The organism is Massilia sp. Dwa41.01b (assembly GCF_014171775.1).
Lineage (GTDB): Bacteria > Pseudomonadota > Gammaproteobacteria > Burkholderiales > Burkholderiaceae_D > Telluria.
Genome location: NZ_CP050454.1, coordinates 1423559 through 1481229 on the forward strand (window position 1 = coordinate 1423559; position 57671 = coordinate 1481229).

At 63.7% G+C, this 57671-nt stretch carries 44 protein-coding genes, 2 tRNA genes and 6 pseudogenes (1 of these 52 cut by a window edge); 24 read left to right on the forward strand and 28 right to left on the reverse strand.

Annotation, left to right across the window (positions count from 1 at the left end; all coding sequences use genetic code 11):
• Together G4G28_RS06480 and G4G28_RS06485 are read left to right on the forward strand one after the other, a co-directional pair.
• Positions 1 to 346 carry the end of an MFS transporter gene (locus G4G28_RS06480; protein ID WP_183108153.1) on the forward strand. Its footprint begins 887 nt before the window's first position, so 346 of the gene's 1233 nt are visible here — the last part of the coding sequence; the start codon falls outside the window, past its left edge; it ends in the stop codon at positions 344 to 346.
• Between the two features lie 105 nt (positions 347 to 451).
• Positions 452 to 895 carry a YXWGXW repeat-containing protein gene (locus G4G28_RS06485; protein ID WP_182991327.1) on the forward strand — a complete coding sequence of 148 codons (444 nt, stop codon included), beginning with the start codon at positions 452 to 454 and terminating at the stop codon, positions 893 to 895.
• A gap of 89 nt (positions 896 to 984) precedes the next feature.
• On the opposite strand, the gene G4G28_RS06490 is transcribed toward G4G28_RS06485, so the two are convergent.
• The 8 genes from G4G28_RS06490 to G4G28_RS06525 all read right to left on the reverse strand — a co-directional run bounded on the left by G4G28_RS06490 (position 985) and on the right by G4G28_RS06525 (position 6839).
• On the reverse strand, positions 985 to 1671 hold the full coding sequence (locus tag G4G28_RS06490; protein WP_183108154.1) for an RNA polymerase sigma factor: 687 nt from the start codon (positions 1669 to 1671) through the stop codon (positions 985 to 987).
• 10 nt (positions 1672 to 1681) lie between these two features.
• Positions 1682 to 2008, reverse strand: a complete 327-nt coding sequence (locus tag G4G28_RS06495; protein WP_182991328.1) for a cupredoxin family copper-binding protein — start codon at positions 2006 to 2008, stop codon at positions 1682 to 1684.
• Positions 2009 to 2014: 6 nt separating this feature from the next.
• Entirely contained in the window at positions 2015 to 2539 is a 525-nt protein-coding gene (locus tag G4G28_RS06500; RefSeq protein ID WP_182991329.1) for a DUF4142 domain-containing protein, read from the reverse strand.
• A 126-nt stretch (positions 2540 to 2665) separates the two neighbouring features.
• Positions 2666 to 3175 carry a hypothetical protein gene (locus tag G4G28_RS06505; RefSeq protein ID WP_182991330.1) on the reverse strand — a complete coding sequence of 170 codons (510 nt, stop codon included), beginning with the start codon at positions 3173 to 3175 and terminating at the stop codon, positions 2666 to 2668.
• A 416-nt stretch (positions 3176 to 3591) separates the two neighbouring features.
• Positions 3592 to 3667, reverse strand: a tRNA-His gene (locus G4G28_RS06510).
• A 75-nt stretch (positions 3668 to 3742) separates the two neighbouring features.
• On the reverse strand, positions 3743 to 4612 hold the full coding sequence (gene murI / locus G4G28_RS06515) for a glutamate racemase (RefSeq protein WP_182991331.1): 870 nt from the start codon (positions 4610 to 4612) through the stop codon (positions 3743 to 3745).
• 55 nt (positions 4613 to 4667) lie between these two features.
• The gene (locus G4G28_RS06520) at positions 4668 to 6200 is read right to left on the reverse strand and encodes a fumarate hydratase (RefSeq protein WP_182991332.1); all 1533 of its coding nucleotides are present in this window, start codon (positions 6198 to 6200) and stop codon (positions 4668 to 4670) included.
• 27 nt (positions 6201 to 6227) lie between these two features.
• Positions 6228 to 6839: a TIGR00645 family protein gene (locus G4G28_RS06525; protein ID WP_182991333.1), complete on the reverse strand. Its 612-nt coding sequence runs from the start codon at positions 6837 to 6839 to the stop codon at positions 6228 to 6230.
• Positions 6840 to 7048: 209 nt separating this feature from the next.
• On the opposite strand from G4G28_RS06525, the gene acs reads away from it, so the two are divergent.
• The gene (acs, locus tag G4G28_RS06530) at positions 7049 to 9046 is read left to right on the forward strand and encodes an acetate--CoA ligase (RefSeq protein WP_182991334.1); all 1998 of its coding nucleotides are present in this window, start codon (positions 7049 to 7051) and stop codon (positions 9044 to 9046) included.
• A 187-nt stretch (positions 9047 to 9233) separates the two neighbouring features.
• Here the strand turns inward: acs and G4G28_RS06535 are convergent, their stop codons facing one another.
• Positions 9234 to 9518, reverse strand: coding sequence for a hypothetical protein (locus tag G4G28_RS06535; RefSeq protein WP_182991335.1), 285 nt, complete (start codon positions 9516 to 9518; stop codon positions 9234 to 9236).
• Between the two features lie 374 nt (positions 9519 to 9892).
• Here G4G28_RS06535 and G4G28_RS06540 point away from each other — a divergent pair, with 374 nt between their 5' ends.
• From G4G28_RS06540 to G4G28_RS06555, 4 genes are all read left to right on the forward strand, one after another.
• A complete protein-coding gene (locus tag G4G28_RS06540) occupies positions 9893 to 10822 on the forward strand; it encodes a triacylglycerol lipase (protein WP_182991336.1) in 930 nt (309 codons plus the stop codon).
• Between the two features lie 2 nt (positions 10823 to 10824).
• Positions 10825 to 11751: a lipase secretion chaperone gene (locus tag G4G28_RS06545; RefSeq protein ID WP_182991337.1), complete on the forward strand. Its 927-nt coding sequence runs from the start codon at positions 10825 to 10827 to the stop codon at positions 11749 to 11751.
• 5 nt (positions 11752 to 11756) lie between these two features.
• Positions 11757 to 12323: a DUF2946 domain-containing protein gene (locus G4G28_RS06550; RefSeq protein ID WP_183108155.1), complete on the forward strand. Its 567-nt coding sequence runs from the start codon at positions 11757 to 11759 to the stop codon at positions 12321 to 12323.
• Between the two features lie 192 nt (positions 12324 to 12515).
• A complete protein-coding gene (locus tag G4G28_RS06555; protein WP_183108156.1) occupies positions 12516 to 14819 on the forward strand; it encodes a TonB-dependent receptor in 2304 nt (767 codons plus the stop codon).
• Between the two features lie 65 nt (positions 14820 to 14884).
• Here the strand turns inward: G4G28_RS06555 and G4G28_RS06560 are convergent, their stop codons facing one another.
• The 11 genes and pseudogenes from G4G28_RS06560 to G4G28_RS06605 form a co-directional block, all read right to left on the reverse strand.
• Entirely contained in the window at positions 14885 to 15775 is an 891-nt protein-coding gene (locus tag G4G28_RS06560; protein WP_183108157.1) for a hypothetical protein, read from the reverse strand.
• 250 nt (positions 15776 to 16025) lie between these two features.
• Positions 16026 to 16349, reverse strand: coding sequence for a hypothetical protein (locus G4G28_RS06565; protein WP_202033732.1), 324 nt, complete (start codon positions 16347 to 16349; stop codon positions 16026 to 16028).
• A 120-nt stretch (positions 16350 to 16469) separates the two neighbouring features.
• Positions 16470 to 17426 (reverse strand): DMT family transporter, encoded by a 957-nt coding sequence (locus G4G28_RS06570; protein ID WP_182991342.1) that lies wholly within the window; start codon positions 17424 to 17426, stop codon positions 16470 to 16472.
• Positions 17427 to 17485: 59 nt separating this feature from the next.
• Positions 17486 to 17782 (reverse strand): helix-turn-helix transcriptional regulator, encoded by a 297-nt coding sequence (locus tag G4G28_RS25335; protein WP_229507913.1) that lies wholly within the window; start codon positions 17780 to 17782, stop codon positions 17486 to 17488.
• On the reverse strand, positions 17716 to 18276 hold the full coding sequence (locus G4G28_RS06575) for an AraC family ligand binding domain-containing protein (RefSeq protein ID WP_229507914.1): 561 nt from the start codon (positions 18274 to 18276) through the stop codon (positions 17716 to 17718). The genes G4G28_RS25335 and G4G28_RS06575 overlap by 67 nt, the downstream gene beginning before the upstream one ends.
• A gap of 544 nt (positions 18277 to 18820) precedes the next feature.
• Positions 18821 to 19924, reverse strand: a complete 1104-nt coding sequence (locus G4G28_RS06580) for a hypothetical protein (protein ID WP_182991343.1) — start codon at positions 19922 to 19924, stop codon at positions 18821 to 18823.
• 778 nt (positions 19925 to 20702) lie between these two features.
• Entirely contained in the window at positions 20703 to 24647 is a 3945-nt protein-coding gene (locus G4G28_RS06585) for a triacylglycerol lipase (protein ID WP_182991344.1), read from the reverse strand.
• A 283-nt stretch (positions 24648 to 24930) separates the two neighbouring features.
• Positions 24931 to 26073, reverse strand: a pseudogene (locus tag G4G28_RS06590) (IS3 family transposase).
• Positions 26074 to 26510: 437 nt separating this feature from the next.
• Positions 26511 to 26957, reverse strand: a complete 447-nt coding sequence (locus G4G28_RS06595; protein WP_182991345.1) for a hypothetical protein — start codon at positions 26955 to 26957, stop codon at positions 26511 to 26513.
• A gap of 78 nt (positions 26958 to 27035) precedes the next feature.
• A complete protein-coding gene (locus G4G28_RS06600) occupies positions 27036 to 27878 on the reverse strand; it encodes a hypothetical protein (protein WP_182991346.1) in 843 nt (280 codons plus the stop codon).
• A gap of 331 nt (positions 27879 to 28209) precedes the next feature.
• Positions 28210 to 28300 (reverse strand) — tRNA-Ser (locus G4G28_RS06605).
• Positions 28301 to 28587: 287 nt separating this feature from the next.
• On the opposite strand from G4G28_RS06605, the gene G4G28_RS06610 reads away from it, so the two are divergent.
• The 3 genes and pseudogenes from G4G28_RS06610 to G4G28_RS28875 form a co-directional block, all read left to right on the forward strand.
• Entirely contained in the window at positions 28588 to 30090 is a 1503-nt protein-coding gene (locus tag G4G28_RS06610) for a PhoX family phosphatase (protein WP_182991347.1), read from the forward strand.
• A gap of 23 nt (positions 30091 to 30113) precedes the next feature.
• The gene (locus G4G28_RS06615) at positions 30114 to 30689 is read left to right on the forward strand and encodes a PEP-CTERM sorting domain-containing protein (RefSeq protein WP_182991348.1); all 576 of its coding nucleotides are present in this window, start codon (positions 30114 to 30116) and stop codon (positions 30687 to 30689) included.
• Between the two features lie 136 nt (positions 30690 to 30825).
• Positions 30826 to 31197: pseudogene (locus G4G28_RS28875) on the forward strand (PAS domain-containing protein); the annotation flags it as partial.
• On the opposite strand, the gene G4G28_RS06625 reads toward G4G28_RS28875, so the two are convergent.
• The gene (locus G4G28_RS06625; protein WP_183108158.1) at positions 31198 to 31746 is read right to left on the reverse strand and encodes a hypothetical protein; all 549 of its coding nucleotides are present in this window, start codon (positions 31744 to 31746) and stop codon (positions 31198 to 31200) included.
• On the opposite strand from G4G28_RS06625, the gene G4G28_RS06630 reads away from it, so the two are divergent.
• The 4 genes and pseudogenes from G4G28_RS06630 (at position 31745) to G4G28_RS27760 (ending at position 35311) form a co-directional block, all read left to right on the forward strand.
• Positions 31745 to 32848 carry an ATP-binding protein gene (locus G4G28_RS06630; protein WP_183108159.1) on the forward strand — a complete coding sequence of 368 codons (1104 nt, stop codon included), beginning with the start codon at positions 31745 to 31747 and terminating at the stop codon, positions 32846 to 32848. The two genes, G4G28_RS06625 and G4G28_RS06630, sit on opposite strands and share 2 nt — an antisense overlap.
• 228 nt (positions 32849 to 33076) lie before the next feature.
• Positions 33077 to 33439: a KGG domain-containing protein gene (locus tag G4G28_RS06635; protein WP_182991351.1), complete on the forward strand. Its 363-nt coding sequence runs from the start codon at positions 33077 to 33079 to the stop codon at positions 33437 to 33439.
• 839 nt (positions 33440 to 34278) lie between these two features.
• Positions 34279 to 34557: pseudogene (locus G4G28_RS28880) on the forward strand (HD domain-containing phosphohydrolase); the annotation flags it as partial.
• 337 nt (positions 34558 to 34894) lie between these two features.
• Positions 34895 to 35311, forward strand: coding sequence for an HD-GYP domain-containing protein (locus G4G28_RS27760; RefSeq protein WP_275944336.1), 417 nt, complete (start codon positions 34895 to 34897; stop codon positions 35309 to 35311).
• A gap of 6 nt (positions 35312 to 35317) precedes the next feature.
• On the opposite strand, the gene G4G28_RS06645 is transcribed toward G4G28_RS27760, so the two are convergent.
• The gene (locus G4G28_RS06645; RefSeq protein ID WP_182991353.1) at positions 35318 to 36529 is read right to left on the reverse strand and encodes a cation:proton antiporter; all 1212 of its coding nucleotides are present in this window, start codon (positions 36527 to 36529) and stop codon (positions 35318 to 35320) included.
• A 255-nt stretch (positions 36530 to 36784) separates the two neighbouring features.
• Here G4G28_RS06645 and G4G28_RS06650 point away from each other — a divergent pair.
• The 9 genes and pseudogenes from G4G28_RS06650 to G4G28_RS06690 all read left to right on the forward strand — a co-directional run bounded on the left by G4G28_RS06650 (position 36785) and on the right by G4G28_RS06690 (position 48445).
• Positions 36785 to 38045: pseudogene (locus tag G4G28_RS06650) on the forward strand (ABC transporter substrate-binding protein).
• A gap of 88 nt (positions 38046 to 38133) precedes the next feature.
• A complete protein-coding gene (locus G4G28_RS06655) occupies positions 38134 to 38958 on the forward strand; it encodes a carbohydrate ABC transporter permease (RefSeq protein ID WP_229425587.1) in 825 nt (274 codons plus the stop codon).
• Complete coding sequence (locus tag G4G28_RS06660; RefSeq protein ID WP_182991356.1) at positions 38955 to 39872, forward strand: carbohydrate ABC transporter permease; 918 nt, start codon at positions 38955 to 38957, stop codon at positions 39870 to 39872. The genes G4G28_RS06655 and G4G28_RS06660 overlap by 4 nt, the downstream gene beginning before the upstream one ends.
• A 3-nt stretch (positions 39873 to 39875) precedes the next feature.
• A complete protein-coding gene (locus G4G28_RS06665) occupies positions 39876 to 40952 on the forward strand; it encodes an ABC transporter ATP-binding protein (RefSeq protein WP_182991357.1) in 1077 nt (358 codons plus the stop codon).
• A 44-nt stretch (positions 40953 to 40996) separates the two neighbouring features.
• Positions 40997 to 42121 (forward strand): LacI family DNA-binding transcriptional regulator, encoded by a 1125-nt coding sequence (locus G4G28_RS06670; RefSeq protein ID WP_183108161.1) that lies wholly within the window; start codon positions 40997 to 40999, stop codon positions 42119 to 42121.
• Positions 42122 to 42233: 112 nt separating this feature from the next.
• Positions 42234 to 43598 carry a GH1 family beta-glucosidase gene (locus G4G28_RS06675; protein ID WP_183108162.1) on the forward strand — a complete coding sequence of 455 codons (1365 nt, stop codon included), beginning with the start codon at positions 42234 to 42236 and terminating at the stop codon, positions 43596 to 43598.
• A 40-nt stretch (positions 43599 to 43638) separates the two neighbouring features.
• Complete coding sequence (locus tag G4G28_RS06680; RefSeq protein ID WP_182991360.1) at positions 43639 to 46152, forward strand: exo 1,3/1,4-beta-D-glucan glucohydrolase; 2514 nt, start codon at positions 43639 to 43641, stop codon at positions 46150 to 46152.
• Positions 46149 to 47134: pseudogene (locus tag G4G28_RS06685) on the forward strand (glucokinase). The gene G4G28_RS06680 and the pseudogene G4G28_RS06685 overlap by 4 nt, the downstream one beginning before the upstream one ends.
• Before the next feature lie 10 nt (positions 47135 to 47144).
• A pseudogene (locus tag G4G28_RS06690) lies at positions 47145 to 48445 on the forward strand (sugar MFS transporter).
• A gap of 260 nt (positions 48446 to 48705) precedes the next feature.
• On the opposite strand, the gene G4G28_RS06695 reads toward G4G28_RS06690, so the two are convergent.
• Positions 48706 to 49794 carry an OmpA family protein gene (locus G4G28_RS06695; RefSeq protein ID WP_182991362.1) on the reverse strand — a complete coding sequence of 363 codons (1089 nt, stop codon included), beginning with the start codon at positions 49792 to 49794 and terminating at the stop codon, positions 48706 to 48708.
• A 100-nt stretch (positions 49795 to 49894) separates the two neighbouring features.
• On the reverse strand, positions 49895 to 51142 hold the full coding sequence (locus G4G28_RS06700) for a b-glycosidase (protein WP_182991363.1): 1248 nt from the start codon (positions 51140 to 51142) through the stop codon (positions 49895 to 49897).
• A gap of 303 nt (positions 51143 to 51445) precedes the next feature.
• Here G4G28_RS06700 and G4G28_RS06705 point away from each other — a divergent pair, with 303 nt between their 5' ends.
• Positions 51446 to 52702, forward strand: coding sequence for an HD-GYP domain-containing protein (locus G4G28_RS06705; protein WP_183108163.1), 1257 nt, complete (start codon positions 51446 to 51448; stop codon positions 52700 to 52702).
• A 15-nt stretch (positions 52703 to 52717) separates the two neighbouring features.
• On the opposite strand, the gene G4G28_RS06710 is transcribed toward G4G28_RS06705, so the two are convergent.
• From G4G28_RS06710 to G4G28_RS06725, 4 genes are read right to left on the reverse strand one after another with little or no spacing between them, the layout of a single operon-like run.
• Positions 52718 to 54223 (reverse strand): tryptophan halogenase family protein, encoded by a 1506-nt coding sequence (locus G4G28_RS06710; RefSeq protein ID WP_182991365.1) that lies wholly within the window; start codon positions 54221 to 54223, stop codon positions 52718 to 52720.
• 11 nt (positions 54224 to 54234) lie between these two features.
• Complete coding sequence (locus G4G28_RS06715; RefSeq protein ID WP_182991366.1) at positions 54235 to 55248, reverse strand: cupin-like domain-containing protein; 1014 nt, start codon at positions 55246 to 55248, stop codon at positions 54235 to 54237.
• Positions 55232 to 56002, reverse strand: a complete 771-nt coding sequence (locus tag G4G28_RS06720; protein ID WP_182991367.1) for a SapC family protein — start codon at positions 56000 to 56002, stop codon at positions 55232 to 55234. The genes G4G28_RS06715 and G4G28_RS06720 overlap by 17 nt, the downstream gene beginning before the upstream one ends.
• 27 nt (positions 56003 to 56029) lie before the next feature.
• Complete coding sequence (locus tag G4G28_RS06725) at positions 56030 to 57442, reverse strand: tryptophan halogenase family protein (RefSeq protein WP_229507915.1); 1413 nt, start codon at positions 57440 to 57442, stop codon at positions 56030 to 56032.
• Positions 57443 to 57671: the final 229 nt, after the last annotated feature.

The window sequence follows — 57671 nt, forward strand, 5'->3', positions numbered from 1 at the left end:
CGTCTTCATCGACCAGTTGGCGGCCGTCGCCGCCTTCTGCATCGTGTTTGGCCTGAGCAATGGCGTGCTGACCATCCTGCGTGGCACGCTGCCCCAAGAATTGTTCGGCCGTGCGCACTACGGCGCCATCGCCGGCGCCCTGGTCTCGCCCGCGCTGGTCGCGCGCGCCGCCGGGCCGCTGGCGGTGGCGGCATTGATGGCCGAGACCGGTTCGCCACGGGCCGTGCTGGCGCTGCTGGCGGCAGTCGCCGCGCTCTCCTTCGCCTGTTACCTGATGGCGATCTGGCGTGCCCGCGCGGGCGCGCCGGCCGCTGAAGGTACGGCCGATGTGTTACGGAAATCTTAACCCGCCATCGCAAAATGTATCGAATGTAAGAACTTGCATCAGTTCTACTGCACGTAGGAAGCGTTGGCTATAGTGATCTCACACCGAACCACAAGGAGCACTACCATGAAACGAATCCTACTCACTGTCGCCGCTGCCCTGATCAGCACCGCCGCCTTCACGCCGGCACAAGCGCAAACCAGGACGGAAGTCATTGTCGTGCACAAGGCGCCACCGGCGCTGCGCCACGAAGCGACCCCGGCAGCACGGCGCGGCTTCGAATGGGTGCCGGGTTACTGGGACTGGAACGGCCGCCGTTACACCTGGGTTGCCGGCCACTACGAAAAAGTCCGTCCAGGCTATGTGTACACCCGCCCGGAATGGCGCCGTGACCGCAACGGCTGGGTCCTGGCACGCGGCGGCTGGCAGCATGGCGACCGCACCGACCGCATGGCGCACGGCGGCGACCGTGACCGCGACGGCGTCCCGAACCGCTTCGACCGCGACCGCGACAACGACGGCGTGCCGAACCGGGCGGATAACCGTCCGAACAACCCGAATCGTTACTGATCGGGCGGGGCCGGTCTTGACCGGCGCATGAAGGAAAAGGGCCACCTGCGGGGGCCCTTGTTTTGGGCGCTGCGTTCGCGCGCGGGGTTTCAGAGCCGTGCCAGCACCCCGGTCACGATGCGGTCACAGCGCGCGCCGTCGAAGGAGAAGGCCGAGATGGTCGCCGTGTCGAGGTCGCGTGCCAGCGCTTCGCGCAGCAGGCCGCGGGCGCGGAAGAACTGGCTGCGCACCGTGGCTTCCGGAATGCCCAGGGCGTCCGCCGTTTCCTGGACCGACAGGTCCTCCACGGCGCGCAGCATGAACACGGTACGCAGCTTGTCGGGCAGGGCGTCGATGCGTGCCTCGATCAGCCTGCGCGCCTGCCCACGTAGCGCGGCTTCGTCGGGACCCTCGGATGGGGCGGGCAGGGCGTCGGCCGCAGCGTCATCGCCGACCACGTCGCTGTCCCCGTTCTGGACGAGTTCGACGATGCCGGCCCGGCGCCGCCCCTTGCGCAGCCTGGCACTCGCTTCATTGACGACGATGCGCGTCAGCCAGGTCGACAGGCTGGCCTCGCCGCGGAAACTGGCCGCCTTGCGATAGGCGAGCAGGTAGGCTTCCTGCACGATATCCTCGGCTTCCGCGTCATCCCTGACGATGCTGCGCGCGGTCCGGTACAGGGCCTGGTTGTGCTTGCGCATGATCACTTCGAATGCCGCCTGGTCGCCGTTCGCCACCAGGGCCATGAGCTCGGTGCCGCTCGCATCCGTCAGCGCGATCTTGCTGCGCAATCCCATCGCTTCCTCCTCATTTGACCACCAGCGTGCCCGTCATCGTACGATGCAGCGTGCACAGGTAAGGATAACGCCCCCGGGCCCTTGCCACGAACTTCCAGCTCGCGCCCGCGGCGATGGCAGGCGAAGCCGGGCCGCCGCCGGGCGCGGTGGCGGTATGCGGAAACGGATCCTTGTTGCGCCAGACCACCGTGTCGCCACGCTTCACTTCCAGTGTCTGCGGAATGAAGCGCATCCCATCGATGAGGACGGTATGGATGCCCGGCGCAGCCTGCGCTGCTCCGCCCAGCAGGAGCAGCGCGAGCGTGCCCGCGACACGGATGTTCGGCCACGAAAACATGATGGCTCACTTGAGGCTGGCATCGAGATGCCTGGCATGCTCGAGGTGGGCGACGAAGGCCGGACGCACCTTCACCAGCGTGTCCTTCAGCTCCGCATTCTTCGCGTTCGGAATCAGGGTCTTGTCGAGCGCATCGATCACGGCCTGGTGGTAGGCGACTTCATGGGCCACGTAGGCCTGGTCGAAGGCCTTGCCCTTGAGTCCTTTCAGTGTCGCGAGATTATCGCTCCCGCCCGCCTTCAGGCTCTTGCTCAGTTCGCTGTCGCGGGGCGTCACGTTCAACTTCGTCACGAGTGCCACGGCCTGCTTGTTCACGCCCGCGTGGTCTGTCACCATCTGCTGGGCAAAAGCCTTGACCTCGGCATTCTCCGTCATGCGTTCGGCCAGCTTGCCGGCATCGATGTCGACGCTGTTGGCCGCCACCACGATGCCGGCAATCTGGGCGTCGTCCGGGGCGGACTGGGCGAGGGCGGGGCCTGCCAGCGAGAGTGCGGCGGCGATAGCGGTCCATGTGTGCAGTTGGATCTTCACGAGTGCTCCTTGTTCTGGTTGGGGTGGGTTCCTACCGAGATTGGATGTCACGTCGTGCGCGGGCGTTGCAAAAATCTTGGCGATGGTCGTTGGACGGGCCTGGAGACGCAGGCGTGGCGCGGCAAGTTATCGACGTGCGCTGCACGGCTTTTCGATCACGGAATAGAAGTACTTCAACACCGCATCGCGCGTGGCGTCGTCGCTACGCTTGAACGCGCCGAGCGCGTCGTCCCAGCGGTGCACGGACTGGTACTGGTAGCAGTCATTGCCCGTGTTGCGTTTCCCTTCATCGCTCCTGCCTGCATACAGCCCCAGCACGAACGGCGGACCGGGCTGCTTCGGGAATACCAGCCGGATATCGGTCAGGTCGACGCGGAAGCTCGGCCAGGTTGCGTTGTCGTCGAGCTGTTCCCTGAGCTGGGACGGGTTCTTGCCGTTGAAAACAGGTTTCCAGCCGCCCGCGTGGCCCAGCACCATGAGCTGGTTCAGGTCGTACATGCCCATGTTCGAGTTCAGCGGATACGGCACACCCAGTGCGAAGTCGCACCAGCCGTCGCCGTTGAAATCGGCCTTGATCTCTGCTGGTGCATCGTTCGCAAAATCCACGTCGAGCTTGGGTAACTTTGCCTTTGGCATCTTGCATCGTGGCGCGTCGGGCCGCAGCTTGATAGCGGCGGGCACGGCGGATGCGTCGGCACGAGCCGATGACAACGGCGACATCACGAGCGAAACGGTAATAACCAGTGCTGGTATATGCTTCATTTGCTTACCTCAAGTCCAAGCAGACTCGACTTTCAGCGGCAGAAGCGCCTGGACTGAAGGCCGAGCTACTATAACCCAGAATATTTGCTTTTGAGCTACTCTTCCGTACGAAAAGTAGTGGTATTTATGCAAAAAAAGGTCGATCAAGAGGTGCGTATCCTGGCTCGGCGCGGCTGGCGGCAGAGCGCTGGACAAAGGCAAGGTCGTTCCTGTCCATCGTTTCATGGCAAGGGCAGTCGTGAACGAAAAAGGCCTCGATTCCATTCGAAATCGAGGCCTTTCGGTATTCTTGGGGTGGCTGATGGGACTCGAACCCACGACAACAGGAATCACAATCCTGGACTCTACCAACTGAGCTACAGCCACCATTGTCTTGCTTTTCTGTCTCAGCACTGCCGAGACAGAACGAGATTATACAAACTCCTAAGCAAACTGGCAAATCTAATTGTTCTGCCGGGTCAACATCCTGCCATCCGGTCCGGATTCGACCTCGTGGACCGGCGGATCGAGCCCCAGCAGGCTGGCAAACGCCGCTGACAGGGCAGTAGCGCTGGCGCTGGTGTAGCCGTCCAGGCGGGCGGGGAGGACGGCCTCAGGCCTGAGGCTGGCATTGGCCGCCAGCAGGCGCGTCAATTGGCGGGCGACGGCGTCGCCGGTATCGATCAGCGTGACGGGCCTGTCCGTCGCGGCGGCGATCACGCGCTCGATCGAGGCCTGTACCAGCGGATAGTGGGTGCAGCCCAGCACCAGGGTGTCGGCGCCCTCGGCCAGCAGCGGCTCGACGTACTTGCGCAACAGTAGCGTGGTCGCTTCCGATTCCAGTTCGCCCAGCTCGATCTGGTCAACCAGGCCGTGGCAGGGCTGCAGCAGGAAGCGCGCACCCGTCGCTTCGCTGATCTGGTCGCGCAGCAGCAGGAACTTCTTGCCGGACAGTGTCACCTCGGTGGCGAGTACGCCGACCGTGCGGCTGCGCGATGCGGCGGCCGCCGGCTTCAGGCCGGGCTCGACGCCGACGATGGGCATGTCGGGATAGCGCTCGCGCAGCAGGGCGATCGCGGCGATCGTGGCCGTATTGCAGGCGACGACGATGGCTTTGGCACCGCGCTCGACGAGGAAGCCGCCGATCGCGAGCACCCGCTCGGCCAGCACCGGTTCGGTCTTGGCGCCGTAGGGTGCGAAGGCCGAGTCGGCGAAATACATCAGGTGTTCGTGCGGCAGCTGCGCGCGGATGTGGCGCAGGACCGACAGGCCGCCGACGCCGGAATCGAAGATGCCGATGGGGGCGTCGGGGGAAGTAGTTGGCGTGGTCATGGTGAGCGCGGGGGCGTGCCGCGGATCGAGACCCGCAGCGCGCACCAATCGTGTCTTAGGCGACGTTGACCGGAATGCCCTTGAGCGATTCGATCCTGGCCGACCATTCCTTCGGACCGGTGTTGTGCACCGATGTACCGTTGGAATCGACCGCCACCGTCACCGGCATGTCGGCCACTTCGAACTCGTAGATCGCTTCCATGCCCAGGTCCTCGAAGCCGACCACTTTCGCCGACTTGATTGCCTTCGAGACCAGGTAGGCCGAGCCGCCGACCGCCATCAGGTAGGCCGACTTGTGCTTCTGGATCGCCTCGATCGCGGTCGGACCGCGCTCGGCCTTGCCGATCATCGAGATCAGGCCGGTCTTTTCCAGCATCATCTCGGTGAACTTGTCCATGCGGGTCGCGGTCGTCGGGCCGGCCGGGCCCACGACTTCATCGCCCACCGGGTCGACCGGGCCGACGTAATAGATCACGCGGTTGGTGAAGTCCACCGGCAGCGATTCGCCTTTGGCCAGCATGTCCTGGATGCGCTTGTGGGCGGCATCGCGGCCGGTCAGCATTTTGCCGTTCAGCAGCAAGGTCTGGCCCGGCGTCCAGGAAGCGACTTCTTCCTTGGTCAGCGTGTTCAGGTCGACGCGCTTCGATTTCTGGGTATCCGGGGTCCACTGCACGTCGGGCCAGGTCGACAGCGCCGGCGGTTCGATGTACGAGGGGCCCGAGCCGTCCAGCACGAAGTGGGCGTGGCGGGTCGCGGCGCAGTTCGGGATCATGGCGACCGGCTTCGACGCGGCGTGGGTCGGGTACATGTTGATCTTCACGTCCAGCACGGTGGTCAGGCCGCCCAGGCCCTGGGCGCCGATGCCGAGTGCATTGATCTTGTCGCACAGTTCGATACGCAGTTCTTCCAGCTTGTTCTGCGGGCCGCGCTGCTTGAGCTCGTACATGTCGATGTCTTCCATCAGCGACTCTTTGGCCATCAGCATCGCCTTTTCGGCCGAGCCGCCGATGCCGATGCCGAGCATGCCCGGCGGGCACCAGCCGGCGCCCATCAGGGGCACGGTCTTCATGACCCAGTCGACCAGGGAGTCGGACGGGTTGAGCATCACGAACTTGGTCTTGTTTTCCGAGCCGCCACCCTTGGCCGCGACTTTCACGTCGACGGTGTTGCCCTCAACCAGTTCCATGTGGACGACGGCCGGGGTGTTGTCTTTCGTATTCTTGCGCTCGAAGTGAGGGTCGGCCACGATCGAGGCGCGCAGCTTGTTGTCGGCGAAATTGTATGCACGGCGCACGCCTTCGTTGACGGCGTCGGTGACGGTGCCGGAAAAACCTTCGAAGCGCACGCCCATGCCGACCTTCAGGAATACGTTGACGATGCCGGTGTCCTGGCAGATCGGACGCTTGCCCTCGGCGCACATGCGCGAGTTGGTCAGGATCTGGGCGATGGCATCCTTGGCCGCCGGGCTTTGCTCGGCCTCGTAGGCACGCGCCAAGTGCTGGATGTAATCGGCCGGGTGGTAGTAGCTGATGTACTGGAGAGCGGCGGCGACCGATTCGATCAGGTCGTCCTGTTTGATGACAGTCATGAAAATTCTCGGAGTAGGTGAACGGTGTTAGTGAGGCTTGGTCTGATTGTGAGTGGAGGTCACGATGCGGTCGGTATAGGCAATGGCCAGGGCCGAGAGCAGGAACACGCTATGGATAACGGTCTGCGCGACCAAAACTTTTGTCTCGTAGGCGCCCGCGTTGATGAAGGTTTTCAGCAAGTGGATCGAGGAAATGCCGACAATCGCCATAGCCAGCTTGGTTTTCAGCACGGAAGCATTCACGTGCGACAGCCACTCGGGCTGGTCCGGATGGCCGTCCAGGTTCATGCGCGACACAAAGGTCTCGTAGCCGCCGACGATCACCATGATGAGCAGGTTGGAAATCATGACCACGTCGATCAGGCCCAGCACGACCAGCATGATGGTGGTTTCGGTCAGTTTCTTTGGACGCTCCGAGCCCGGAACGGTGACGACATCCAGGATGTGATTGAGCGAATCGACGTTGCCCATGGCGGCGCCGATCAAGTCCTTCAGTTCGACCCAGAAATGGAACACGTACACGCACTGCGCCAGGATCAGGCCCAGGTAGAGCGGCAGCTGCAGCCAGCGGCTGGCGAAAATGAAGCGGTTCAGGGGAGTAAGTTGCTGCGGGGTGCGGCCAGGGTGTTGTTGCGACATCGGATACGACTCCAGGATTTCGACAAAAGACAGCCCATCATTTTACACCTCTCGCGCCGCCTTGCAGACCACCTCGTTGGAGAGCCCCGCTCCCTGGCAAGCTTGGTAAAATCGCACGCATAGGGAAGCGCGTGCCACGATGTGCCGTAAGGGCTCAGTAAGGCTCCGCGCCTAAGGTGTCTGGCAAAACTACTACGATGGAGACTAGCATGGCCGAGCAAGAGACCAACCAGGAAAACCATGGCTTGCAGGAGAACCGCGTGTTCCCGCCGCCGGCCGCGTTCGCGGCGAGTGCCGCCATCTCCGGCATGGACGCTTACGACAAGCTGTGCCAGGAAGCGGCCAGCGACTACGAAGGTTTCTGGAGCCGCCTGGCGAAAGAACACCTCGACTGGCACAAGCCCTTCACCCAGACCCTCGACGAATCGAACGTGCCATTCTATAAATGGTTCGCCGACGGCCAGCTGAACGCGTCCTACAACTGCCTCGACCGCAATCTGCAGAACGGCAACGCGGACAAGACCGCGATCATCTTCGAGGCCGACGACGGCACCGTCACCCGCGCCAGCTACCGCGAACTGCACGAGCGTGTCTGCAAGTTCGCCAACGGCCTCAAATCGCGCGGCATCAAGAAGGGCGACCGCGTCATCATCTACATGTCGATGTCGATCGAAGGCGTCGCCGCGATGCAGGCCTGCGCCCGCATCGGCGCTACCCACTCGGTCGTGTTCGGCGGCTTCTCGGCCAAGTCCTTGCAGGAACGCATCATCGACGCCGGCGCCGTCGCCGTCATCACGGCCGACGAGCAGCAGCGTGGCGGCAAGGCACTGCCCCTGAAAGCCATCGTCGACGAAGCGCTCGCCATGGGTGGCTGCGACACCATCCAGAACGTCATCGTCTACCAGCGGACAAAAGGCAACATCGCCTGGACCGAGGGCCGCGACCTCTGGCTGCACGACCTGGTCGAAGGCCAGCCTGCCGAATGCGAACCGGAATGGGTCGACGCCGAGCATCCGCTGTTCATCCTCTACACCTCGGGCTCGACCGGTACGCCGAAGGGCGTCCAGCACTCGACCGGTGGCTACCTGCTGTGGGCCGCGCTGACGATGAAGTGGACCTTCGATCTCAAACCCGACGATGTGTTCTGGTGCACGGCCGACATCGGCTGGGTGACCGGCCACACCTACATCGCCTACGGTCCGCTGGCCGTCGGGGGCACGCAAATCGTGTTCGAGGGCATCCCGACCTACCCGAACGCGGGCCGCTTCTGGGACACCATCGCCAAGCACAAGGTTTCGATCTTCTACACGGCGCCGACCGCGATCCGTTCGCTGATCAAGGCTTCCGACGTCAACCCGGACGTCCACCCGAAGAACTACGACCTGTCCTCGCTGCGCCTGCTGGGCTCGGTGGGCGAGCCGATCAATCCGGAAGCCTGGATGTGGTACTACAAGAACGTCGGCCAGGAGCGTTGCCCGATCGTCGACACCTTCTGGCAGACGGAAACGGGCGGCCACATGATCACGCCGCTGCCGGGTGCCACGCCGATGGTGCCGGGCTCGTGCACGCTGCCGCTGCCGGGCATCATGGCGGCGATCGTCGACGAATCCGGTGCCGACGTGCCGAACGGGCAGGGCGGCATCCTGGTAGTGAAACGTCCGTGGCCGTCGATGATCCGCACGATCTGGAACAACCCGGAACGCTTCCGCACCAGCTACTTCCCAGAAGAACTCGGCGGCAAGTACTACCTGGCCGGCGACGGCGCGATCCGCCACAAGGATACCGGCAACTTCACCATCACCGGCCGCATCGACGACGTGCTGAACGTGTCGGGGCACCGCATGGGCACGATGGAGATCGAGTCGGCCCTGGTGGCGAACCCGAACGTGGCCGAAGCGGCCGTGGTCGGCAAACCCGACGACACCACGGGCGAGGCAATTTGCGCCTTCGTGGTGCTGAAAGGCGCACGCCCGACCGGGGAAGAGGCGAAGAAGCTGGCGCAGGAACTGCGCAACTGGGTCGGCAAGGAGATCGGACCGATCGCCAAGCCGAAGGAAATCCGTTTCGGCGACAACCTGCCGAAGACGCGCTCAGGCAAGATCATGCGCCGCCTGCTGCGCGTGCTGGCCAAGGGCGAAACCATCACCCAGGACGTGTCGACGCTGGAAAATCCGGCCATCCTCGAGCAGCTCAAGGAATCGGCCTAAGGTCTTGACGAAGGGGTGCGGCCCTGCGCACTGCAGGGGCCGCTGCCGGCGCGCCTGCCTTCAGCACCGTGGTCGCCGGCGCTTCAGCTGCCGGTGCATCGCTTGTCCGCGCTGCGGCCCGCCGCTGCCTGCGCTAGCGCCAGGTCGTCGCTTGACGCGCCGAGGTGTCAGCTTGCAGGGCGTCACCTCAGGACAGTTTCTCCGCCACCTCTTTCAAGCCTGCCTCAGGCAGGAATCCATCGGAAATCGTCAGCACCGAGAACAGGTTCTTCCTGAGCTCGTCCAGCTCGACGGGTCCTGGCTTGAGCGCTGTCTGCAGCAAGTGAATCGCCATGTCGGCCAGCAGCAGCCGCTGTTTCTCCGGCCACGCAGCGTCGCCGCGCGTGGCGCCATGGGCCAGGCAGCTCGCTTCGACCTCGCGGTGGATGCCCCATGCCGCGCGTATGAGTTCAGTTCGTTTCGCATCGTCCATGCGTGCAGTGTACCCGAGCGGACAAGCACTCCCGCCCCGTCGGGGAGCAGCATACGAGGCGCGCCATGGCAAGCATGATGTGCCGGACGGGCACTGTGTTGTTTAGCTGCCTCATCTTTTTCGCGGCCCGGATCGATCCCTGTAAAGATGGGCCATCCGCCTGCCGTGCCGTTCAGGCATCACGTCCGTTCCGCGCCTCTGTGGAATTTAGGACGATCGTGTTTTTTTCAGGCCGCGCCATTTCGCATGCTGGAGCGTTTCTTCGCATGCTGAAGTACCCGGAATGCGTGGAACGTGTGCTCCTTGAATGCGTTTGCGCGCCGCCGTAACCTGACTCAGCCGGCAAAAACAAACCCAACAACAACGGAGATACGATGAACAAGCAGATCATGAAATGGATCGGCGCGGCCCTGCTCGCCCTCTCAATCCTGCCAGGTTCGGCGACGGCTGCCGGCTACACCCAGACCAAATACCCCATCGTGCTGGTGCACGGCTTCCTCGGCTGGGATTCCATCGGGCCCTACGACTACTGGTTCGGCATCACCGACGCGCTGCGGCGCGACGGCGCCCAGGTCCATGTAGCGCAGGTCACCGCCGCCAACAGCACCGAGGTGCGCGGGGAGCAGCTGCTCGCCTACATCAAGCAGGTATTGGCCGCGACCGGTGCCAAGCAGGTCAACCTGATCGGCCACAGCCACGGCGGTCCGACCGTGCGCTATGTCGCCTCGGTGGCCCCGCAGCTGGTTGCCTCGGTGACGAGCGTGGGCGGCGTGCATAAAGGCGCGCCGATGGCCGACATCCTGCGCGGCGTGGCGGCGCCCGGCTCGTTCTCGGAGGCGGTGCTCTCGTCGATGGTCAATGGCGTCGCGCAGACGATCGCCTTCCTCTCGGGCGACCGTACAAAGCAGATGTCGGTGGCGGCGCTCAATTCGATGACGACCTCCGGCGCGGCGGCTTTCAACTCCCGCCACCCGGCCGGCGTGCCGCGCAGCGCCTGCGGGGAGGGGGACTACCGGGTCAATAACGTGTATTACTTCTCCTGGAGCGGCGCACGTTCCCTCACCAACGTGCTCGATCCGCTCGACGCTTCGCTCGGCCTGATGTCGCTGGCCTTCCGTGGCGACAAGAACGACGGCCTGGTCGGCAGCTGCTCGAGCCGCCTTGGCCACGTCATCCGCGACGACTACGGCATGAACCACATGGATGAAGTCAACCAGGTGGCCGGCCTCGTCAACCTGTTCGAGACCAATCCGAAGACGGTCTACCGCCAGCACGCCAACCGCCTGCGTGACATGGGGCTGTGAGCATGAGGGGCAAACTCCTGTTTGCCCTGGGCGCGGCGGCCCTGGTGGCCGCCGCCCTGGTGGTCGGGCCTTCGGTGCAGGAGCAGCCGGTTGTCGCCGCGGCCCCTGTGGCGCCGGCATCCGCCGCCAGGCCCTTCGTGCGCTCGCTCGAAGGCACCCAGACCGACGGCGGAGCCCTGGTCGGCCCGGGCGAAACCCTGGTCGCGAACGAGGATCTCGTCGAGCTCTTCGACTATTACCTGAGTGCGCTTGGCGAGAAGAACCTCGAACAGGTGCGCGCCGAGATCGAACGCGAGCTCGACCGGCGACTGCGTCCACCAGCCTCGGATTCGGCCAAGCGCCTGCTGGCGCGCTATCTCGACTACAAGCATGCGCTGGTGGCGCTGGAGGCGGACAAGCGTCTCGTCGGCGGCGACGTCACGGCGATCCGCAAGCGCCTGGTCGCCATGCGCCAGCTGCGCGCACGCTACTTCAGTGCAGAGGAGAGCGGCGCCATGTTCGGCCGCGAGGATGCCGAGCAGGCCGATGCGCTGGCCCGGCTGGAAGTCCGCCAGGACACGCGCCTGACGCCCGAGCAGAAGGGAGAACGGCTGGCCGCGCTCGACGCCGCGCTGCCGCCGGAGGTGCGGGCCGCGCGCGAGGAACCGCTCAAACTTGCGCACCTGCAGGAATCCGTGGACAGGCTGCGTGCGGGCGGTGCGAACGACGACGAGGTCTTCCGGATGCGCGCCGCCGCGCTCAACCCCGAGGCGGCGGCGCGGCTGGCGGCGCTGGACCAGGAAGAGGCGCAGTGGCGCGGCAGGATTGCGGCCTACCTGAACGCACGCCGCGGCGTGCAGGAAGGGCCGGCGCTCGACGCCCTGCGCAATCGCCTGTTCACGCTTGACGAGCAGCGCAGGTTGCCGGCGTACGAGGAGGGATTGCGCTAGCGCAGGTGGCGCTGCGATCGTGGCGGGGGAACGGCGGCCCGCCGTTCTCCCGCGCGAACCTGGAGCAGCGCAAGGTGCCGCGCAAAGCCGCAGCGACGACATCGATCCCTGCCGTGCGTGCGCCGCGCCTGGTTATACTTGAACGCATGAGCCGGATCCGCCGACATCTGCTGACTGCATGGATCGCCTTGCTGGCGATGCTGTTTGGCGCGCTTGCACCAGGCCTGTCGCATGCCGTCGGGCGCGCGGGGGCGCCATCGCTGCCGGCACAGTCCGCGTCCGCCCTGCCGCTGCAGCCTGGCGCGCAATCCTTCGGCTTCCCGATTTGCAGTGCTGCCGGGCACGCTGCGCCCGTGCAGGCCGGCGGCGACGATGTCGATCCCGGCAAGGGCGCCTTCACGCACTGTCCGTATTGCGCGGACCACCATCACGCGCCCGCTCTGTTGCCGCAAAGCGCAGGCGGGTTGCTTCCCCTTGGCAGCGCCAGCCACCCACCGCTGTTTTACACGGCGCCCGAGCCGCTGTTTCATTGGGCCGCGCCCCTGTCGCGCGCGCCGCCTTTCTCTTCCTGAGCTCGTCTACCAGCGCCCCATGTCCGGCATGCAAGGGCGCACCCATTGCACAGGCTGATTGTCTACGCGGGCACCGTTTCGCCTGTCCCTGCTGGCCGGCCTGCGCCGTCGGGCACGCGCGTTGCATCGCCGCGCTTTGCGGCACTGCGTCCGTCACCTCGCGGTCCACCGTATCGAACAGGAACAAGAAGAATGAAACACCACCCCATTGCGGCCGCCGTCCTCGCGGCCTTTGCCGCGGCCGCCCATGCGCAGGAAGCGCAAGACGCGCTAGAACCCGCCACGACGTCGCACGAAAAACAGATGGGCACCGTGGTCGTCACCGGCAACCGCCCGAGCTCGCTGCCGACCCAGATCCCGACCACGATCGAGGGCATTACCGCCGCCGAGATCGCGCGCACCGTCAACGCCAGCGATGCCGAGGATGCCCTCAAGTACCTGCCCAGCCTGCTGGTACGCAAGCGCTACATCGGCGACTACAACCATGCGGTACTGTCGACGCGTGCCTCGGGCACCGGCAACAGCGCGCGTTCGGCCGTGTACGCCGACGGCATCCTGCTGTCGAACTACCTCGGCAACGGCGCCACCTTTGCGCCGCGCTGGGGCATGGTCACGCCCGCCGAGATCGAGCGCGTCGACGTGCTCTACGGACCGTTCTCTGCAGCCTATGGCGGCAACTCGGTCGGCGCCGTGGTCGACTACGTGACGCGCATGCCGCGCCGCTTCGAGGCGCACGCGAAGTTCACCCTGGCGCACCAGCCCTTCCATCTGTACAACACGAACGAACGCTTCGACGGGCGCCAGGGCGGCATCTCGCTCGGCAACCGTGGCGGCGGGTGGTCCCGGTATATCGACCTCAGCCGCAACGACAGCGAGGGCCAGCCGCAAACCTTCGTCACCCGCCTGCCGGGCGCGGGCACGCCCACGGTCAGCCCCGACAGCGTGGCCGGCGCCGTGCCTGGACAGGACCGGAGTTACCGCGACTGGCTGATCCTCGGCACCGGCACCCAGTACCACACCGTGCAGGACCACCTCAAGGCCAAGCTGGCCTACGACTTGTCGCCGACGCTGCGCGCGAGCTATGTGCTCGGCATCTGGCAGAACGAATCGGAAGGGCGCCCTGAGACCTATCTGCGTAACGCTGCCGGCGCGCCGGTCTACAGCGGACCAGTCGTCATTGGCGGGCGCAGCTATACGCTCGGCCAGACCGACTTCAACGTTTCCAATGAAAACCTGCGCCACCTGATGCACGGCCTGTCGGTCAAGAGCAATACGAAGGGAGGCTTCGACTGGGTGCTCGCCGCCAGCCTCTACGACTATGACGAAGACGAATTGCGCGCCGCCAACGTCGCGCTGCCCGGTGCGCTGGGTGGCGGTGCCGGCAGGATCGTCGATGGCAGCGGCACCGGCTGGAACACGCTGTCGGCGAAAGCTGTCTGGCGCCCGCAGGGGCAGGGCGGTGCCCACATCGTCGAATTCGGCTACCAGCGCGAAGCCTATCAACTGGCCAGCATCGAACGCGCAACGCCGGACTGGGTCGCAGGCGCGCCTGCTGCGCGCAATGCGGCCTTTGGCGGGCGCACCCGCACCCAGGCGCTGTATGCCCGGGACAGCTGGCGTTTCGCCTCTGCCTGGAAGGCCGTGCTCGGCCTGCGCCTGGAGCGCTGGCAGGCAAGCGACGGACGCACCGCCAACGCCAGCACCACGGTTGGCCATCCGGAGCGGCGTGCGACCCACGTGTCGCCCAAGGCAGCGCTTGCCTGGCAAACCACGCCCGACTGGGTACTGAAGGCCTCGCTTGGACGCGCGGTGCGCATGCCCACCGTCTCCGAGCTCTACCAGGGCGGTGTGAACGGCGCCGGCGTCCTGATCAACAACGATCCCAACCTGGCGCCGGAGCGCTCCTGGACCGGCGAGTTGACGGCCGAGCGCAAACTCGACGGCGGCTCGCTGCGCCTGACCGCGTTCGGCGAGCGTACTCGCGACGCCCTGTATTCGCAGACGAATGTGCTGGTCACGCCGAACGTCACCAATGTGCAGAATGTCGGGCGCATCGATACCGAAGGCGCGGAGCTGGCCCTGACGAAGGCTGACGCAGGGCTGCAGGGGCTTGACCTGAATGCCAGCCTGACCTGGACCGATTCGACGATCAAGCGCAACGACAAGTTCCCGGCCAGCGTCGCCAAGCGCCAGCCGCGCATTCCCGAGTGGCGTGCCACCGCGGTGGCCAGCTACCGCATCACCGACCGGCTGGCGCTCAGCCTTGCCGGGCGCTACAGCGGCGACCAGTTCTCGACGCTCGACAACAGCGACCCCAACGGCTTTGCCTATCAGGGCAGCAGCCGCTACTTCACGGCCGATGTCCGGGCCACCTACCGCCTGGACGCGCGCTGGAGCCTGGCCGTGGGGGTGGATAACCTGAACAATTACCTGTACTGGAACTTCCATCCCTATCCGCAGCGGACCTACCTTGCGGAGCTGAAGTTCGATTTGTAGGAGGAGGGGAGCGCCGGCGCACGATGCGCCGGCACTTGCCCGGCGCATCGCGGCGGCAAGAAAAACTACAGGCTGCCGAGCACCGCGAACGGTACCGATATCTTCACTTCGGCCGACGAGGCGGCCAGGCCCCAGAAGCCGGAATCGGCATAGAGCTCGATCGCGGACCAGATCCAGCACTGGTACCAGCTGTTGGGCGCCGCGCGGAAAACGGTTTCGTTCGATACACGGCCTTCCTCGCCTTCCGGATCGTTGCCGCTGCTGTCCAGCCAGCCGACGTGGTCGCTCCAGGAGGGTGTCACGTCGCTCTGCGCGACCCAGGCTTTTTCGGATGCGCCGAACACCCACAAGCGGGTGTGCTGCCGGTTGTCGGCCACGTAGAAACTGGCCATGTCGAACCAGACATGGGAATAATCGACCAGGGCGGCGAACCGCTGGCGCGGGTCGCCTTCGCCGGAGAAGAACCAAAAACCCACGCCGGCGGCCACGCTTTGCGTGCCGCGCCCGATCGACTGGGTGCGCAGGTCGTATTTGCCGGTCAGGCGATTGGCATGCTCGATGCCCTGGCCACTGCCCGACACCCAGTCGAAATCGTAGGGAGGCGCTTCCAGGCGCAATACGGCGCTTGGGAAGCTGCCGGCATCCTGCAGCACGGGGGTGTCGCGTTGCCCGAACCGCTCGACTGCCTTCAGGCGCTCGTCGACGAGCTTGCGCCACTCTTCTTCCAGGTGGCGGCGCTCGGCGGTATTGTGCCGGGCGTGTGCCAGGGCGAGTTCGCGCGCCCGTCCTGGTAGCGTGCGACCTCGAGGCGCTGGCGTTGCCGCTTCGCGACCACCTCGGCATGGTGCGCCGACAACAGGCCGCGGGCCAGGTCCAGGGGTCTCGAGCGGCGGGCTTTGCCCGTCGGGACAGCGTTGGCGTGAGCGGATGTGGCTTTCGTCGACTGCTTCGTTCATGGTGACCCTCCGTGTGATGCGCCGGCGCAGGCATTGCGGGACGGGCGAGCGAGCCGGCTTGGGCCCCGCCCTCCACGACAATGATGTGCGCCGCATGGGGGGGGGACGCGATGGGCGCCAACGACAGTGCGCAAATCCGCCGCGAAGCCGCCTGCGGACGATCTGGCGCAAGACAGGTCGACCTTCCTGGGCGGGACGTGATAAAACAAAGGCCGCCTCGAGGGCGGCCTGTGCGGGGGGACAATGCCTGTCAGGACCCGGCCAGCGGGCTGCCAACGATGCCGACGGCCAATTCCGCCCACACCAGCAGGAAGGCCAGCAGGATCGCCATGCCGGCAAACACGCGGCTCTTGCCGGTTGCCAGGCGGAGGGTCGCGAATTCCAGACCCAGGCCAGTGCCGCCCAGCAAGACGGCTGCCACGAGGAAGTCGCCAGGGCCCCAGTTCACTTCCTTCGTGAACAGCATGGCGATGGCGGGAATGCAGAGGATCACAGCCGTCGCGAACCCGACCCGAACGTAGTGGATGCCGGAGCGCTTCGGTGGCTGGTGGTGCGGGGCGGTCATCGTGTTCATTGTCGCGTCCTTGCTGTTCGGGTGGAGGGAAGGGCCGGCGCCGGCATGCGGGCCGGGCACCTCTGTACGATAGCGCGCCTTGCCAGGATTCGCAACAGGAATACCGGGCTGGCGCCGCGCTCAGGCGGGCGGTGCGATCTTCGCCGTCCTGTGCACCGACGTCGACGAGATCACGCCGATGACGAGCAGCACCATCGCCGCGCCTTCGGCCGGCGTCGGCCAGCGCCCTTCCCACAGGAAGCCGTACAGCACCGCGAACACGGTCTCGAACACGATCATCTGGCCGACCAGCGTCAGCGGCAGCGCGCGGGTGGCGACGTTCCACAAGGCGTTGCCGATCACCGAGCAGAACAGGGCGACGCCGGTGACGATGCCGGCAAACACCGCCCATTCGCTGGCCGAATGCGCATCCGATGCCAGCAGGAAGGCGGGAGGCGCCAGCAGCAGCGCTTCCAGCCCGGTCACGACGCCGATCAACAGGCTCCATTCGTGGGCGGACACCGCGTGCAGGGTGCCGAGCCAGCGGCGGTTGCCGACGGCATAGGCGGTCCAGGACACCAGCGCGCCGATGGCGCACAACAAGCCGGCAAGCGAACCCGGTGCGCCGCTGGTGAGCGATTCCCAGCTGATGCACAGCAGGCCGGCCAGGCCGAAACCGAGCGAGGGCAGCAGGCGGCGCAGCGGCAGTGCACCGGCGTCGCGGCTGCCGACCAGGGTCACGGTCAGTGGCAGCAGTCCGATGACGAGCGAGGCCAGTGCCACGCCACCCAGTTGCACGGCCGCGGCCAGCAGCACGTAATAGACGATGTTGCCGGCCAGGCTGAGCCAGATCAGCGCCCGCCATTCCCTCCAGCCCAGGCTGGGCGCGAGGCGCTTCCATGCCGGCGCAATCAGCACCGCGGCAATCAGGCCATAGGCCAGGTAGCGCCCGGCCGAGAGCTGCAGCGAGGTGAAGCCGGATGCCAGTTCAGGCGTGAGGAAGACGAAGCCCCACAGGGCGCCCGCGAGGACGGCGGCTGCAATGCCGGTCGAGGTGCTCTTTGTCGCGGTGCGGTTCAAGGTGAGTTTTGCAAGCATGTTCATTCTCCAGTAGCCGGAGATGGTGAACCGGTTGCTCGATCATGGATAGTCACGGACTACTGCGTTCTTGGCGGATGCTCGCGTCCTGCCTGCGATGCGCCGCGTTCGCGCTGGATGCGGCGGTAGGTCGCCGGGGTGGTATCGAGGTGCTGGCGCATGGCGCGCGTCAGGCCGGCCTGGTCGGCGAAACCCGCCTGCAGCGCCACCTCGGCAATCGGCCAGGCGCTCGCGGCCAGGCAGCGGCAGGCAAAGTCCAGCCGCCGCTGCAGCAGCCAGGCATGCGGGCTCATGTCCAGTTCCTCGCGGAACAGGGCGTGCAGGCGGCTGACACTGAGGTGGGCGACGCGGGCCATCGTGGCGGTCGACCAGGGCAAGCCCGGCCGCGCCTCCACCGGGCCAGCAGCGCCGCCAGCCGCGAGCGCGGCTGCGGCGTTTCCAGCGCCAGCGCGTCGAGCAGCAGCGGCACCCATCCCTGCAGCAGCGGGCGCGCAACGGCGCTTGCACTTGCCATCAGTTCCATGAATTCGACCAGCTTGCGCACGGCCGGCCCCAGCGGCGTGAACGGCCGCTCGGCCAGGCGCGCCAGCGCGTCGTGCTCCATCGCTGACCCGTCAATATCGAGGATGAACGAGCGGTTGGCGTCGTGGCTGACCTGCGTATGCCAGGCGCCAGGCGCCACCAGGGCGCCGTGCAGCGGATCGAGCCGGCCCTGCCTGCCTTCAATCTCGAGCTGCACGGTGCCCGACAAGGGCAGCACCAACTGGGCGAAAGCGTGGCGATCCCATTCCGGCTCGGTGCCGTAGCTGCGGATGGCCAGGTCGACGGACGGTGTTTCGAGCGTGGGCACGGCGAATGGGGGAATGGTGGAAGGACGAGTCTAGCATGGTGCCGAACGACTCGCCGGAGCAATAAAGAGCCCACCCGCAGGTGAATGCCGGTCATTCAAGCCATGCTGTAGAGCGCCTGACAAGACCTCCAGTCCAGCGTTGCATCGTCTCGCCGTACGCTCGTACTGTCTTCGACGACACGCTTTGTTCTGAAGCTTTTGTCAGGCGCTCTTGTACGTTCCGACGCAGATGTGACAGCGCTTATTCTTCCAGGAACGATGCACAGGCCCGTAGGGTGGGCGGCTCCACCCTTTCAGCTAGCGAACCGGCCACGTCTGTGCCGCCCACGCGTTCAACCAGCAGGCGATTCGTCGCAAGGTTTCAGCGTGTGGTTGGACGCGTGGGCGGCATCGAAGCAGCGGGCGGACACGCGCCCGGGTAGAGCCGCCCACCCTACAGGTCTGTACGATTCTCCCTGGAAGACTTCGGCTTTACTGATTGGCATTAACCCGCAGGTGGGCTTCCTCTCTTCATGCCGGCGTTTCCGTTGCGCGAGCGGCGCGCTTACCTGGCTGCGGCCACGCAGGTCTTGTACTCGGTCGCGCAAGGCACGAATTCCGACTTCGCCGGCTTCTCGTTCGGGTTGAGCGCGCGGGCCTTGTCGATGACGGTCGCCTTGCAGGCAGCAAACGTGTCCTTGCACTGTCCGATCGGCGTCATGCTGATCATCGGCTTGACGTCGTCGCGCACGCACTGGCTGTATTCCTCCTTGCACAGCTTCTTGGCCGCACCCGGCTCTGCGGCGCCGTCGGTACCGGCCACGCACTGCTTGAAGGTGTTCTTGCAGTTCAGTTGGGCCGCACGGATCTTCGTGTTCGAGTCGATGCCGAGGAAGGCCGGCAGGAAAGGCGCCACTTGGTCGATGCAGGCCTGGGTCGCGACCTTCTGTGCCTCCGCCACGGCCTCGTAGTCGTTCTGCTGCCAGCTGGCCAGCGATTGCGGCTTCGACACGTATTCGCAGCCGCGTTCCACGGAGCGCGCCTTGTGCATGAAGCGGTCTTCTTCGCCTTCGATCACCTTGGTGAAACGGGCGGCAAAGCGCAGCACGTAGTCGTCCTCGTGTTCCTTGTCGGCGTTCAGCTCGTGGTAGACCAGGTTCCAGGCGATTGGGGTGATCGACAGGGTGTTCTTGTAGGATGGCTTGGCGGCATCCTCGCTGTCGTCGTCGAACAGGTCGACGATTTTCTGGTCCAGCAGCGTGGGCAGGCCGACGCGGAAGGGGCTGGCCAGCTTGCGCGTGTCTTGTTCATCCTTGATCTCGTCGCCGTAGAAGTCGTCTTTGGTACGGCCGTTGATCGCGCTTGAGGCGCCGAGCACCGCGAGCGTTACACCGACGGCGACGTTGGTGACGTTGGCGCCGACGACGCTTGCACGCCTGACGATGCGCAGTTCGTCCATTTGCTCGTCCTTCTTGCTGCGGAAGTCGATGCTGAGGGGGAGTGGGCTTTTGGTTGCGAAGCGTGGGATCGACAGGCCGAGGGGTGGTGGCGCGACGATGATGGCGGGAGCGGTGGTATTGCCGGTTTCAGTGGCAAAGCTGGTCGTGCTGGCGAAGGATGCGGTGATGGCCAGGGCCAGGGTGGCCAGGGGGCGGAGGGTGGGGGTCATGGTTCTCTACAGTAGACGGGGGAGGCGTATGCATGGCCTGTCTGTGCAGGCTGGTCCGCAGGACGCGGTGGTTGTGTGTTGAAGTATAGAAGGTGAGATTACACACGGGCATGTAATTGGTGGGGGAGTGTGGTGGAATTGGTAGGGGGCTGGTGCCGAGGCTGGTCGAGTAGGGTTGCTATAGTGTGGGAGGGCGCGCACCTGCGGTGCGCGGAGCTGCGCCTGCGGCGGCAGCATTTAGGTAGAGGATGCGCGCCCTCGGCGCGCGGAGCTGGCGGCGGCAGCATATGGGGGGCGCGCGCCCGCGGCGCGGCGCTGCCGTCCTTCGGCGGCAGCAAATGGGCGATTCGCCCACGTTCCGCGGACCCGCCGCGCCCTGCAGGGCGACGGCTTTCGAACCCGGTCGCCTTGGCGCCCGCGCCAAACCCACATGGACACTCGTTTCAGCGACATTGCGTTCTCCACATACCGTCACTGGTACCGTCAAAAAATTCTACGGTACCAATACTGTTGTCGTGTTCAAAGTAAGCAGAACCGCTCATCAAACCTGTCAGCGATTTTTACTACTTTCTGTTGGCGCTTAACAACAGCACTCGAGCGTTGGGGCTAACATCATGCGTTGCCGTTGCCGTTTATGTCAAAATTTGTCGCCAACAGCTTGACGTCGAAGCTTCCTCCAATGAGCAGTAACGAAGCATAGTTAGCTCCAACAAAAGGGTGATCACGCCCATGAACTCATCATTAGGAATGTTCTTCATTAAATAAGCTATTACCCGCTCTAAAACCTGCCAAGCGTTCGCTCATCGTCGCGGCGTTGCTCGACATTGATACGCTCATCAAGTCTCGCCAAAAAGTCTGCTGCCCATCTTCTAACATTCAAACTTTCGTGGTCCACTAATTTTGCAAGTGCATTTTGCTCGCGCTGAAGGGCCGGTACTAGAGAACCACTCCACGTTCGAGTAAACAAGTTTGATTCAATTTCGGAGCCGAGATCTCCGGTAGAGCCGAACTTTGAAAGAAGTTCTACCAAAATAGGGTTCAACCCTAGTTCCCCCTCCTTCTCCACAAGAACCTTAACCGTTTTTGCAACGAAGAACGGGGCAATATCTGGCTTATCATCGCACCACCTCAATAAGACGCGGGACGGTACTAAATCGAAAACCCTATTTCCTCCATCACTACCCCTAGCGCGCCTCGCTTCAAATATCCATAAGAAATAAAGATATGGGAGACCCGTGGCATTAGCAATGGAATTCGTCAAGATTTTCCACGTTGGCTCAATCAAGATTTCAGCGTCTTCCCAATTGACTTCTTGTAGGGCTGACTTTACAACAGATCGAAGCTCATCAATTTCGGAATTTGAAAGTTCGCTTCCCTCAACAGCTTTACAAATCTTCTCTATTAAAGCTGTGCGGAATCCTGCGTCATCAGGGCAAAGCCATTTACAGATTACGTTCCATTGGTAGAGATCTTTTCTAGGTAGCTCAATGCCCAGCGGGCAATGCAGAGATATGTCACGGAACGCATCGCGGCAAGATTGCCTTTTTTCCGCGTCACTATGGCAATACATGAACAAAATGTCGAGGGCTACCCAGGCGTTAGTAGTGCCATTCTTTAAATTAAGCAGTTCGAGAGCAAATGCAGAAACCACATCAGGAGGCAGATGTTGCAGTACCGAACCGTAAGCCAAAATCCCCAACGATTGAACCTTAATATCTTCTCGTTCAACGAGTGTTTTCAACAAGGACAAATCTTGATCTTTTATTTGACCAGTCGTTAAAACATCTGGAAATAAGCGGCTTATGAATGACGAATCTTTTCCAAGCTCATCTATTAAGTTTCGCCAATCCGCACCATTTTTCGATGATAGACCAGCCATAGCACCGTTAAACAAACGCATCGAGGGATCTGCCGACTTTTTGGTTTCCTCCCATATCTCGCGGATTAAGCCTTGCGGGTCATCAACCGCCAAAGCTAATGCTCGACCAAAAATGAAAGTTTGACGATGCGCATGTTGTTGGGTCAGCATACTGATTGCCAACTCTATCGCCGCATGGTCTTGCGAAATTTGACGCGCGAACGTAATAGCATTCTCAGCTGCGACATCTATGAACTCGCCTTCACGATCACGATGTTCGAACGGAGGCTCAATGACTAAGATCTTTAATTTATCCTCTAGAGAAGCATCCTGTCCACCTAATAGCCGCAACCATGTCTCAAGATTCGTTATGGCTTCCGGCTTGAGCTGTTCTTTATCATATTCCAAAGCAGAGTTAATTGAGTCGAGCGCCTGCGGCCAAAATGGTCCATCGCGCGAAGCCACATCCGTAATAACCTTATCGAGAAGCGGACCCTGATCAAATTGAACCAGCTCTCGAATCTTAGGCCCAACAGTATTTTTAATCGCGCGGAGATCGCAGCTCGGCAAGCTAATGATTTCGCGCATCATATTTAAGCACTTTGCAAGATAGTCGGCGATTTCGCCCCAGTTTGCTGGCTCCCACTCTTCGATTTTACTATTTATCCCCTGATACTCCGCTCCAATAGTGCGAAATCCACCATTTAGCTCGAGTCCCGCCGAAAGTGCCTCGATTACCATTAGAGTGACCGGCTTCTCGTTTGTCGCAAGAATCGAATTTAGAAAGGCAAAGCGCTTATTTGGAGGGGCTTGAGTTCCGGATAATTGAATGCGAAACAGTTGGCGGAACTGACCGGTGGCGTTATTGCTCCAGGTCTCATTCTCCGCCATCGCTAACCGTAACAGACAGTACGCTGCCGGCTCAAAAGTTTCAGCTCGTACACTGAGTTTTTCAAGTCCCCATACCAAGTTACGCCGTGTATCTCCTATGATCACAGCTAACTCATCGCCAGTGGACGCCTCAATAATGCGTCGAATCATTCCTGCTGTAGCCCCAGGGTTCACCTCAACAAGCGCGCGGAAGAGCATTGAACCCTTCCTGGAGAAGAGCACTTCCGCGCGTCCAAAAGGGCCTTGAGCACCGCATAGTTGGGCAGTTAGTTCTTTGACTTCAGGTAGCGTGTCCATACGAGCTATCTGTGCACAGAAGCTGCCTTCCATTACTTCTGGAAGGTCTTCTATAAGTTTCAACTGCCGAGCACGCTGAGACTGCTTCCACCATTTCGCCGCAAGTCTTACGGCCAATGGCTTAGGTACCAACTGCGCAAATCTGCCTCGACGATCAATTAGTCCGCGCTCTGTGAATTCCTGCAAACATCGATAAACTAGGCCTTCATCAAGACAGACTACCTTGTCTGCAATAAACTTAAATTGGTCACTAACGTTTTCGTCAACTCCAAAGGTTTCGAAAAGAGCGCAAGCTTGTAAAATTCTTTCATGTTCCGACGAAGGGAGTGCGTTACCCCAAAGTAATTTGGTTGCAATGAGGTCGTCTGTAAGAATTCCGAGATCTGGATCGTCATTTAATCGAGCATTCGCTAACAATACTGCCATTTGCGGGAAGCCTTGAGCGAATGTGATGATCTTTCGCATCTCCACATCGTCAATCTGCTCTCTGTAAATTGGCGCAAGCATTGCCGAAATATCGTCGTCTGCAAATCTCTCTAGACGAATCATTGGCACCCCCTGAATCCGTTCAGGGGAATAATCGATGGAAACTAAGCAGATGCAGCTATCTTCTCGCTCAACTTCACACTGTAATCTAAAGTGCAGATCAACTGAACAGTTGTCTACAATGATAGTTCCCTCTGCGCCCTTTCTTATCGCGTCCCTAATCCATCCTGGGATGTTGATTGATTCTGGTGCGGCGTCGATGTAAACTATTTGATGAGCGAGGCTCTTTTCGATCTTAAGAGCAGCTTCGTAAACAAGTCGGGTTTTGCCAAGTCCAGACAGCCCAGTTACACGAAGTATTTTACGACGTTGACCGAAGTGCTTTTGAATTTCAATAATTTGGGCGCTTCGCGCGCTGTCTAGGTGGAAGGGCAGGGTATTATTGTGAGCATACCTTCCCCATTCGCCGATCGGCAAACCACCTAACGCTTTAAGCTGGGTCAGGCGCAACTTTTTTTTTAAAGCGTTTTTCAGGAAGATATAGCGGTCATCGTCCACCGAAGTCGGCTTCGCAATATCTAAATGGCCAGCCTCGAGGATCATTAACGGCTCTCGTTCTTGTGTCCGAAAACTAGCCTCCACACTTTCGCGGGATACGATTCTATCGTTGCCGCCAACAATAATTGTTATTTCAAGATCGGCTTCAATTCCTGAACTAGCCCAATTCCTGTTCAAGAGATTAAGAAAGTCGCTCTTTTTGCACAATTGACGTGTATGCCCGTTTTCCCCCCAAAATGAAAACAGCTTTCCGATTTCAGAAAGGGACGCACCTGTACTAGGGGTAGCATAAAGGATAATTTTGTTTACTTTTGTTGGGCGGCTCGCAATCTTCTCATTCATTAAGTACTGCCGGATGACAAGCCCGCCCAGACTATGACCGACTAGCGCAATTTCCTCATATTGCTCGAATCGATTATCGATTTGATTCTTTAACGCCTGAGCCAGGACCTCGATTGGCTGATAGTGGCTTTGGGTAGGAAGAAGACGGAGACCAAACTTGCCTGACGGGTACGTGAAGTGGAAGCTTTCCCAGTCAACGCTTGGGTCGCTGGCCAGAAGGTCGTCGAAACGACCCCAAGTTTCGTCAGATCCCCCTAAACCATGTACAAAAATGATTGCCTTCTCAGCCACTCTAAGCTCCGCAGTTCATGTCGAAACCAGAGCTTAACATCATTTGTTGTCGGGGCTGTCATGCAGCGATTTTCAAAAATGGCATCCCGTTATCAATGAAGGCCATCAGATAGAGCTTTTTTATGGCTAAGATACCCTACCCTCTGCGACTGCTCGATTTTTCATCAGATGATGGACAGGATCGGGCCAGGATGTGGCCCCAATTAGAGAGATGGTCAGGCCACCATCTGCGATTCGTAATCTTCAGCGGTTTGGCATTCCCCCATCGTCACGGACACCTCCGTTAGGCGCATTTTAGATTTTCAAACTGTACTGGACTGATATAGCCGATAGTGGAATGTCGCCGGCGTGGATTGTAGAACCTTTCGATATAGTCGAACACGTCAGCACGTAAATCATCCCTGGTCCGGTAGTGCTTTTTGCTCAGGCGCTCGGTCTTGAGCGTCGAGAAGAAGCTTTCCATCGCAGCGTTATCCCAGCAATTGCCACGACGGCTCATGCTGCACACGATGCCGTGCGACTCAAGTAAGCGCTGGAAGTCTTCGCTGGTGTATTGCGAGCCTTGGTCCGAGTGATGTAATACTGCGCGAGGCCGGCCACGGCGGAAGATAGCCATCAGCAGTGCATCCATTACTAGCTGAGCTGTCATCGTCGGCTGCATCGACCAGCCCACCACACGCCGCGAGTACAGGTCGAGGACGACAGCGACAAACAGCCAGCCTTCGCCAGTCCATACGTAGGTAAAGTCGGCTGCCCATTTCTGGTTCGGGCCGGTCGCTTCAAACTGCCTGTCCAGCAGGTTCGGCGCAATAGCGTGGACTGGCGAATCGAGCTGCCCTGGCGCGCGGCGACGCTTGTGACGGGCCTTGATGCCGGCTGCTTTCATCAGCCGCGCAACGCGGTTTTCGCTGCACGAAAAGCCTGCATCGATAAGGTCTCGAACTACGCGTGGTGAGCCGTAAGTGCCATCGCTGGCTTCGTCGCTGTGCTTGATTGCGTTGAAAGCCAGGCGTTTTCACGTTCATGCTCGCTCAGTGGTCGACCGAGCCAGTCGTAAAAACCGCTACTCGATACGCCGAGCAAACGGCACATCGTTCGTGTGGGCCAGATAGTTCGATATTTGGCGATGAAGCCGTACTTCACTTGAGGTCGGCTGCGAAGTAGCCGAGCGCTTTTTTAAGATGTCGCGCTCCGTCTTGACCTTCGCCAGCTCGCGCCGCATGCGCTCATACTCCTGGCTAGAAATCTTCTCGCCACCACTGACGACCTGTGCATCCACGTTGGCGTCTCTGCACCAGCGTCCCAGCAAATTGGCACCGATCCCAAGCTCTCGGGCGATAGCCGCCTTGCTCGCGCCTGGCTGGCCTACCAGCTTGACCGCCTCGCGCTTGAACTCTTCTGAAAACAACCGTCTTTCACGTGCCATGTAATACCTCCGATAGGGACATCATACCTATCGAAAGTGTCCGTCATGCTGGGGGAATGCCAGTCTTAGCCATCCAGTCCCTAGTTGCCCTCAACGTGAATCCCTTGCCGTACTTCTCTGCTGCGCTGCCGTTGGTGTGGTCTCGAATGGTATTACGCACGTCCTCAGGACACCCTGCCTCACGCAAGCGGTCTTCCATCGTGTGCCTGAACGAGTGACTCGTCATCCCCAGGATTTGAGGTGCTTGTTGACTGCTGCCGATGCCGAATCGTTCCCTCGCTCTTGGGCGTACTGCCGGAACAGTCCCTTGCCTTGGTCTTCGCCGGTAGCATCGCGGGGCAGGGCGCGCTCCTCAGGAAGCCTTGGGGGCGTCAAAAAGCCTCAGGTAGTCAAGCGTTTAATCTGAGTCAATTTAACTACCGGACCGTTTGTCGGTTCTAGTAGTTCCTGTGAAGTACACGCTCAAAAAGGTCGCGTACTTCCTTCGTGACCCGGTGGGCGGTTTCTAGGCGGCGACTCTGCTTAACGATTGGGTCGTATGCGTCTCGCAGTTCCTTAACGGTTGCAGAGAAGCCGTCCCTGTCGTCTTCAAACAGATACAAGCGGACAAGGTTTTCCTGAGACTCAAAGTTGACCTTCAATTCACTCAGGCGTATCCCACGATCCAGTTCGGTTCCTTCCTTTGACAGAACTACATCTAAAGCATGTTGCTGAAAACCGTTCATCTTTTGTAAGAAGTCAGCGAAGGCACTATTGCGCTCTTGTCGAAGCCACTTTTCATATTCAGTTCTACGAGCGAGCCATGCCCCTGCGAACCCGCCTAACATCCCGCAGAGTCCCGCTGCCAAGGAAACGATAACCGGGTCAGTGACTTGGGCATCCATACAGTAAGCTCGATTTGATCATATACGCCGTTTCAGGCAATGGGAATTGCGGTGTGGTTAGACGCTATCCTGAGTTTTCTACGCTTGCCGTTCCGAGCGACGTTGTCTCTGTTCGGCAAGCCTGTTGATCAGCTCCGTATGTTCTTCAGCCCGATCTTCGGAAGAGTGGACGTTTACAGCTAAACGTTTGTTCCCTGACACGACAGCGCTTAACTGCTCTCGGATCGCCTTTACCTCATCAGCAAGTCGATGCAAAGAATTACCTCCTATTTCGCTGAATCCCTCATATTGGGCAAAGTCGATAACAAACGAATTTACGTACTCGTTCCCTTCGGTATCTTCGAATCGTATGCGGATGTTGACGAACGGTGTGAAGGCCCCTACCCCAATTTCCCGTTCCAGATCTAAGAAGCTGAAAATAAAACTTTTTAACTCCTGATTGATCCCGAGTGACTCGATACCCAACCTGAACATCGTCAACTTATGAAACACTTTTACGACTGGCTCGTTTTGGGCTGTAACTGGCTGGTCGAGACGATCAAGAAACTCAAACGAAATTTTCTTCGCGATCCCCTTACCGGAGTTGGTAACTCTTACGTTCATAAAATTCATGCCCACATGGCTACCGCTGAGCTCAACACTGACGTTTGGCCGGATGCCTTCTAGAATGAATTCTTCAATTTGGCGTGCCTGGGCGGCGCGAAGCCTCCACGTTTCAACAGCTAAAACGATCGTCAGAACACAAATCACCACGGTTGCGACAGTAGTGATCCATCCCGACAGGGAATCAGGCGCGGCAGTCGCTGTGCCCGGCAGTAGCGCACCGATCATCACTCCAATAACTAATGCAATACAGATAGCAATCAGTGCACATACAACCAGTAGAGGCGTTTTTAAACCGTTTGAGTGATTGGCGGCCATCGATATTGGATTTCAAGAAGGGTGCCATTGCGCGGGATTGTGCAAGTGCAATACCCAATGTAGCGTGAAGCGTTTGTTTAGGTCAAGACCGCAGCACGGCCTCGAAAATCGATGTTCGGATGAGTGTCTAGCCGGGCTGTACGTTCTCTGAGGGGGCATGTCGAAAGACCCCGTAGCCCGGAGTATCAACAACGAACCGGCGATGAACTTTGAAGAAAAAGACGAGCAGATGATTGATGACTCGTGCTACTCCAAATGCCTACTCCAACATGGCAGCGTGGCTGAGCCAAATCTTCTTTATAATCAACACCTTGCATGTTGATCGAAAAACTGGCGGAGAGAGGGGGATTCGAACCCCCGGTAGGCTATGAACCTACACACGCTTTCCAGGCGTGCGACTTAAACCACTCATCCATCTCTCCTGCATGCATCGCTCTCGCGAAGCCGCCTATTATAGCAACAATTCTCGGCAGTTCAAGCACAAATCCCGCCGGCCTTCCCACATGGGTGTCCACCGCACCCGCAGGGCAGCCCACTCCACCGTGTCGAAAACATAAGCTTGTCATCTTGCTGTCATCGCGCCGACATCTTTGTTTGGTGTAATCGACGCCATCCGCTCGGCAGCAGGAGCGCGACAGGCCGGGGAAGGTAGCCGGCCGCCCAGCTTCGCCGGCTGCCCGGCGTGATGACTTCTCGGAGAATGCCCAGCATGACAAACAAGGACGTTTCAAACGCACGGCGCAATCTGCTCAAGGGCGTGGCCGGTGCCGGCGCCCTGCCTTTCGTCGGCGCCTTCATGGCGCTGAAATCGCGGCAGGCGCGGGCCGCCAATGGCGCGACCACGCTGATCGACAGTCCCTATGGGCCGCTCAAGCCCGTGGACGACCTGACCACCGGCCTGCCGCTGCTGCAGTTGCCGGCAGGCTTCACCTACAAAAGCTTCGGCTGGCGCGGCGACACCATGGCCAATGGCATGCCTTGCCCGGCAGGGCACGATGGCATGGGTGTGATCGTCGCGCGCAAGGTCGGGCGCAGCAGCGAGCTGGTGCTGGTGCGTAACCACGAGGTGGGCGCCACCGCGGCCGCGAATTTCATCGACGCACCAAGCGTGTACGACGCCGGCAACAACGCTGCCGGCTCGGTCAACCGGTTCGGCGGCGGTACCACCAACCTGCTGTTCCGCGACGGGAACTGGGTCAGCATGACGCCAAGCCTCGGCGGCACGCAGACCAACTGCGCCGGCGGCATCACGCCCTGGGGTACCTGGCTCAGCTGCGAAGAGGTGGGGTCGGATGCGATGAGCGCCACTGGCCGCAAGCATGGTTATGTGTTCGAAGTCGGTGCCGATCCGGCCCAGACCACCGGTTTGCCGATCGTCGGCATGGGCCGGTTCGCGCACGAGGCCGCCGCGGTCGATCCAGCCAGTGGCAACGTCTACCAGACCGAGGACTCGTCCGGGAAGTCGGGCTTCTATCGCTATGTGCCGGACGTGAAGCACGGTGCGCCCGGCTCGCTGGCCCTGGGCGGCGTGCTGCAGATGGCGCGGGTGAAAGGGCTGGTGAACGTCAACCTCGCCACCGCGCCAATCGACGCGCGCTACCAGCTCGAATGGGTGAACATCACCAATCCGGACCAGAACCGCGGCGATGCGCTTGGCCCCGGCGGCATCGCGGTCACCAATGCGGCCGGTCCCTTTGTCCAGGGCTGGATCCAGGGCGCGCTGCGCATGAACCGCGGCGAAGGCATCTGGTATGCCCAGGGCAAGATGTACGTGATGGACACGGCCGGTGGCGCGGTCGCGCGCGGCGCCATCTGGGAACTCGATCTCGCCACCCAGGTGCTGACCTGCATCTATTCGAGCCCGAGCCCGCTCGTGGGCAACATGGGCGACAACCTGACGGTGAGCCCGCGCAACGCCATCCTCGTCTGCGAAGACGCTTCCACCGCCGCCACCGACTCCTTCGGCTTCGGCCAGCGCCTGATGGGCATCACGGGCGGGGGCGACGCCTACATCTTCGCCAAGAACAATGTGCAGTTGAGTACCGCGCAACTGCAGGGCGCCGGCAAACTGGCCACGCTTGCGGGCGACCACCGCGCCAACGAATTCGCCGGTGCCTGCTTCGACCCGACCGGGCGCTACCTGTTCGTGAACATCCAGACGCCCGGCATCACCTTCGCGATCGCCGGACCATGGGCCAAGGGCCCGCTTTGATCCCTTACGAGAGAGAACAACGCATGAACTTCACCAAACTCGCCGCGGCGCTGGCCGCATCCCTGTTGCTGGCCGGCTCCGCCCAGGCTGCCGTCCTGCTCACCACGGGCGGCGCGTCCGCCAACGGCGTCACCGACTACAGCAGCGCCGGCAGCGTGTCCTTCGACCTCGACCTGGAAAACTTCAGCGCCACCACGCTGCGCTTCGTGCTGGAAGACAGCGACCTGGCCGGCCCTCTCGGCCTGAACGCGCTGGTGCGCAACCTGAGCGGCACCGGGCTGCACAACTTCAACCTCCAATTGAAAGGCATTGGCTTCCGCGCGGCCGGGAGCGTCACGCCTATCTTCGGCGCCGTCGGCGAGGTGCGCCATACCGGGCAGCTGGCCAGCATCGCCTTCGCCCGGCCGGAATGGGCGGAGTTCCACTTCGGCAATCCGCTGGGCCAACCCGGCAAGGCAGACTGGCTGCTCGACACCCGCGGCTTGCGCGCGGGCGATACCTTCGTCATCACGGCCGACATCCCCGAGCCCTCGTCGCTGGCGCTGATGTTGTCGGCGCTGTGCATGGCTGGCCTGATGGCCGCGCGCCGGCGCGGCTGATCCCCGGGGCACTTCCGCCCGTCGCGGGTGCGGGCGGACCTTTTAGCGGGCAATCTATGCGGGATGGTTAAGCACCGCACCGGCGCAGCGCCCCCCGTGGGTTAGCCTGACAGGCTGGTTCGCCCACGTACACCCCATGCTCGATTCCCCACTTTATCAGTCGATCTTCGCCCATTCGCCCATCGCCACGGTCATCCTCTCGCCCAGTGCCGACCCGGTCATCCTCGACGTCAACAAGGCCTTCCTGCGCCACGTCGGCCTGCCGCGCGAACAGCTGCTGAACCAGCGACTGTTCGACATCTTCCCCGAGGCGCCCGACGACCCTTCCGACACCGGCGTCGCCGCGCTGCATGCCTCGCTGGCGCGCGTGATCGAGACCGGTGCGGAGCAGTCGATGCCGACCCAGCGCTATCCGGTGCGCAGCGTCGCCGCGGACGGTAGCGAAGTGTTCGTCGAGCGTTTCTGGAACGCGGTCAACATGCCGGTCTTCGAGGACGGCGGCCAGCTGCTATGCATCCAGCACATGACGATCGAGGTGACCGAGCAAAAGCGCGCCGAGGAAGCCCTGCTCCTGAGCCGGCGCGAAGCGCTCGATGCGGCGCGCCAGGCCGAAGCCGAGCATGCGCGCCTGCATGCCGTGCTCGAGGCGGCGCCGGTCGGCATCATGATGGCCGATGCCGACGGCACCGCGCTCGAATCGAATGCCGCGCACGATGCGCTGTGGTCGCGCCGTGCCCTGCGCAAGACGGTGCCGCTCGACTTCTCCGAGTGGAAAGGCTGGTGGGCCGATGGTTCGGCGCCACACGGGCCGCTCGCGCCCGGCGAATGGCCGCTGGCCCAGGCCCTGCGCGGCGAGTCGCGCGCGAACGCCCTGATCGAAATCGAAACCTTCGACCTGCCACACCTGCGGCGCGTGGTCGTCTGTTCGGCGGCGCCCATCCGCGACCGCCGGGGAAAGCTGGCCGCGGTCGTGACCCTGCTCGACCTCAGCGAACGCCTGCGCGCCGAGGAAGCCCTGCGCGACGCCGACCGCCGCAAGGACGAATTCCCCGGCCATGCTGGCGCACGAGCTGCGCAATCCCCTGGCGCCGATCATGGTGGCGGCGGAACTGCTCGGCACGGGTGTGCACGACGCCGAGTGGGTACAGCGCACCGGCGCCGTCATCCTGCGCCAGGTGAGGCACCTGACCGGCATGGTCGACGACCTGCTCGACGTATCGCGCGTGACCCGCGGGCTGGTGCTGATCGAGCACGAGATGATCGACTTGCGCACGATCCTGGCGCAGGCCGTCGAGCAGGTGAACCCCTTGATCGAAACGCGCCGCCACCGCCTGGAGTACACGGCGCACGACGCTCCGCTGATCGTCAGCGGCGACACCAAGCGCCTGGTGCAGGTGGTGGCCAACCTGCTCAACAACGCGGCGAAATACACGCCGCCGGGCGGCCTGCTGCGCCTGGAGATCCGGCGCGTGGGCAGCTGCGCCGAGGTGGCGGTGAGCGACAACGGCATCGGCATGAGCCGCGAGCTGATCGCGCGTGCCTTCGAACTCTTCGCCCAGGCCGAGCGCACCGCCGACCGCGCCCGGGGCGGCCTCGGTATCGGCCTGGCCGTGGTCAAGCGCCTGGTCGACCTGCATGGCGGCTCGATCGCCGCGCACAGCGAGGGGCCGGGGCAGGGCAGCCGCTTCACGGTCCGGCTGCCCCTGGTCGCCGGCATGGATGATGCACCGCCCGAAGACGCGCCGGCCAAGGCACCCGCCGACGGCCCGGTACTCGATGTGATGGTCGTCGACGACAACCACGACGCCGCCGAGATGCTGTCGATGATGGTCGAATCCTTCGGCTACCGGGTGCGCACCGAGTTCGACTCGAACGCGGCCTTGGGCGCGGCGCTTGCCAGCCCGGCGGACGTCTACCTGCTCGATATCGGCTTGCCCGAGCTCGATGGCTATGAACTGGCGCGGCGCCTGCGCGCGGCGCCGGAAACGGCGCATGCGACGCTGGTGGCCGTCACCGGCTATGGCCGCGAACAGGACCGGCGCACGGCGCGCGAGGCTGGATTCGACTTCCATTTCGTCAAACCCGTCGCGCCTGCCGCGCTGGCGGCATTGCTGTGCGACCTTGCGCAGGCACCCCGGCAGCCAGGATCGCGGGGCTGACCAAGACTCACCCCCTGACGCGCGCATAAGGGTTTTTGCTGTTCGGACAAGCTTGCAAATGCGTAAGAAGTTACTCCAGAAATGGCGGCACTGACCGACAAACCAGTGGGGCGGTGTCCTACAAGTCCACGGGCGGCTTTTGGTGGTCAGAGGCCCTCTGGCTGACTACGATGTACCTGCCTCAGCCGAAAACGGCTGGCACCATCAACCAACTACAGGAGGTTCATCATGGCATCGAACAACCAAGGCGGTAACAAGGGTAACCAGGGCAACCAGCAGAGCGGCGATACCAGCAACCGTGGTTTCGCATCGATGGATCCGGAGCGTCAACGCGAGATCGCCAGCGAAGGCGGCCGCGCAGCGCACGCATCGGGCAATGCCCATGAATTCGACTCGGAAGAGGCACGCCGTGCAGGCTCGATGAGCCACAAGAATGACGGCAACAGCCAGAGCCAGGGCGGCGGCAACCAGCAAAGCGGCAAGGGCGGCGGCAACCAGGGCGGTAATCAGGGTGGCAACCAGAGCACCCGTGGCGGCACGCCGGAACAGCATGCCGAAGCCGGACGCCAGAGCCACAAGAACGACAAGTAAGCAACGCATGGCGGTGGATCTTGCCGTCGCCACAAGCTATTTACTTTAGTCAATGATGTAGGAGCAGTACTACATCAGTTCCACCCGCCCGTAGCCGGTTTTTGGCCTCCAGGCGGGAGCAGTACGCGGGAGGCACAAGGCCGATTCCCGTGCCACGGCGCCGCCGCACCGATCCCTCGTATCGGTGCCCGCGGCGCCGGAATTGTTTACGCTACCCGACGGCAAGGCCATCCCCTGCCGCTGCGGTCCTGCGCCGAGCACACAGCTTCCCTTGCACCGATTCATGCCCGTCGCCATGCGTTGCCCACATCGCCTGGCTTCCTCCCGGTATTTAGTGACCCGATGATGTATAGACAAACGTCGCGGTATTGATACATCCGTTGTAGCGTGCTGACACAATCTTGCTGAATTGCATTGCAGATCGCTGTCCAACCGTACGCATAAAGATTGCTGCGTACAATCGGATGTTTCGATGTGGAAATAATTTCGCCATGGACCGACATCCGCAGGCCGCCGAGCCGGCGCCTACCAATGCGCTCAAGCTGTCCGAACTGATCGGATCGCTCAGTTACGCACTCGACCTGACGGAAGGCCAGCCGGCCGGCCACTGCGTGCGCTCATGCTGGATTGGCATGCACATCGGGCGCGAGGCGGGCTTGTCCTCCCAGCAGCTCTGGGAACTGTATTACGTGTTGCTGCTCAAGGATGTTGGCTGCAGCAGCAATGCCGCGCGCATCTGCGAGCTGTACATGACCGACGACCGCCTGTTCAAGCACGACATCAAGACCGTCGGCGACAGCCTGCCGCAAATGCTGTCTTTCGTGTTCAAGCACGCGGGCATGAAAGCCGGCCTGGCCGGACGCCTGCGCACGGTCCTGGCGGCCCTGCGCGACGGTGGCAAGGCCGGTACCGAACTGATTGCCACGCGCTGCCAGCGCGGCGCCGACATCGCCCGCCTGCTGCGACTGCCCGAAGGCGTTGCCGCCGGCATCTATAGTCTCGACGAACATTTCAACGGCAAGGGCAATCCGGCGGGCCTCGCCGGCAGCGCGATTCCTGTCTTCGCCCGCATTGCCCTGCTGGCGCAAGTGGTGGACGTCTTCCACACGGCCGACGGCCGCGCTGCCGCGCTGGCCGAGGTGCGCGCGCGTGCGGGCAGCTGGTTCGACCCTGCGCTGCTGGCCGCCTTCGAACGCGTGGCCGAGGCCGACCTGTTCTGGTCGACCCTGGCCGCGCCGGGCATGGAGAAACTGGTGTTCGCGATGGAGCCTGCCGAGCACACCATGGTGCTCGACGACGACTACCTGGACGACATCGCCACCGCCTTTGGCCAGGTAGTGGACTCGAAAAGCCCTTATACGAGCGGCCACAGCAGCCGGGTCGCCCTCTACACCGACCTGATCGCCGAGGAGATGGGCATCGCACCGGAACGGCGGCGCTGGCTGCCGCGGCGCGATGCTGCACGACGTCGGCAAGCTCGGGGTCAGCAACAGCGTCCTGGACAAGGCCGGCGCGCTCGACCGCGAGGAATGGGCCGAGGTACGGCGCCATGCCGAGTACACCGAAGCGATCCTGTCGCGCATCGATGCCTTCGCCGAACTGGCGCGCATCGCCGGTGCCCACCATGAACGGCTCGATGGCACCGGCTACCCGCGCGGCCTGCACGCCGATGCGATCGCGCTCGAGACGCGCATCATCACCACGGCCGATATTTTCGACGCCATCACCGCCGAGCGCCCCTACCGGGGAGCGATCCCCGTGCCGCAGGCGCTGGCGATGATGGAAAAGACGGTCGGCAGCGCCCTCGATCCGCGCTGCTTCGAGGCGCTTCAACGAGCGCTCGAGCGCACGATCGATGACGCAGCCGCATGAGGCCGGCTAGCTGGCCTTGAATACCAGCGCCGCCGCGCGCCGCAGCTTCGGGTACACCACCGGCACCGTCAGCATGGTGCTGCCGATCGCCATCAGCAAGAGCGCCGTGAAGGTTTCGCTCGTGATGATGCCCTTGTCGAGCAGGATGTTCACAAAGATGATCATGATCAGGGCCTTGGTCTGCAGCAGCCAGCCGATGATGGTCGCTTCGCCGCGGCCCCAGCCGAGGATGCGGCCGGCCAGGTGGGTGCCGGCCAGCTTGCCCGCCACCGATGCGACCAGCAGCACTGCCGCCGCCACGAACACGGCCGAGCCGCCCAGCGCCCAGTTTGTGCGCAGGCCTGTGCTCAGGAAGTAGACCGGCATCATCGTCATCAACACGTGCTGGCGCAGCAGGTCGAGTTTTTTCTGGTCGAACCAGTGCGCATCCATGATGGCACCGGCAAGGAAGGCGCCGACCATGTAGTGCAAGCCGGACCAGTCGGCGGCAAAGGCGCAGGCGGCCAGCCAGACCAGGGCGGCGAACCAGCGGTCGCGCTCTTCGAGTTTGACCATCAGCGCGCGGAATCCATACGCGGCCACGCCGAACAGCAGCATGAAGCCTAGCTGGCGGCCGACGCGGGTCCAGTCGAGCAGGATCAGCGCCAGCACGCCCCAGATCGCGATATCGTCCAGGCTGGCGTAGCGCAGCACGCGCTGGCCGATCGGCTCGCGCAGGATCTCCAGTTTTTCCATCAAGAGGATCAGGATCGGCAACGCCGTCACGGCGCAGGCCATGCCCACGCCCAGCACGAACTGCCAGCTCTCTGCGTTCGCACCTTTCCATCCCGCGTAGCCCAGCATGCCGACGGCCGCGACGCAGCCGAATACCAGCGGCACGCCCAGCGAGAGCGAAGCGGTGATGCTGCTTTCGCGCCGGTGTTCCCAAGCCTTTTTCAGATCGAGCTCGATCCCGGCGATCATCACGAAGATCATTACCGCCCACCAGGCGATACCGTTCAGTGCAGCCATCACCTGCGGGTTGAACACAAAAGCGTAATAGTCGGGATAGGCGCGTCCCAGGATGCCCGGGCCGAGCAGCACGCCGGTAATGATCTGCACCACCACCAGCGGCGCCCAGTAGTCCGTATTCCCGAGCCGCCAGATCAGGTAGGGCAGCGTAAAAATCACCAGCATCGCGATCAAAAAGATCTCGGTCGTTCCCATGGCTGTGTGCATAATGTCTCTCTTGTCATTGTTATCGAAGGCCGTCGCCTTTTTCGCCCCCGGGCGACACCGGGCAGCGCATCCCGGTCAAGCATGACACAAAAAAAGTAATGGTTTGACACCGAAATTGGCCTGGTGCTATAGTCGGGTCAAACCAATGGTAACGTTTCCAAAAACGTACCGCAAGAGGCAAGGCGAGGGATCGGAGACACGATGTACAACGCACCAAGGTTCGAGACGCGGTTCACGGCAGGCGTGAGCGCAGGGATCAAATCACGTCGCAAGGCGCGCGCCGCCGCCTGGCTCACCGCCGGGTTAGCGGCCGCCGCCCTTGCGGGACCGGCCGGCGCCGCCGCCCCGGCCGCCCCCGTGGCCCGAAGTCATCCACTGGTGGACTTCCGGCGGCGAATCGGCCGCCGTCAAGCAGGTGGCGCAGGCCTACCGCGCCGCCGGCGGCGTCTGGGTCGACACGGCGATCGCCGGCGGCGACCAGTCGCGCGCCGTCACCATCAACCGCATCGTCGGCGGCAACCCGCCGACCGCCGCCCAGTTCAACACCTCGAAGCAGTTCGTCGACGTGATCGAAGAGGGCATGCTGAACAACGTCGACGACATCGCGCGCGCCCAGAACTGGGACAAGCTGCTGCCCGAGCCGATCGTCAACGTCATCAAGGTCAACGGCCACTATTACGCGGTCCCGCTCAACATCCACATGCAGGCCTGGATCTGGTACTCGAAGGCGGCCTTCCAGAAAGCCGGCATCGCGAAGGAGCCGGCCACGGTCGACGAATTCTTCGCCGCCCTCGACAAGCTGAAAGCGGCCGGCATCGTGCCGCTCGCGCACGGCGGACAGTCCTGGCAGGAGACCGTGCTGTTCACCGCCATGCTGTCCAATCTTGGCGGGCGCGACCTGTACCTGAAGGTGCTGCGCGACCGCGACCCGAAGGCGCTCGCTTCGCCCGCCTTCCGCAACGTGCTGGCGGCCTATAAACGCCTGCAGTCATATGTCGATCCGCGTTCGCCGGGCCGCAACTGGAACGACGCTACCGCCATGGTCATCTCCGGCAAGGCCGGCATGCAGATCATGGGCGACTGGGCCAAGGGCGAATTCATCGCCGCGAAACAGGTGCCGGGCCAGCAATTCGGCTGCATCGCCGGCCTCGCGCCGAATTCGCCCTACCTGATGCAGGGCGACGTGTTCGTCTTCCCGAAAACCGATAATGCCGACGCCGTACGCGCCCAGAAGCTGCTGGCGAACGTGGTGGTGGCACCGAACACCCAGCTCGCTTTCAGCAAACTGAAAGGCTCGGTGCCGGTACGGCAGGACGTCGATGCCGCCCAGCTGGACGTCTGCGCGCAGAAGGGCCTGGCGATCCTGAAGGACCGCACGCGCCACCTCGGCATCTCCGAGGTCTACCTGACGCCCGACCAGAACGGCGCCATGCAGGACGTGCTGACCGCCTTCTGGAACACCAGCATGACGGTCGACAAGGCGCAGAAGAACATCGCCGCGGCGCTGCGCAACTGAGATGCTGGCGTTTCCGCTGCGCGCGAACGCGCCCCGTCGCGGCCCCCGGCCCACTCCGCACTTCGCAGCGTACTTTGCGCTGCTGCCGATGGCGGTCACGGTGCTGGTCGCCTACCTCGGCACGGTGCTGTGGACCTTCCGCGTCTCGCTCACCAGTTCGCGCACCTTCGCCTCGGATAAATTCATCGGCGCGGCCCAGTACACCCGCCTGTTCGACAACGAGCGCTGGATGCTGTCGCTGCACAACCTGGCCATCTATGGGCTACTGTTCATCCTCGCCTGCATCGTCATCGGCTTTTTGCTCGCCGTGTTCATCGACCAGAACGTGGTGGGCGAGGGCATGCTGCGCACCGTGTTCCTGTATCCGTACGCGATGAGCTTTGTCGCCACGGGCCTGGTCTGGCAGTGGCTGCTCACGCCGGGCACCGGCATCGACAGCGTGGTGCAAAAACTTGGCTTCCCCGATTTTTCGTTCGACTGGATCGTCGACCAGGACATGGCGATCTATACCGTGGTGATCGCCACCGTCTGGCAATTCTCGGGCCTGGTGATGGCGCTGATGCTGGCTGGCCTGCGCGGCATCGACGGCGACATCTGGAAGGCCGCGCGCCTGGATGGCATTCCGGTCTGGCGCGTCTACCTGGCGATCGTGCTGCCGATGATGAAGGCGACGGTTGCCACCGTCTTCCTGCTGCTGGCAACCACGGTGGCCAAGCTGTTCGACGTGGTCGTCGCCATGACGGGCGGCGGGCCGGGCACGGCCAGCGAAGTGCCGGCGAAATTCATCATGGATCACCTGTTCCTGCGCTCGAACATCGGCCTGGCCTCGGCGGGCGCCGTGATGCTGCTCATTCCCGTGATCGCGCTGCTGGCACCCTATGCCTATGCGCGCAGCCGCCGGAGCCGCGCATGAAACGCGAGACCATCATCGCGCCGCCTCTCGCCCTGGCCGGCGCACCTGTGCGTGCCCGCCGGCGTGGCCTGAGCCCCGCGCGTATCGGCATCTACCTGTTCCTGCTGTCCGCCGCGCTGTTCTTCCTGCTGCCGCTGTACGTGATGCTGGTGACCTCGCTGAAAAGCATGGAGGAAATCCGCCTCGGGAACATCCTGGCGCTGCCGTTCGACCTGACTTTCGAACCCTGGCGCCAGGCCTGGAGCGAAGTGTGCACGGGCGCCGCCTGCGAAGGCATACGCGGCGGCTTCTGGAACTCGGTCGCGATCACCGTGCCGAGCACGATCCTGCCGATCCTGATCGGTGCCATCAACGGCTATGCCTTGAGCTTCTGGCGCCCGCGCGGCGCGAACGCCCTGTTCGGCATCCTGCTGGCCGGCGCCTTCATCCCGGTGCAGGTGATGATCTACCCTTTGGTGCGCCTGCTGGCCGGCGCCGGCATCTTCGGCTCGCTCCCCGCCATCGTGCTGGTGCACCTGGTGTTCGGCATGCCGGTGATGACGCTGCTGTTCCGGAATTACTATGCCGGCCTGCCGCAGGAGCTGTTCCACGCGGCGCGCATCGACGGCGGCGGCTTCTGGCGCATTTTCCTGCACGTGGTGCTGCCGCTGTCGACGCCGATTGCGATCGTGGCCGCGATCATGCAGGTGACTGGCGTGTGGAACGACTACATCCTCGGCCTGGTCTTCGCCGGGCGCGACAACCTGCCGATGACGGTCCAGTTGAACAACGTGATCAACACCACCACCGGCACGCGCCTCTACAACGTCAACATGGCCGCGACCATCCTCACCGCCGCGGTGCCGCTGGCGATTTACTTCTTCTCCGGACGCTGGTTCGTGCGCGGTATCGCCGCCGGCGCCGTCAAAGGCTGATGCATGTCGAACGTCCATCTACGCAAACTGTCCATCACGCTCGGCGGCAAACCGATCATCCGCGAGCTCGACCTGCAGGTCGAGCCGGGCGAATTCCTGGTGCTGCTCGGTCCTTCCGGCTGCGGCAAGTCGACCCTGCTGCACAGCATCGCCGGCCTGATCGAGGCCAGCGGCGGCAGCATCGAGATTGGCGGGCGCGACATGACCCTGTGCGACCCCAGCGAGCGCGGCATCGGCATGGTGTTCCAGTCGTACGCGCTGTATCCGACCATGACGGTCGAGGGCAACATGTCCTTCGGCCTCAAGATGGCAGGTACGCCGAAGGCCGAGATCAAGCGCCGCGTGGCCCACGCCGCCGGTATGCTGCAGCTGGACAGCCTGCTGTCGCGCAAACCCGCGCAGCTCTCGGGCGGGCAGCGCCAGCGGGTGGCGATCGGGCGAGCCCTGGTCCGCGAAGCGGGCGTGTTCCTGTTTGACGAGCCGCTGTCGAACCTCGATGCCAAGCTGCGCGCCGAGCTGCGCCGCGAACTGAAACTGCTGCACGCGCGTTTGAAATCGACGATGATCTACGTGACCCACGACCAGGTGGAGGCGATGACGCTGGCCTCGCGCATCGTCGTGATGCAGGGCGGGATGGTGCAGCAGATCGGTACGCCACTTGATGTCTACGAGCGTCCGGCCAACCGCTTCGTGGCGGGCTTCCTCGGTTCGCCAGCGATGAATTTCATCGAAGGCGAGGTCGACCTGCATGGCCGCTTCCTGGCGGGGCCGCTGGCGGTGGTATTGCAGGAGGCACCGGCGCCCTGCAGCGCAACGCTGGGCGTGCGCCCGGAACACGTGCGCATCGGCGCGAACGGGCCGCTCGACGGAGAGGTCACGCTGGTCGAGCCGATGGGCAACCACCAAATCGTCTGGATCGCCTGCGGCAGCCACCTGCTGTCGGCCCTCGTGCACGAGGGCGGCAGCTTCGCGCCCGGACAGCCGGTCCGCTTCGGGATCGATGCAACGCGGGTATCGCTGTTCGATACTGCGCACGGCATGCGCTTCAAGGCCGCCGGCATGCAGTATGCTTCTGTTTAATCGATAATGTCGACGGCTTCATGTCGACCAAATAGGGACTGTTCGTGGCAACTATCAAAGATGTGGCGCGCCTTGCCGGCGTCGGACTCGGAACCGCCTCGCGTGTCGTGAGCGGCAAGGGTTCGGTCTCGCCCGCGACGCTCGAGCGCGTGAAAAAGGCCATCGACGAGCTGGGCTTCCGGCCCTCGCACGCGGCGCGCGCGCTGCTGTCGGGTTCTAGCCAGATGATCGGCGTCTACATCCCGGTCCTGTCCGGCACCTTCTACACGCCCATCCTGCAGATCATCGATACCGAGCTGCGCGCCGCCGGCCTGCACATGGTGGTCGCGTTCGGCGTCGGCCTGGGCGACGCCCGCCGCCAGGCGATCGAGGGCATCGAATTCCTGATGGAGCGCGGCTGCGACGGCCTGATCGTGATGACGAGCGCGCTGCTGGACGAAGACCTGGAAGCCCTGGGCGCCAAGCGCAAGCTGCTGGTGGCGCTGAACCACAGCCTGGCCAGCATCGCCGACCAGTGCTTCATGGTCGACCACCGCCTCGGCGGCCGCCTGGCCGCGCGCGCACTGCTCGAACACAAGCACCGCGACATCGCCGTCGTGGCCGGCCCGTCCAGCCTCGTCGACAACGTCGAGCGCATCGAAGGCTTCATGGGCGAGTTGCAGGAAGCCGGCATCGATCCGCGCAAGCTCTGGGTTGCCGAGAGCGACTTTTCTCCTGCCGGCGGCTGGAACGCGGCCAAGGAACTGGTCGAGTCCGGGCATCCGTGCACCGCCCTGTTCTGCGCCAACGACGAGATGGCCGTCGGTGCGCTGTCCTATTTCCAGGAAGCCGGCATCCGGGTGCCGCACGACCTGTCGGTGATCGGCTACGACGACACGCCGAGCGCCGAATTCTCCGCACCACGCCTGACTTCCGTGCGCATGCCCTGGCGCGAGATGACCCTGAACGGCCTGAATGCCCTGCTGAACCGCTGCTACGACCTGCGCCGCCCGGTCGAGCGCAGCTTCCCGGTATCGGTGACGCTGCGTGCCTCGCTGGCCAGGGCCGGCAAGAGGGTTGGCAGCGGCGCAGGCAGCAGCGCCAGTGCCGCCGACACCGCCAAGCCCGGGAACCGCTCTGCCGCCAGGGCCAAGACCGGTAGCGCCGGCGATCAGCGCGGGGCGGCATGAGCGCCTCGGCGCGCGCCGGCCCGGCGCTTTTTTAGCGCATGGGTGGAAAGCTTTCCAATCGCATCGTATCCTATTCCGAACAATCCAAAGACCGACATCCTGAACCGAGACCATGACGACACCGAACAGCACTGAGCCGCATCCGCCCGCGCGCCGCGAATTCGCCGACGACTTCCTGTGGGGCTGCGCCACCTCGTCCTACCAGATCGAAGGCGCCAGCCAGGAGGATGGCCGCGTCGAGTCGATCTGGGACCGCTTCGCCGCCACCCCCGGCAAGGTACGCGACGGCTCAAGCGGCGCGGTCGCCTGCGACCATTACCACCGCTGGCCGGAAGACTTCGACATCGGCCGCGACATGGGCCTGAACGCCTACCGCTTTTCGATCGCCTGGCCGCGCATCTTCTCGGAAGTGGGCGGCAAACCCAATGAGAAGGGCCTGGACTTTTATTCGCGCCTGGTCGACGGTATGCTCGAGCGCGGCCTGCAGCCCTGGGCCACGCTGTACCACTGGGACCTGCCGCAATTCCTGCAGGACCGCGGCGGCTGGGCCGACCGCGCCACCGTCGATGCCTACCTCGCCTTTGTCGATGCCATGACGCGCCGCCTGGGCGACCGCGTGCAGCACTGGATCACCCACAACGAACCCTGGTGCACGGCGATGATCGGCAACTACGAGGGCCTGCACGCTCCCGGCCTGACCGACTTCAAGACGGCGCTGCAGGTCTGCCACCACGTGCTGCTCTCGCACGGCAAGGCGGTGCCACTGATCCGCGCCAACGTCCCCGACGCGCAGGTAGGCATTGCGCTCAGCCTGCACCCGCTGCGCGCCGCCAGCGACAGCGCTGAGGACCGCGCCGCCATGCTGCGCCACGACGGCCTGCGCTACCGCTGGTTCCTCGATCCGCTGTTCGGCCGCGGCTATCCGGCCGCCACGCTGGACGTGATCAAGGATGCCGCGCCAGTCGTCCACCCGGGCGACATGGAGGCGATTGCCGTGCCGCTCGACTTCCTCGGCGTGAACTACTACTTCCCGGAGACGATCCAGGACGCGCCGGGCGAAGGGGCCCTGGCTGCACGCGTGCTGCCGCCGCAGGACGTCGAGACCACGGCCCCGGGCTGGGAAGTCGCGCCGCAGGGCCTGGCCGACCTGCTGGCACGGATCGAGAACGACTACCATCCAGGCCCGATGTACATCACCGAGAACGGCGCCTGCTACGACGACGAGGTGGATGCCGATGGTGCCGTGCACGACGAACCGCGCCGGCGCTACCTGGCGCGCCACCTGGCCGCGCTGCGCGACGTGGTCAGGGAGGGCGTGCCGGTGAAGGGCTATTTCGCCTGGAGCCTGGTCGACAATTTCGAGTGGGCCGAAGGCTACCTGCGCCGCTTCGGCCTGGTGCACATCGATTACGCCACCCAGCAGCGGCGCCTGAAGGACAGCGGCAAGTGGTATCGCAGCTTCCTGCGCCAGGAATGACGGACCCGGACACAACGCAGAACACAAGGGAGACAACACAATGAGAAGATTTACGCCCCCGCTGCTGGCGCTGGCGATCGCGCTGGCGCTGCCGGCCGTCGCCGCGCCCGGCACGAATCGCCTGACCGACTGGCCCAAGCCGCAGAGCGCCTTCAAGCGCGATGCGGCCCTCGAGGCGCGCATTGCCGCCATCGTCAAGGGCATGAGCCTGGCGCAGAAGATCGGCCAGATGACCCAGCCGGAAATCAAGACCGCCAGTCCGGCCGACGTGAAGCAGTACTACCTCGGTTCGGTCCTGAATGGCGGCGGCAGCTGGCCGAACAATAACAAGCATGCGACGGCCGCCGACTGGCTGGCGCTGGCGAATGCCTATTACGACGCCTCGATGGCGACCGACATGGCGGTCAAGGTTCCTGTCATCTGGGGGATCGATGCCGTCCACGGCAACAACAACGTCCATGGCGCCACCATCTTCCCGCACAATATTGGCCTGGGCGCCGCGCACAATCCGAAACTGGCACAGGACATCGGCGCCGCGACCGGACGCGCCGTACGTGCCACCGGTATCGCCTGGGTGTTCGGCCCGACGCTGGCGGTGGTGCGCGACGACCGCTGGGGCCGCACCTACGAGAGCTTCTCGGAAGACCCGCTGCTGGTGAAAAGCTATGCCGGACCGTATGTGACCGGCCTGCAGGGCAGATTCAAGTCCGATGCCAACGTGGTGGCCTCGATCAAGCACTTCATGGGCGATGGCGGCACCGACCAGGGCAAGGACCGCGGCGTCACCAAGGCCAGCGCCGAGGACATGATGAATATCCATGCCCAGGGCTATTACGCAGGCCTGGCGGCGGGCGCGCAGACGGTGATGGTGTCCTTCAACAGCTGGAACGATGTCGCCGCCGGCCAGGACCACGGCAAGCTGCACGGCAGCAAACACGCCCTGACCGACATCCTGAAGGGCAAGCTTGGCTTCGACGGCTTCGTCATCAGCGACTGGAACGGCATCGCCGAGATTCCCGGCTGCCGCAACGACAGCTGTCCGCAGGCGGTCAATGCCGGCATCGACATGTTCATGGTGCCGGACGACTGGAAGGCATTCATCGCCAACACGACGAAACAGGTGGAGTCGGGCGAGATCCCGATGGCGCGCATCGACGACGCCGTTACCCGCATCCTGCGCGTCAAGCTGCGCGCAGGCCTGTTCGGCAAGCGGCCATCAAACAACGCCTATGCCGGCAAGGACGCAGCAACGCAGGACCGCGCGCTGGCGCGCCGTGCCGTGCGCGAGTCGCTCGTGCTGCTGAAGAACGAAGGACCGGTACTGCCACTGGCACGCGGCAAGAAGCTTCTCGTTGTGGGCAAGAGTGCCGACAACCTGTCGAACCAGACCGCCGGCTGGTCGCTGACCTGGCAGGGGACGGCCAATACCAATGCCGACTTCCCCCACGCCGACTCCATCCTTGCCGGCATCAAGGCGGCCGCGGGCGAGGCGAACGTTCGCTACAGCCAGGACGGACGCGACGTCAACGTGGCCGACTACGACGCGGTGATTGCCGTGATCGGCGAAACCCCGTATGCCGAAGGCGACGGCGACATCGGCCCATCGGGCACGCTGCGCCACAGCGGCCGCCACCCGGAAGACCTGGCCGTGCTGGAAGCCGTCGCCGGCAAGGGCAAACCGGTGATTACCGTGTTCGTTGCCGGCCGTCCGCTCTGGGTCAACGACCTGCTGAATCTGTCGGACACCTTTGTCGCCGCCTGGCTGCCGGGCAGCGAGGGCAAGGGCGTGTCCGACCTGCTGGTTGCCGGTCCCAAGCGGTATGACTTCCGCGGCACGCTGTCGTTCTCGTGGCCAAAGTCGGTCTGCCAGACGGATTTGAACCTTGGAAGCGCCAACTATGCGCCGCTCTTCAAGCTCGGGTATGGCCTGCGCGCGGGACAACGCTCGCAGCTGGGCAAGTTAGACTCCAGCTATCCGCCCGGCGGCTGCGGCGTCAGCAACAGCTTCCCGGTATTCGGCCAGGCCGACCGCGCCAGCTTCCCGCTGGCGATCCGCAGCGGGAGCGAGGTCAAGCCGCTCGGCGCCGACCTGAACGCGACGATCGCGCTGCCTGGCGTCTCCGTGCAGACATCGCAGATCAACACCCAGCAGGATGCGAAGCAAATCACGTGGACCGGGCCGGCGACGGTCGAAGCACGCGGCGGCAAGGCCATGGTGCTGCCGCCGGCGGCCAGCCAGGATGGCGCGTTGCGCTTCGATACCATCGTCACGCAAGCCCCCGCCGGCAAGCTGACGCTGGCGATGGCCTGCGTTGCCAACTGCGGCACGCCGCTCGACGCCACCGCGCTCTTCAAGCGCCTGGCCGGCAAGGGCAAGCAGACCGTCAAGGTGCCGCTGGCCTGCTTCGCGGCGAAAGGCGTCGACCTGGCGCGGGTCGAGGCGCCCTTCGTCGTCGGCAGCAGCGGCGCGTTCACCGCCGCCTTTGCCAACATCGAGATTCTGGGTGGCGCCGCGAAAGAGCCGGACGCCGTTCGCTGCGAGGAGCTGCAATGAGCCCGGCCCGACTCGTCGCCGACATCGGCGGCACCAATGCCCGCTTCGCGCTGCACGATGGCGGCAAGTTCGACTGCATCGAGGTCTTGTCCTGCGCCCAGCACGAGACGCTGGCGGACGCCATGCACACCTACCTGCACACGGCCGCCGGACGCGGCTTCCAGGTCGACGGCATCGCCCACGCCGCGATCGCGATCGCCAACCCGGTCGAGGACGACCACGTCAAGATGACGAACCACCACTGGAGCTTTTCGATCTCCAGCCTGCGCGACGAGCGCGCGCTGTCGACGCTGCTGGTGGTGAACGATTTCGCGGCCCTGGCCATGTCGCTGCCGTACCTGGAGCCCTGGCAGCGCGAGCGGGTCGGCGGCGGCGTCGAGCAAGCCGGGCGTCCGCTCGGCCTGATCGGCCCGGGCACGGGCCTGGGCGTGTCGGGCGTGGTCCCGGCCGGGGAGCGCTGGATTGCGCTGGCCGGGGAGGGCGGCCATGCCAGCTTCGCGCCTTGCACGCGCGACGAGTTCCTGATACTGGAGCGCCTGCAGGAACAGTACGGGCACGTGTCGGCCGAGCGCCTGCTGTCAGGGCCGGGGCTGGAGGCGATCCACCGCGTCCTCGCCGGGAACGAGCTGGGTGCGGCCGCCATCACGGGCGGGGCGCTGTCCGGCGACGCCGCCTGCCTGCGGACCGTGGAGACCTTTGCGGTATCCTCGGCAGCGTAGCCGGCAACGTTGCCCTGACCCTCGGCGCGACCGGCGGCATGTACATCGGCGGCGGCATCGTGCCGAGATTGGGCACGCTGTTCGCCAGCTCGCCGTTCCGCCGCCGCTTCGAGGACAAGGGACGGCTCTCGACTTACCTTGCGCGCATTCCGACCTGGGTCATTACCGAACCCTATCCGGCACTGCAGGGCGTGGCGGCGCTGCTGTCGGCCCACATCGGTGGCCCGCACTCCGGTAGCCCGCACTCCGGTAGCACACAATAAGGAAACCATCATGGAAAACATCGCACGCCCCGCCGCGCTCGCCGAAGCGCAGCCGGAACAGAGCCAGTCGCAGACCGGCCCGCTCGTCATCCTCACCATCCTGTTCTTCATGTGGGGACTCCTGACCTCGCTGAACGACATCCTGATCCCGCACCTGAAATCGATCTATACGCTCACTTACCTGCAGGCGATGCTGGTCCAGTTCTGCTTCTTCGGCGCCTACTTCCTGGTGTCGATGCCGGCGGGCGCGCTGATTCGCCGCATTGGCTACCAGAAGGGGGCGGTCACTGGTCTCCTGATTGCCGCCGCCGGCTGCGCGCTGTTCTACCCGGCCGCGCAAAGCGGCTACGGGTTGTTCCTGTTCGCATTTTTTGTCCTGGCAAGCGGCATCACCATCCTGCAGGTGGCGGCCAACCCGTATGTCACGGTGCTGGGGCCGGCGCGCACGGCATCGAGCCGCCTGACGCTCACCCAGGCCTTCAACTCGCTCGGCACGACGGTCGGCCCGTATGTCGGCGGGATGCTGATCCTGTCTGCTGCCGCGGTCGGCGCCGACAAGATCGCGGCCATGTCCGCGGTCGAACAGGCGGCGCACCGGGCGCAGGAAGCGGCCACCGTCCAGGGCCCCTACCTGGCGCTGGCGGCGACGCTCGCGATTCTGGCGCTGTTGTTTGCGGTCGTGCGGCTGCCGAAAGTCGACCATGCTGCAGGCCCGCCGCGGCGCAGGCGGGCGAGGGTTCGGCCTGGTCCTACCGCCACCTGGTGCTGGGCGCGGTGGCGATCTTCGTCTATGTCGGCGGCGAAGTCAGTATCGGCAGCTTCCTGGTGAACTTCCTGGGCGAACCGCAGATCGCGGGCATGAGCCACGATGCGGCCTACAAGTATGTCAGCCTGTACTGGGGCGGGGCACTGGTGGGCCGCTTCATCGGCTTCGCCGTGATGCGCTACGTCAGCCCGGGCAAGACGCTCGCCTTCAATGCCTTTGCCGTGATCGCCCTGGTGCTGCTCGCCACCCTGGGGCAGGGACACCTGGCGATGTGGGCACTCATCGCGGTTGGACTGTTCAATTCGATCATGTTCCCGACCATCTTCAGCATGGCGCTGCACGGCCTGGGACGCCACACGGGGCAGGGTTCGGGCATTCTCTGCATGGCGATTGTCGGCGGCGCCATCGTGCCCTTCATCCAGGGCGGCCTGGCCGACCGCATCGGCCTGCAGCCTTCCTTCCTGGTACCGGCGGCCTGCTACCTGTTCATCCTGTTCTACGGCGTGAAGTACGCGGGACTGCATCGCCAGGGGGATCCGGCTTGAGGGATCGTCCCGCCCGGCAGACGCGGCCGGGCGGGACGGCGCAGGAACCGGCTTACTGCTGCCGCTTCTTCTCTTCCTGCTTGACCTTCTTCGCTTCCTTCTTTTCCTTCGGCGTTTTGGCGGGTTCTTTCTTCGTGGACTTTTTCGCGTCCTGGCTTTTGCTCATGGTCTAGCTCCCTTCTGTCAGTCGAATGTGGATCTTCCAACGACACTATAACGCGAAAGGGGCTGCGGCCACCTGCGGACGCCGGCTCGACGAATCACACCCGCACCAACTCCACGCGACGGTTCCTTGCCTTGCCTTCTTCGGTCGTGTTGTCGGCCAGCGGCTGGTCCGGGCCCTTGCCGACGGCGGTAAGGCGGTCCGCCGCAACCTGTTTGGCGGTGATCGCCTTGACGACCGACTCGGCACGCGCCAGCGACAGCTTGCGGTTGTGCGCGGCGTCGCCGCTGGCATCGGTATGGCCTTCGACGCGCAGCTTCAGGCTCGGTTCGCCCTGCATCAGCTTGACGACCTCGTCGACCGCCGGCAGGCTGTCCTGGCGGATGACCTGGCTGTCGGTATCGAAGTTCAGGTACAGGGCGACGTGGCCGTCCTTCTTCAGGGCGGAAGACAGCTCTGCGGCAGGCAAGGCGCTCACCTGCTGCTGCATTGCCTTTTCTTCGACGGCCAAGACACCGATCTCGCCGCCGTCAACCCAGAACGAGATCCAGATGTTGGTCTGGGGCGTCCGGATCAGCCATTGCTCGAAATTGGGCGTATCCGCATCCTCGCCCGCATCGATATAGGGAAGGTCCATCTTGTTGTACACGGCCTGGTAACTTCCGCCATTGCGCTCGATGAATTTCTCGTTCCTCGGGTGGACGGTGTCGACCCGCGTCGCACCGAGGGCCTTCAGGGCCGTTTCATAGTTGCGGTGCGCTGCCAGACTCGACCACTTCAGGTCGCTCAACGTGAACTCCCGGCGGATGACCTTGCCTTCGACCTTGCGCAGTTCTTCGCCGGCGATGACGTAGGCGCGATCGAAATCGTGTTCCCGGTCCGTGCGCACGTCGCTGGGTTTCAGCTCAGCAGGCATGGCGACATACGGGAAAGGCGGCAAGGCCTTGGTCGTTACCGGGACCGAATTCAGGTCGAAGGGCTTCACCGCGTCCGCAGCCGGGGTGGCGGCAGGGGCCTCAGGGGTGGCAGCGGGGGCGGGCGTGGTTGCGGGCTGTGCAGCGGCCGCCGGCGCTTCCTTGGCCGGCTCCTGCGATTCGGTCTGGTTGCGTTTGCAGGCCGTCAGGCTGGCGGCAATGAACAGGGGCAGGACAAGTGTCGAGAGACGCATCATGGCAGTTCGTTTCATGATCAAAAAATAACGGAACGCCAGAATAGCAGAGTTCTATTTACATTTGGACAGTGACCTCCGTTGAATACAATAGTTTTCCGCATCCGCACCGCGATCATCAGCACCAGTTTTTATCGGGCTGCATATTCAGCCGGTGCGCCGCATCGATCACGTCCTGCAGTTCGACCGGGTCGCTGTAGGGATCCTGGTCGAGCGTGGTGACCCGGTTCAGCTCTTTCTGCCAGCGGCGCAATTCGGCGACATAGTCCGGGTCCGGCACCCGCTTGAGGACACCGTTTTCCCGCACCAGGTCGCAGATGCCGTTGTGTACCCACTCGCCACTGTGCCAGTCCGGCATGTCGACCGCGGGGAAGAGGCACACGCCCTGCAGGTCCATCCCGCGCCGCACGGCCGCCAGCGATTCGCCCATGACGTCGCGCAGCCAACTGTCGCGGCCCTGGCCCAGGCCACTGGTTTCGCCGATGATCATCGGCCTGCGATAGCGCTGCCAGACGGTGTCCAACATCTCGCACAGCGGCACGATGCGCTCGTCGCCGGGCGGCAGCGCCGCATGCGGCCCGTGCTCGCGGTATTCCATCTGGCCGAAGGAATAATTGTTGGCGCCGACGATGTCCAGGATCTCGGGCGATCCGCCGAACTCCGGGTGCGCGCGGCCGCCGATGATGTCCCAGGCGAGGAAGGTATCGACCATGGTCTCGTGGCGCGCCGCCTCGACCAGGTCGGGCCGGCCGCGCGGCGCCACCACCTGCACCAGCGGGTCGATGTGGACCATGCGCGCGCCCGGGTCGACTTCGCGGATCGCCTTGACGCCGGCAATCGCCGCCCGGCACAGGGCCAGGCGCAGGCGCATCCGGTCTTCGCGGCTGCGGCGATAGGGCGCGGCCCAGCCCCATTCGCCGGCACAGAAGGAAAAGAAGGTGATCTCGTTGATCGGCGTGAAGAAGTGCGGGCCGCGCAGTTTCGGGACCACGTATTCGGCGCAAGCGCGGCAATAGCGCGCGAAGCGATCGACGAAGGCATCGGAAAAAGGATCGAGGTCGTCCGGGTAGCCGTAGTGGCAGAGGTCCCAGATCGGCGTGATCTTCGAGGCGTTCATGGCCTCGATGGGGGGATCGATACGCGAAAAATCGTAGCCCTCGCCGCGATCGACCAGCGGCCAGGGAATGCCTTCGCGGGCCACGCCGATGCCCAGGCTGTTCAGTATCCGGTAATCCTCGGCCGTGTGGCGGTCGTGTTCCGTTTCCGCGACCAGGTCGCGCCGGACACGCTCCTCGCTCCACAGGAAGCTGGAGCACTCGAAGCCCGAGAGAAAGAATGTCGGGAAAATGCCGGGACGGCTGGCCATGCGATCCTCCTCTTTTTCATTGCGCGAGGCCGCAGCCGGCCTGGGCGGGGAAGCGTGTGCAGGATCGCATTGCTACCGAAAGTTGTCCAGAGGCGCACGACTGGGGCGCAAAGGCATCGAAGGGCGAATTTGTTGCCATGCGACAACAAATAGCACGAATGTGCGAATATTCCTCAGTGGAACCGTAATCTGGACTGTTTCCGTATGGAATCTTTTGACCGGCTACCTTATGATCACCGCTCTTTGCGCACAGCAGCCATCGCGCGCCGCTTTCGAATTACCCCTATTGCTCCACCAGACACCATGACATCCGGCGCCGTCGTCAACGAACACTACCTGAACAAGGTACTCGCACTGTCCCAGGAAGTCGGCGTCACCGCCACCGAGGACATCTACGACGCGCGTGGCATGAAGCTGCTGGCCAAGGGCGCCATGGTGTCGCCCCAGCTGCAGGAACGGCTGATCGTGCATCGCCTGCGCAAGCCGCTGGAAGCCTGCATCACGGTCGAGGGTGGCGTCGACGGCAGCGGGCTGGCCGCCAGCGCCTACCGCGCCTGCGAAGCATCGCCCGCGCTGGCGGCAATCCTGGGGGCCTGCGGCATCACGGTCGCGACGGTGCGGCGCGAACTCGAAGCGCTGCGCTTTGCGCCGGCGATGACGGTGATGCTGACCATGATCGGCCGCGGCAACGGCGACCTGCGCCACGTCGCCGAGGTGGCGGCGCTGTCGCTCGCCTTTGCGACGCACGCGCGCCTGGCGCCCGACGGGGTACGGGTGGCGGCGATGGCGGGTGTGCTGCACGATATCGGCGAGCTCTATATCGATCCCGACCTGATCAATGCGAGCCGGGTGCTGAGCTCTGAAGAATGGTCGCACGTGATCGTGCATCCCCATATCGGACGGCTGCTCATCCAGGACCTGGAATCCTGCCCGGCGGCGGTCGGCATTGCCGTCTCCGAACACCATGAACGCCTGAATGGCACGGGCTACCCGCGCGCCATGATCGCAGGGCAGAGCAGCGTCGCCGGGCAGCTCGTCGCCAGCGCCGAGCTCATCTCCGGGCTGCTGCACAAGCCGAACGCGCTGCAGCGCGCCGAACTGGCAATGAAGATCGTCAGCGGCGAGCATCCGCGCATGGTCTCGGCCATCATCTCCCAGGCCAGCCGTACGCCCGGTGCGCAAGCCTTCGAGCTCGCCTCGGCCACGATCGACGACGACGAGGTCATCCGGCTGTCGCAGCGCATGGCCGACGCGGCGGAACTGGCGGCGCAACTGGCGCGCGGCGCCGGGCTCGCGCCCAGGCACCTCGACCTGATGCTGCGCACCCGCGAACGCCTGCACATGGTCCAGCGCGCCTTCATGTCCACGGGGCTCGACATGCACGTCGCCGCGCTCGCGGGCGCACCCCTCGATCACCACGAAGTATTCGAAAGCGAGCTGGCCCTGCGCGAGATCAGCTGGCGGGTCCGCGACATCGGCCGCGATCTCGTACTCCAGCTGGGCGCCGCCCGGACCTCGATTCCCCAGGCCGGGCAACTGGTCGCGCTGCTCTGCGGGTGAACGCCATGCGCTTCCCTACGCGGCGCAGTACTGGCGGACGTAGGCTTCGTGCGGCGGCAGCTGCGCCACGGTGCGTTCGATGCCCTGGCTGATCCCGTTCAGGAAATGCGCCAGCTCCTCGTCGCCCATCAGGTCGGCCGTTTGATGGTGCTGCTGCGGCATGATGCCCTGGCCCAGCATGACCTGGATCCACGAGTTCTCCGCGAACAGCTCGTTCGCGATGCGGAATACGCGCCCTGTTTCGCGGAACAGGTCGATGCGGTGCTGCAGCGAGGCCGGTACCGCCATCTCGGCGGCAGCACGCCAGTAGGGCGTGTCGCGGCGGTTCGTCACCTTGTAGTGCAGGATGATGAAGTCGCGGATGGACGCGATATCGGTCTCGGTCTGGCGGTTGAATTCCTCGACGTCGGAAGGCTGGATGCCCTGCGTCGGGAAGCACTGCATCAGGCGGATGATGCTGCGCTGGATCAGGTGGATGCTGGTCGATTCGATCGGCTCGAGGAAGCCGCTCGCCAGGCCGACGGCGATGCAGTTGCGGTGCCAGACCTTCTTGCGCTGGCCCGGCTGGAAGCGGATCACGCGCGGAGCCATCAGGGGCTCGCCTTCGATGTTGGCCAGAAGTGTCTTGACTGCCGCCTCGTCGTCGGTGAAGCGGCGCGAAAACACGATGCCGTTGCCGACACGGTGCTGCAGCGGGATGCGCCATTGCCAGCCCGCGTCGCGCGCGATCGCCCGCGTCATGGGCACGGCCGGTCCCTGGCGCGGCGTCTGCAGTGCCGCCGCGCTGTCGTTGAACAGCCAGTGCGACCAGTCCTCGTATTCGATGCCCAAGGCCTGGCCGATGAGCAGGCCCCGGAAACCGGTGCAGTCGATGAACAGGTCGCCTTCGAGCACGGTGCCCGAGTCGAGCCGGATCGAGCCGATGTCGCCGCCGGGGCCATCGAGCGCCACGTCGACGATCTTGCCTTCGATGCGCTGCACGCCGAAGCGCTCCGAAAATTTGCGCAGGTAGCGGGCATAGGCGCTGGCGTCCAGGTGGTAGGCATAGTTCATGCCGTCCTTCGGCAGGTGCGCGAAGCGGTTTTCCTGGGCCGCGCGCAGCTCCAGGCAGTAGTTGCCGAAGTCGCCGGCCAGGCCGCGCTCGCGGCCCTTGTGCCAGAAATGCTGGAAGCCCGCGGTCCAGTGGTCGATGCCGGTGGAGCCGAAGGAGTGGATGTAGTCTTCGCCCACGTTGCGCCAGTTCTCGAAACTGATGCCGAGCTTGAAGGTGGCGCCGGTGGCGGCCATGAACTCCTGCTCGTTGATTTCGAGGAGGTGGTGGAAATTCATCAGCGTCGGAATGGTCGCTTCGCCCACGCCCACCGTGCCGATCTCGTCGGACTCGACCAGTTTGATGTCGAGCAGCTTGCCGAGCGATTTCGACAGGCCGGCCGCCATCATCCAGCCTGCCGTGCCGCCCCCGGCAATCACGACGCGCCGGATTGGCCGGCCCCCTGCATGTTCATGCTTCGTCTCTTGCATCTCGGTCTCCCTCAGCGGTTCATCCGCTTTAATAATTGCGCCCGCAGCAGGCGCGTGGTGTCGTCGTCCAGCGGCGCGAGGATGCGCCGGGCCGGTGCCGGTATGTGCGCCGCCGTGTCCTCATCGGCTTCGAACACGTAATGGCGGAACAGGCCGTGCCAGGCGCGGCGCTGTTCGAGCGGCATGTCGCGGATGCTCATCAAGGCGTGCATCAGGGCGTTGATCGGCGTGTCCATGTATTCCGGCGACTGGCGCCACCAGTAATTGACCAGCACGTTGAAGGCGTCCAGCGCTTCGATGTGGTGCCACCACATGCTGGGAATGAAGAGGGCGTCGCCAGCGTCGAGTTCCGCGACCTGGGCGTGCTCCATGGCCTGCGCGAAGCGGGGGAAGCGCGCCAGGTCGGGTGCATGGAAATCGACCAGGCTGATGGACTGGCCTGCCGGCGTGAAATCCAGCGGCCCGATGTACAGGTTGGGCAGCTGCTCGGGTGGGAAGAGCGTGAAGCGCCGGCGTCCCGCGGCCACGCAGGCCAGGTTGTCGGGCAGGTCGTAATGGGCGGCGATGCGGGTGCGGTTGCCGATCCAGATGCTGGCAAGCGCGTCGCGGCCGCCCAGGCCGACGTCGTTTTCAAACCGAAAACCCGGCAGGCAGGTGTCGACGGTGGTCGAGCCGACATAGATGGCCGGCGGCGCCGGATTGTCGTAATGGCCGTGCAGCTCGCCCAGCACCGCGTCGAGTTTCACCTTGAGCGGCGCGAAATTGAAGCCGCTCAAATCCTCGTTGTAGAAGAAGCGGCCCCCGATGTCCGGCCCGCCCAGCATTGCGATCACGCTCGCATCGCGGTAATGGCGGCGCAGGTAGCTGCTGGCGGCATGGAAGGACGTGCGCGCGGCGGCAACAAATGGCCAGTGCGCCACCAGCCCGCGCAGCACGACGGGTTCGAGCGATGTCAGCAGCGCGTCGGTGAGGACCCCGGGCGCGCTGCCGTCGATCTCGCGTATCGGCTTAGCCTGCGGCAGCATAGGCCAGGGTCTGGTTGCGCTGATGGCTTTCGCGGTTCCTGCGGTTCTTGCGCTCGACCAGGTTGCGCAGGTTCGACAGCGAGGCGATCGCCATGTAGATCGGCTGCAGGTAGCCGTCCCGGTGCAGGCGTTCCAGGGCAGCGCCGTCGAGCGCCGCCAGGCGCTCCTCGTTGATGGTGTAGAAGCCCCACAGGCGGTTTTGCGAACCGTCGTCGAGCTCGATGTCGAAGACAAAGGACTCGAGCAGCTCGTGCTCCAGCAGGGCGGCCATGAAGCCCTTGGCGCGCTGCAGGCCGAGGTGGATCGCCAGCAGCGTCGAATTCATGCGTTCCAGGTAGTCGCTGTTGCCGCCGTGCGGCATGAAGACGGCCTCGGCCTTGGCCTCGCCCTCGGGCTCGCCTGCGGCCGCGCTGATGCGCGGGCTGGCCATGTCGACGTGGACCATCAGCTCTTCGCCATCGACGCCGATCAGGAAGGGCTGGCGCTCGAGCGTCAGGGGCAGGTCGATCGCGTCCCAGCGTTCGCCTTCCAGGAACAGGTTTTCGCCCTCCTGGAAACCGAACAGCGCCAGCGCCTGGAAGCTCGTGCCATCCTGCGTCTTCTGGAAGACGACCGGGTAGTGGGCCTGCAGCGTACGGAATTCGTCCGGGAAGGTGAGGGCGGACATGACCGCGTCGCCATAGGCCGCGCCGCGGTCAAGGATCACCCGCAGGTCCTTGTGGTCGATATTGTTCAGCAAGACTGGTTTGGACATGGCGTTGTTGTTTTCAAGGGTGGTGGGTCAGATGCGCGGCAGACCGTGGCGCCGGACATGGTCGATCAGTTCGCGGTTCGTTGGCAGGGCTTTCAACATGCGCCGGGTCAGTTCGGCCGCTTCGCGGAAGTAGCCGTCGGCGGCAGCGCTGTCGCGGCGCCGCGTGCCGGTCGGTGGAACGGCGGCGCCCATCCCGTACAGGATGTACTGGTAGCTCGCCGCCGGGAACACTTCCTCGATGCGGGGGAAGTCGCCGCGCATTGGCGCCCGGTGCTGCCACAGGGCCAGCAGCTCGCTCAGGCTGGCCGGAATCGATTCGCGTTGACGGTTGTCGTGCCAGTAGCTCGAGTCCGTACGGCGGCTCAGTACATAGTGCAGTTTCAGGAAATCGATGACGCGCTCCCAGCGATAGCGGAAGACCTCGTTGAAGCGGCGCGCGACGATGTCCATGGTGTCGCGGGTAGCCGGCATCTCGTCGCTCAGCATCGCGGCGGACAATTCGACCAGGGCCAGCGCCGAGGCTTCGAGCGGCTCGATGAAGCCGGCCGACAGGCCGATGGCGACGCAGTTGCGCTGCCAGAAGCGCGCGCGGTAGCCGGGCTGGAAGCCGATCCTGCGCGGCGGGGCGCAGTCAGCCGGGCCACCTGTGGCGGCCACGTAGCTGCGCAGCGCGCGCTCGGCATCCTCATCGCTCGTGTGCGCGCTCGAATATACATGGCCGACGCCGCGCCGGCCGGGCAGGCCGATGTCCCAGATCCAGCCGGCCTGCTGGGCGGTGGACGTGGTTTGCGAAGCGATCGGGCTGTCCTCAAACGTGTAGGGAACCTGCACGGCCAGAGCGCTGTCGTTGAACAGCACGTGGCGCTGCGAAAGGAAAGGCGTGTCGTAATGCTGGCCCAGCAGCAGCGAGCGCATGCCGGTGCAGTCGACGAACAAATCGCCCGCGAGGAGGCCATGATGCGCCGTGCGCAGCGCGGCGATGTCGCCGTTCTCGTGCGATGCGATCGCCAGCACGTGGTCCGGCACGTAGTGCACGCCGAGCCGCTCGAGGCAGTGTTTTTTCAGGAACTGGCCGAACTTGCCGGCGTCCAGGTGGTAGCCGTAGTTGGCCACGGCCGCGAATTCCGGCGTCGCCGCCTGTTTCGGCGCGCGCCCGGCGGTGCACAGGTGCGGCTGGAAGCTGGCCAGGTCGGCGAAGGGCACGGCCGCATGGGCTTCCTGCCAGCGCGCGGCCAGGTCGGCCTCGCCATAGCCCCAGGGCAGCGTAAAGGGGTGGAAGTAATAATCGACGGCCGCGCCCGTGGCCCAGCCGTCGAAGCGCGAGCCCTGCTTGAAGGCGGCGTCGCACTCGCGGAAGAAATCCGATTCCGATACGCCGATGCGGCGCAGCGTATCGCGCATCGAGGGCCAGGTGCCTTCGCCGACGCCGATCGGGGCCACGTCGGGCGACTCGATCAGGGTGACGCGCAGGCCATCGGCATCGCTGGCGCGGTGGTCGGCCGCGATGACGGACGGCAGCCGTCAGCCAGCCGGCCGAACCGCCGCCGACGATGACCACGTGCTTGATCGGACTACTCGTCATGGACATGCTTCCAACAATGGTGTTTCCAGCAAGACTTTATTGCAATGAGTCTACCTGAAACGTTTCCAATTGACGAGGGTAGGAAAC

Excerpts from the sequence above, each read along its gene's own strand:
- G4G28_RS06485 (WP_182991327.1), top strand. The coding sequence starts at position 452 with ATGAAACGAATCCTACTCACTGTCGCCGCTGCCCTGATCAGCACCGCC.
- G4G28_RS06490 (WP_183108154.1), bottom strand. The coding sequence starts at position 1,671 with ATGGGATTGCGCAGCAAGATCGCGCTGACGGATGCGAGCGGCACCGAG.
- G4G28_RS06495 (WP_182991328.1), bottom strand. The coding sequence starts at position 2,008 with ATGTTTTCGTGGCCGAACATCCGTGTCGCGGGCACGCTCGCGCTGCTC.
- G4G28_RS06505 (WP_182991330.1), bottom strand. The coding sequence starts at position 3,175 with ATGCCAAAGGCAAAGTTACCCAAGCTCGACGTGGATTTTGCGAACGAT.
- murI (WP_182991331.1), bottom strand. The coding sequence starts at position 4,612 with ATGACCACGCCAACTACTTCCCCCGACGCCCCCATCGGCATCTTCGAT.
- G4G28_RS06520 (WP_182991332.1), bottom strand. The coding sequence starts at position 6,200 with ATGACTGTCATCAAACAGGACGACCTGATCGAATCGGTCGCCGCCGCT.
- G4G28_RS06525 (WP_182991333.1), bottom strand. The coding sequence starts at position 6,839 with ATGTCGCAACAACACCCTGGCCGCACCCCGCAGCAACTTACTCCCCTG.
- acs (WP_182991334.1), top strand. The coding sequence starts at position 7,049 with ATGGCCGAGCAAGAGACCAACCAGGAAAACCATGGCTTGCAGGAGAAC.
- G4G28_RS06535 (WP_182991335.1), bottom strand. The coding sequence starts at position 9,518 with ATGGACGATGCGAAACGAACTGAACTCATACGCGCGGCATGGGGCATC.
- G4G28_RS06540 (WP_182991336.1), top strand. The coding sequence starts at position 9,893 with ATGAACAAGCAGATCATGAAATGGATCGGCGCGGCCCTGCTCGCCCTC.
- G4G28_RS06545 (WP_182991337.1), top strand. The coding sequence starts at position 10,825 with ATGAGGGGCAAACTCCTGTTTGCCCTGGGCGCGGCGGCCCTGGTGGCC.
- G4G28_RS06555 (WP_183108156.1), top strand. The coding sequence starts at position 12,516 with ATGAAACACCACCCCATTGCGGCCGCCGTCCTCGCGGCCTTTGCCGCG.
- G4G28_RS06560 (WP_183108157.1), bottom strand. The coding sequence starts at position 15,775 with ATGAACGAAGCAGTCGACGAAAGCCACATCCGCTCACGCCAACGCTGT.
- G4G28_RS06565 (WP_202033732.1), bottom strand. The coding sequence starts at position 16,349 with ATGAACACGATGACCGCCCCGCACCACCAGCCACCGAAGCGCTCCGGC.
- G4G28_RS06570 (WP_182991342.1), bottom strand. The coding sequence starts at position 17,426 with ATGCTTGCAAAACTCACCTTGAACCGCACCGCGACAAAGAGCACCTCG.
- G4G28_RS25335 (WP_229507913.1), bottom strand. The coding sequence starts at position 17,782 with ATGGCCCGCGTCGCCCACCTCAGTGTCAGCCGCCTGCACGCCCTGTTC.
- G4G28_RS06580 (WP_182991343.1), bottom strand. The coding sequence starts at position 19,924 with ATGACCCCCACCCTCCGCCCCCTGGCCACCCTGGCCCTGGCCATCACC.
- G4G28_RS06595 (WP_182991345.1), bottom strand. The coding sequence starts at position 26,957 with ATGGATGCCCAAGTCACTGACCCGGTTATCGTTTCCTTGGCAGCGGGA.
- G4G28_RS06600 (WP_182991346.1), bottom strand. The coding sequence starts at position 27,878 with ATGGCCGCCAATCACTCAAACGGTTTAAAAACGCCTCTACTGGTTGTA.
- G4G28_RS06610 (WP_182991347.1), top strand. The coding sequence starts at position 28,588 with ATGACAAACAAGGACGTTTCAAACGCACGGCGCAATCTGCTCAAGGGC.
- G4G28_RS06615 (WP_182991348.1), top strand. The coding sequence starts at position 30,114 with ATGAACTTCACCAAACTCGCCGCGGCGCTGGCCGCATCCCTGTTGCTG.
- G4G28_RS06630 (WP_183108159.1), top strand. The coding sequence starts at position 31,745 with ATGCTGGCGCACGAGCTGCGCAATCCCCTGGCGCCGATCATGGTGGCG.
- G4G28_RS06625 (WP_183108158.1), bottom strand. The coding sequence starts at position 31,746 with ATGGCCGGGGAATTCGTCCTTGCGGCGGTCGGCGTCGCGCAGGGCTTC.
- G4G28_RS06635 (WP_182991351.1), top strand. The coding sequence starts at position 33,077 with ATGGCATCGAACAACCAAGGCGGTAACAAGGGTAACCAGGGCAACCAG.
- G4G28_RS27760 (WP_275944336.1), top strand. The coding sequence starts at position 34,895 with ATGCTGCACGACGTCGGCAAGCTCGGGGTCAGCAACAGCGTCCTGGAC.
- G4G28_RS06645 (WP_182991353.1), bottom strand. The coding sequence starts at position 36,529 with ATGCACACAGCCATGGGAACGACCGAGATCTTTTTGATCGCGATGCTG.
- G4G28_RS06655 (WP_229425587.1), top strand. The coding sequence starts at position 38,134 with ATGGCGGTCACGGTGCTGGTCGCCTACCTCGGCACGGTGCTGTGGACC.
- G4G28_RS06660 (WP_182991356.1), top strand. The coding sequence starts at position 38,955 with ATGAAACGCGAGACCATCATCGCGCCGCCTCTCGCCCTGGCCGGCGCA.
- G4G28_RS06665 (WP_182991357.1), top strand. The coding sequence starts at position 39,876 with ATGTCGAACGTCCATCTACGCAAACTGTCCATCACGCTCGGCGGCAAA.
- G4G28_RS06675 (WP_183108162.1), top strand. The coding sequence starts at position 42,234 with ATGACGACACCGAACAGCACTGAGCCGCATCCGCCCGCGCGCCGCGAA.
- G4G28_RS06680 (WP_182991360.1), top strand. The coding sequence starts at position 43,639 with ATGAGAAGATTTACGCCCCCGCTGCTGGCGCTGGCGATCGCGCTGGCG.
- G4G28_RS06695 (WP_182991362.1), bottom strand. The coding sequence starts at position 49,794 with ATGAAACGAACTGCCATGATGCGTCTCTCGACACTTGTCCTGCCCCTG.
- G4G28_RS06700 (WP_182991363.1), bottom strand. The coding sequence starts at position 51,142 with ATGGCCAGCCGTCCCGGCATTTTCCCGACATTCTTTCTCTCGGGCTTC.
- G4G28_RS06705 (WP_183108163.1), top strand. The coding sequence starts at position 51,446 with ATGACATCCGGCGCCGTCGTCAACGAACACTACCTGAACAAGGTACTC.
- G4G28_RS06710 (WP_182991365.1), bottom strand. The coding sequence starts at position 54,223 with ATGCAAGAGACGAAGCATGAACATGCAGGGGGCCGGCCAATCCGGCGC.
- G4G28_RS06715 (WP_182991366.1), bottom strand. The coding sequence starts at position 55,248 with ATGCTGCCGCAGGCTAAGCCGATACGCGAGATCGACGGCAGCGCGCCC.
- G4G28_RS06720 (WP_182991367.1), bottom strand. The coding sequence starts at position 56,002 with ATGTCCAAACCAGTCTTGCTGAACAATATCGACCACAAGGACCTGCGG.